Genomic DNA, 57,671 nt, shown 5'->3' on the forward strand with positions numbered 1-57,671 from the left:
TTTTAGTGCAACCCTTTTTTTCGATCTTTTTGATCGTTCGAACAAACATTAACCAAAACCCACTTTTTAGTATAAAAACCATGCAAAAAAGGACAAATCTTACTATCAGAACTATATTAATTATTGCGAAGTTTAATTAACTCGTTAAGATAGCTAACTCATTTGTTAAATTAATGTTTAACCTTCTTTTAATTGGTATATTTATATGAAGTCTTTTGATCATAAAGTAATTTTGATCACTTTGGTTATTGCAGTAGCGAGCTTTTTCATTGTTGATCTTGCATTAAGCTCTACACAGCTCGACGCTGCTCTTATGCTTGCCGTAGGTATTATCATCGGTAGTGTAGTAAGCCAGTTTTTAAAAAGTGATACACAACAAGAAAAACAATCAAACTTATCAACTACTACATTATATGTAGGCAATCTACCATATCGAGCCAACGAACATGTTGTCCGCGAACTTTTCGAAGAGCAAGGGCAAGTATTTTCAGTTCGTCTACTTAAGGATAAAAACACAGGCAAACGACGTGGTTTTGGTTTTGTTGAGATGTCTAAGCAAGATGCAGAAAAGGCGATTACTCAACTCAATGAGCGTGAATTTCAACAGCGTACATTAAAAGTAAGAGAAGCAAAGCAAAAGCCTGAAGGTGAGATGGATCACTCACCCGCTTAATTAATCTTTATTTAAATTAATTATAGAGATTACTGCTTTACTATCCATTACTGGTGCCGTTGCATAGAAACACACTTCCGATGCACTCGGCACCTTTTCTCCTACTACTATTTGACTTCCCAACAATGACACTGCACGGTTGGCTATTGCTTTGCCTGAATCAACCAGCTTAACATGCTTCTGTAAGCAATTCTTGATATCGCGAGCTATCAAAGGAAAATGTGTACACCCCAACACTAGCCTATCAACAGTGGCTGGAATGTTAAGCCGAGCTATTTCCGCGCACAGTGCCTCTTTATCCAACTCATTATGCCAATAAAAGTGCTCAGCGATCCTTACAAGCTCCGTTGAATGCAAAGTTTCAACTTTACAACCTGAGGTAAAATCCATGATGAGCTTATGCGTATATGCATTATTTGACGTTGCCGGTGTTGCTAAAAGTGCGATGTGCTTGGTCTTTGAACTAGATGCAGCAGGCTTAACAGCAGGAACCACACCTATAATTGGTATCTGGGTATGTTTTCTGGCTTCTTCTAATGCGTATGTTGAAGCGGTATTACATGCAATGACGATGAGATCAACATTGTCCAAGTATTGCTGTTGCCAACGAATAAGTCCCTTGATACGTGATTTGATTAGCTCTTGAGGCTGAAGGCCATATGGGAGAAAAGCATTGTCCATAACATAACTAAATGAAACCCCCTGCAAACATGCCTTTAAGTGCGACAGCACACTGGTGCCACCGATCCCCGAATCGAAAACCAAAATATGCGACAAACTTCATACCTCAAATCAATGAAGTATGAAGTTTGCCATGAGTCCTCGCGAAAAGAAACTGGCTTAGCTTGTTTGTTTTTGCTCTACTTGCTCTTTATTTAGTTCATTCAGTTTACTAAAAAAGCTACTAGCATAATCCAAAAACTCATTTAGTCTCGACTGACCTTCATTCATCCAAGCAAGCAGGTTTGGCAACTCATTATCGGCATTGAGTCCCTTAGCTTGCTCTTGCACATCTGCTAACTGCTTATTGAGTGGCATAAATGCCTTCTCTAACTCTTTCATTGGATTGCCTTGCTGATATTGAGCAATCGCAGCAGACGTTTTACTTTGTCTTAGATCCATCGTGAAATTAGTGATCTGATCTGAGTTTAAGCTAAGCGACTTTGCCAAATCGAAAGCTTCATCGTATTCACCACCGAAAAAAGAATCACTGACATTACGGATATCTTCCATCATATCGTTAATTGCCTGCTGCTCCTCTTCGTTCAGCTCACCATTTACCTTAATTGAGAAACTGACTTCGTGAGAGGACTTAGTACCATACGCCATGCCATAATCATTACCTTTTTGCGCGACACTCGCAGCAGCCCCCTGAGCGTACGCATCGGAGAATGAAATAACGACTTCATCCCCTTCAGCTGTAGTAAATGCATATTCAGCCTGATTAGAGAGGCTCGCAAACTGTGCGGCACTGATCGCTAATGCCTTTGGCGACTTTTCTTCAAACAATTCTTTTTCAAAATCATCTAAACCTTTAAAAATCCCTTCTCGTGATTTTTCAATACCATCTTCGATGTCGGAATTGAAAGCGCCCATGCCTTTTAACTCTTCGCTGGCTTCATCAATACCCTGTAGCACGCCCTTACGTGCCCCATCTAGCATGGATTTCAATTCGTCATCATTTTTGCCGTCGACTTTGGCTTTCTTCACTGCACCCTGAACAAAATCGAGTACATTTTTGACAATAGATTCAAAATCAAATAGTGGCTTGTCTTTTTTATCTTGTGTCGGCTTCTCAATCCCCAACGCTTCTGCAAGCTTATCATCAAGAATTTTAGCTGCTAGCTTAGATTTATTCCCCGCATAGCTGTCTGAATTAATTTGGATATTTGGTCCTATCCCTTTGCTCTTTCCAGGCTTATGCTGCATCGCTGGATTGAGCAACTGATTTAATTGCCCGATTTTCATGGTATGCCCTCCAATATATTAGTTAGATTATCGGCATATTTGCGCAAAGCTAAAGTATAATGATTAAAAAAACAGCAAACCAGACGCATCAGTGATGCTAGACTGGACAAATTAGCAACGCTCCCTAAAATAGCGCCTCTTAATTCAACATAGATGGTTTTAGCATGGCAGTAATAAAAATTGATGATTCAGCATACGAGCAACAGTTAGCAGATAAAGCTGAGCGTATCACAACACAATTTGCACAGTTTGATGCACCTGCACTTGAAGTGTATGAATCTGCAACTCGCCATTACCGCCAGCGCTGTGAATTTAGAGTATGGCATGAGGGTGAAGATCTGTTTCACATCATGTTTGACCAGCAAACAAAAGAAAAGATCCGTGTTGATAGCTTTGATCCTGGTGCGCCGCTTGTCAATGAAATGATGCAGGTGATGATACATCAGCTGAAAGGCAACGAAATATTGCGTCGTAAACTGTTTCAGATCGACTATCTCACGACGCTGAGCGGTGAAATACTGATCAGCTTACTTTATCACAAGCAGTTAGATGAAGCGTGGCAAACTGCCATGCAGACATTAAGAGCCGAATTGCAACAAACCTATAAAGTTGATTTTATCGGTCGTGCTAGAAAACAAAAGGTTGTGTTTGGCAACGACTATGTAACTGAAAAACTAAGCGTTAACGGTATAGAATATATTTATCAGCAGGTTGAGAACAGCTTTACGCAACCGAATGCGGAAGTGAATCAGAAAATGCTAGCTTGGGCGCAGTCCATTAGTGAACCGCTAAGCAACGACCTATTAGAGCTTTATTGTGGTAACGGTAACTTTTCAATCGCATTGGCAGGCTCATTCAATAAAGTGCTGGCTACTGAGATCTCTAAATCATCAGTAAAGTCTGCACAATTTAATATTGCAGCAAATAAAGTCGATAACTTAGATATTATTCGCATGTCGAGTGAAGAGTTTACACAAGCCATGAAAGGGCAGAAGTTTTCTCGATTAGATGGTATTGATTTACAGTCCTATGATTGCCAAACGATCCTTGTCGACCCGCCTCGTGCTGGCATGGATGAATTGACTTGTCGCTTAGTCAGCAACTACGACAACATTATTTATATCTCATGTAATCCAGACACGTTAGAGCGTGACTTAGCCTTGTTATGTGAAACACATAAAATCGCACGTATGGCGATTTTCGATCAGTTCCCTTATACCCATCATATTGAATCTGGCGTTTACTTAGTGAGAAAGTGATCTCTAACGATTAACGACTGGCTGCCATCGCTGTGATAAGTGCTGGCAGTTGAGTTTCGCTAAATACTTGAATACCAGATTGCTGTAATAAAGACGCCGTCAGCCCCTGCCCTACTATTTTTTTACCGGTATGACTACCATCGTAAATCAGATTGCTGCCGCAAGACGGACTGGACTCTTTTAACAAGGCAAACTTTATATCGTGCTGAAGGCAAGCCGCTAGCGCTTTTTTAGCACCGAGTTCAAACGCGGTGGTAAAATCATCCCCTTGTTTACTCAAAACTTTACCATCTGCTATTTCAGCCGATGGGCGAGGTGTTGGTAAACCACCAGATACTTCGGGGCATAGCGGTAAGACCCAATTTTTTTGCCGCCAATACTGTAATGTATTGTCTTGAAGGCTTTGTGAAGAGGCGTCATACCTCACCGGATAACCTAATAAACAGCTAGAAACTAAAATTTTAAACATAAAAAAGCCCCGCAATAATTGCAGGGCTAGTCTAATACAAATTAGATTTTATTTCTTTGCTAAATAATTCACCAAAGCAGCAATTTGCTCAGGCTTAGTCGTACCAGACTCACGAAGTAATAGCTTGTATTTACCGTTTACCACGAACATTGGTACTCCTGTTAGCGCGCCTTTATCAGAAAGAGTCTTCTGCATACGTTGCATTTTTGAAGCTTTAGTACGAACAGAGAAACTGGCATAAAGTTTATCAAACTTCTCTTCTTCAACACCTTGTGCAATAAAGATATCTTTTACATCAGCAAGTTCATTGATTTTTGCACGCTTGCCATGGATATGATTAAACATGGCTGCAACTATCTTGTCTTTTTGTGGCAGCACTTCAGCAGTTGCAAGTGCTTGTGCCAACACCTGTTGGATCTCAGGCTCTCTTGGACCAACAAAATCTATATGGCTTTTTTTAAGCTTAACGCCCTCGTCCAACTTTGGTTTAACGTCAACGATTAAATTTTCCATTGCGTTACAGGCTGGACAATAAAAAGAAAAATACTCCATTACCTCAGGCTTTTTCGTGCCACGCTCAGCAATAACTTCATAATGTACACCTTCTTCAAATGGCGCCGCCTGAGCAAGAAGAGGAAGCATTAGTGCAACCGCTAAGCCTTTTAATACTTTCAACATACTAACTTTCTCCAGTCCTTATTTTTTTAATAGATATGCGATCAATTCATCAAGCTGCTCTTGACTCTTGATACCTTTCATTTCGATTCTGTATTTGTCGTTTACGATAAAAGTTGGAACGCCTGTAAGCGCACCCGCTTCAGAAAACTTTTCTTGTGCTTTAAGCATGTTATTTTCCGCACTCACTACTGGCATGCTCGTTACAGCCTGATCAAACTTTTCAGCAGAAATCCCATTTAACTCCATTAGCGTTTTCAAATCTTTAATGTCTAACAGTTTGTTTCTTTCAACATGAATAGCATTAAAAATCTTCTCGGCAATCACATCCGCTTTGCCTGCTTGATCAGCAATAATATAGGCATAGCTTAGGTTGCTCTGCGTTTCTGTAGGAACGCCTCGCAGGAAGTTCACATGGCTTTTTTCAAAGTACGCCCCCTCAGGTAAGTTCTTTTCAATCGCTTTTGCAATTGGCTCAAAGCGGAAACAGTGAGGACAGTAAAAAGAGAAAAACTCAGTAACTTTCTCTGAGTTACTCTGTTCGGTTGTTAAGGTTGTGTAGTGTTCACCTTCGGTAAAGTCTGAAGCCATCGCAGCAATGGGCAAAAGTAATGCAATAAGTGCGATTTTTAATTTTTTTAGCATGTTACTCTCTCTAATTTTAAGGAAATAGGCTCAAACTTGGTTCATCTAATGCAGCAAATTGCTCTTTTAACGCTAGGATCTGTTGTTCCCAGTATTTGTCTGTCGCAAACCAAGAAAAGTTCCGTTCGAATGCAGGATCCTGCCAGCGCTGTGCCAACCAAGCCATATAATTCACCATTCTCATGGCACGTAGCGGCTCAATTAACCCAAGCTCTTTTGAATCAAACGGCATAAATTCTTCGTAACCCATAAGCAGGGTGTCTAACTGTACCAATTGCTCGTTGCGGTCGCCATTTAACATCATCCACAAGTCTTGTATTGCTGGGCCTTGCTGACAATCGTCAAGATCCACCAACATCAATTGATCTCTAGACCACAATAAATTTCCAGCATGGCAATCCCCATGAAGCCGAAGTGTTTTGGCAACTTGATACTTTGAGGTTGCTTTGTTAATAACTTGCTCAAGAATAGTAACAAATGGAGTATGTAGATGACTAGGCACTAACTGGCTTTTTAGCAGTGTTTGTTGCGCATCAATTAAAAAACGCTGGGTATTGAGCTGTGGTCTATGCTCGAATGCTCGCTCAGCCGACAGACAATGCAAGCGCCCTAGGTAGCGACCTAAAATTTCTAAGTGATCTAGATTATCGAGTTCGAACTGACGTCCACCAACGCTTGGAAACAACGTATAGCGATAACCTTCATAAAAATGCAGACTACGCCCAGTAATAAGTAAAGGCGCGACAACAGGCACTTCAGCTTCTTTCGCTGCCAGTGCGAATTCATGCTCTTCAAGAATTTGTTCATCCGTCCAACGCGCTGGGCGGTAAAACTTCACCACATAACGTTTGCCGTCCTCAGCACCAAATTGATAAACACGGTTTTCATAGCTGTTTAAGGCCAATAATCCCGTTGTCGGATATATCTCAAGTGCCTCAATCGCATCTAAAATTAGATCCGGTGTCAACGCGTTAAAACTAAAATCGTTCATAATGTTTATAAAAAAGCGAGGTTTTATACCTCGCTTTTACCTTGTTATCTTCCTTTGAAGAAATTGGTCGGCTGCGCCAGCCGTTCTTCAGGATCGTCTTGGTTAATAAGCACAAACTCAAATTCAGTGACTGGCTTTTTCAAATCATATGGATCAATCACAACAGAGAGTGGCACATCTAATGTCGTGCCTGCTGCTAAGTGCACCTCTTGCTTACCGATCACCTGATAATTACTTAGACCTGTTATTGCAATAGAAAATTTCTGCTCAACTTGCGCTTTGTTTATCACTTTCAAGGTATAGGTATTTTCTACCAATCCCTCAATATTGACACGATAAAGCTGATTTCTATCCCGAATAATATCAAGATCCATCGGCTTACGCATCGCAATGTTCGCAACTAATGCACCCGTGATAACGACCAGAATCATTAAATAACCGATTAATTTACCACGTACTGGTTTGGTCTTTTCGCTGGATGATTCTAAATTGCGCTCTGTAGTGTAAGCAATCAATCCACGCGGGTAGTTCATCTTATCCATAACACCATCGCAGGCATCAATACACGCACCACAGTTGATGCATTCATATTGCAAGCCATTACGAATGTCGATACCGGTAGGACACACCTGAACGCACAGGTTGCAATCAATACAATCTCCTAGACCTAGCGCTTTTGGATCTTGTTTGCGTCCTCGAGGACCTCGACTTTCACCTCGTTCGCTATCATAGGCGACGGTAAATGTGTCCTTATCAAACATGGCTGATTGGAAACGAGAGTAAGGACAGATGTGTAAACACATGATTTCCCTCATCCAGCCGGCATTACCATAAGTACAAATGGTAAACACGATAATGCTAATGACAGAATAAAAGCCTGCAGAAAAAGTAAGTAAATCAGGGATCAACGAGCGGATTGGGGTAAAGTAACCAACAAAAGTGATTGCGGTATACAGTGAGAAGAGTATCCAGCTACCGTGTTTTGCCGTTTTTCGCCAAAACTTGTCAAAATCCATCGCTCTCTGATCTAGCTTTTTCCGTTGGTTTGCCGTTCCTTCAAACTTTTCTTCAAACCAAATAAAGATAAACGTCCAAACGGTTTGCGGGCAGGTGTAGCCGCACCATACCCGGCCATAGAAGGTGGTCACCAAGAACAGAGCAAATGCCGCTATCATCAGAATAAAAGCAAAGATAGTCAGATCTTGTGGCCATAGTGTCATACCAAAAATATTGAACTTCTGCTCAAAAATATCGAACAACACCGCTTGATGGCCGTGAAAGTTTAACCAAGGTAAAGCCATAAATGCCAACATACCAATAAAGCCGATACGCCTTCTTAGCAGTTGATGTAGGCCAGACACCGCCCGGACATATATGCGATTACGAGGATTAAAACGATCGGGCGTAGAGCTATTGAGCGATTTCCCTTCAGTGCCACCTATTGGCTTTTGAATTTTTACTTCAGACGGTATGTTTTTAACCTTGATTCTTTCGTTCTCCATGGAAGCTCCTTAGTGCTTTGGAACGAGATGCACTTGCTACAGTGACCTTGAAAAATACAGGCTAAACTATTGCAATGTGCCCCATGACATAGTTTAGCGCTTACTATTATACGCTTTGAAACTCTATGATTAATAGTAAGTTGAGCTAAAACCCACCATAAATGATGAGAGACTTGTTGCGACCTGACAGACAAGTTTATTACACTAGGAACAAGATTTTTGTTAGCTAGATCAAATCAGCGTCAGATTATGAAAAAATTCTTAGTATTAGCCATTATAGTCGTTGCTCTGTTTACTGTGGATCATCCATTGATTAAAGAGCCAAGAGATAGATTACTCGGTCAAGGCGTTGAAGTGCTGAGCGAGTCCAGCAAAGTACAACGCAGTACGGCTGCAAGAATCGCCAGAGCCAACGTCGTAAAAGCAATTACCATGACAGATGACGAAAAGCGCTATATTGATGAAGCCCTTGCAACAGATGAAAAAGTAAGGCTTTTCCACCTCAAGTATTGTAAAGAAAACGACTATAACTTGTATTTTTACGGCCCAGATCTCGTCAAAATCTGTGAAATTGCGGAGCAAGCCATTCATGAAGCGAAGGGATTATAATGGACTTTAGTCAATTAAATAAAAAGTCGGCAAAATCCTTTAATGATCAAAAAGCACTCATCAAAAAGCTTAGCCAGGGACGTGTTGTCAATTGCCCAAGCTGTCAGCAACCCATTGTACTCAGTTTAAGCCAATCGACATCAAATAGAGCTGTGGCACAATGCCAACAGGGTTGCACATTTATCGAGTTAGATCTCGCGTAAAGATTATTCAAATAACCCACTATTCACTGCGGCAACTTCGACTAACTCAGCATAAGAAGCGGCAAACTCGTCAGCCAATTGCGCTTGAGTTAGTTGAAACTCGGTCAGTGACTGTCCTACTTTGTCACAGTAAATCGTTAACTGTTGCTCACCAAGTGCAAAAAGCCCCAGTTGTTCTGTGCTCACTTGCAAAGCTTGTTTAATATCGTCGGCGAGCGGACTGGACATCAATTGCTCATAAAAGGGCGTCGCCGCCATTAAAAACCCTTCGGCCCAATTAATTTTTTGCTCAAGTGGTGTTTCACCATTCCAAGGCAATTGAAATTCAGTTTCGTATACCTGCTCAGAAATTTCATGATGTAAAGCCATCAATGCAAATGCAATACTCTCATCTAGTTCGGGATCTGCGTTGGTTAAAGTCTTAAGCCACTTATCTACCTCGATACCGTTTGGGTCTATACAGGTAGCAAATAGATATCCTTGTAAAAAAGCAATATCAATAGAAAGTTTGCGCGCAGAAAAGTAGTTTTCTAAATTCAGCTGTTCAGCTGCAGTAAAAGAGAAGTCGTGCATAGTGTTGCCTTGAACTTAGGCGCCGTATCAGCGCCTACAAAAATGCTTTTATATTAATAACTAACCTGAGATTAGATTAACTAAAGTCTGATATGACAGAAGTATATTATAAATTTACTGGGTAGCGACCTTCGCCATTCGGTCTCCCCAAAAACTTAACCGCATCGTGTACTTCTTTTGGTAGACTTGCATCTGGCTTGATATTACCAGATACACGAAACTGGAAGTTGGCAGCAAGTGTCGCATCAGCCTGTAAGCCCAGACGATTTTCAGGGTCAACAACCACGGCAATATCTCCTGATTTACAATCGAGCTGACCACTAAGGTCTCCGATACTAAACCAGCCATTCATGCCTTTCACATCAATATTTGGACTACTTATCTCACCATTTAGTCCTTCGCAATACGGTGCACCACTTTGATACTCCTTCACATTGACGATAACGCGCCCTTTGGCATCAACCGGCAATGGCAGAGTTACTTGATCCATAGCCTGCTCAACACTGAAACGAAGTGAGGCATTATTTACCATCACGGATTTACTTACTAAATTCGATGAGAAATTAGCTTTTCCTGAGATCTCATTTTTATCTCTCGCATTACCAAACTGTACATTGCCTGCCAACTCACCGAGTAGTAATGACGACGGTTCAAGCTCCCACTTAACCTGATTCAATTGAATGTTATTGAATCTCACACCGCTCACTTGACCATGCCAAACAGAACCATTTACTGCGCCTAGCTGCAAATTAGCTGGCAATTGGCCTTTAAAAACTTGCAGCAACACCGCAGCTGGCATAGTAAAAGCACTAAAAATAATAAATGCGAGTAAAAATATAATGAGTAGAGATAGTGTTTTTTTCATAATTATTTCTCTAAAACCAAGCGACTAACACGCACAAAGCCAGGTAAATTCCCTTGTGTAAGGTCTAGGTTTTCTACTTTTACTCCGTGCTTATTTGTCAGTTCATCTATCCAAGCAACAAGTTTATTAAATTCCACATCATCGATGGTTAAACGCAAGCTTTCGCCACTAGGTTGCATTTTGCTGATATCAATTTGAAAACGGCCACGGGTGTTATTGACTATCTGGCTGATATTGCCGCCGCTGATCACCTGTGCGGGACTGCTAGATTTCAGCTTACTCACGCTTTGACCAACCCAATTTACGAGTTCATGGTTGCGTTTTAGCTTAGCTTCGGCATCGCTCACTGCCTGATTCAAAGGTTTGAATATACCCATTACTAGAACAAAAACGACAAAAATAACGCCAGCAACAATCAACAGTTTTTGTTCTTGCTCTTTTAAACCACGCCAATAGTTCACTACTTGCTGCTTCATGCTGCACCTCGAATGCGAATTTCACCCACCACAAAGTCACCATCATTGTTCAGGGCGCCCTGTTCAACACTTACACCGCGTTGCTCCAAAATTGCTTTGACCTGACCAAATACCTGGAACTCTTTTGCGCGTGCTCTAATTCTAAGCTCATTCCTACGTTTGTCATAACGCAGCGTTTCAGGAGCAAAAGCATCGACCTCTTCATAAATCGCCACAAAGTGATTAGTTAATTCGAGCAAACCGCCTTGTTCCGTACCAGATAACGCATCAAGCTCGTTTTGGATCTGTTTTTTCAATAAGTGCGGACGCACTACTTTATTTGGAAATGCCTGTTGATACATAGCGACCGCTTGAGTTTCTAGCTGATTAGCTTGATGACTTATCACATACAGCTGAGTGCCTTTAATTGCGATAAAGCTCACTATTGCCACGCTCGCCGCTATTAGGCCACTGCGCCAGTCACGCCACCATTGCGGCTGTTTTTTCTTCGCAGCGAACCGACCTTGACGCAAATTAAAATCAATATTTGATAGTGATTTCGCGAAGATGGCTAAAGGTAAATCGTACTCTTGTTGTTGCGCCGTAAGCGTTATCGTTTCTGAGAAATCGCTTGCCGGGCTAAAATGCGCCAGCTGCTTAACACCCGAAATGGTGAGGTACTCGTTAACCCAGCTAAGTTCAGCAGTGCCAACTTGCCAAGCATTGTGTTTGAATAGCCATTGCTGACCTAACTGCACGGCACTAGTCATCTCTTCATGAAGCGGCAAACATAAAGCATCCGGTAGCGCTTTATTTACACTGATCCCTGCATCATCGAAGGCACTAAACCAGCTTTGTAGCCAACTGCTATCACAAATCGCAACATCGATAGTATGTGTGTCGGCTTTCATGCCCGGTTTACCAATTGCGATAAATAGCGCATCGATGTCGGTCGCGACATGTTCCTCAAGCATAAACGGTAAGGCTTGCTCTAGTTTCCTATTCCATTTTGCTGGTAATTCTAGCGTGCGTAACTGTACCGCAGTCGCTGGTAGTAACAAAACAACCGGTCTCGTTTGCGCTTTTTCGGCAAGGCTACCAAGCTGTTCACTCCCTTCTAATTCACCACTGGCAATAATTTGTTGTTGTTCTGTTGACCACACTAACCAGTGTATTGTCGCCTGGTGTGACTGATCCACACGGATCAATAATTGTTCTGTCACTCTACGCCTCCAAATTTACGAGCAAGCACGTACGCTTTACCATCTTTTGTTTCTATAATTGATGTGAGAGAAAAGCGTCGCTCATCAAACACAGCTGTTGCTCGCAACTGAAAATAATTGCTGTTAATCGTAAAAATTTTGGAAGTCTTGTTAGGGTCTTTGACCCCTTGATTCGCGACTTCCGTGTAAAATTCATTGATATCGGTAAAACCTTTTTTCGGCCTTGCAGAAATAATAGCTTCAGCACCTGATTTCGATAAACCAGGCATAAGCGCACTGAGTAGAAGCGCTTGTTCTGGCAATATCGTATTGACGTTTACCGCGAGCTCCTCACTTCCGGGGATCACGCAAACATAAGGCTTAATTTTTTCCATCACCAGTGGGTTAAAGCCCTTAATCACTCGTAGCTCACTAACAGACGCCATCAAATTATTAGCCGTTAAATAAGGCGTCTGATTAGACATATACTCGTCTTCTTCTGCCCCTGAGCGGTAAGTAATGCTATCTTCATCAAGCCAATCGTAGACACTATCAGCAAGGGCTTCCTCGCTTTCGTTACTCGGCAAATCCTCAATATTCTTCAAAAGCTCCAATAGCGCAGCATGGGCTGGGTTAGTATTCTTTCCACCAATCTGCTGACCACCTTGGTTATTTCCATTTGTTTGTGACTTTGCTCTCAAGGCATTCAGGTTTAGGCATGCCTGTAAGTCTGTCACTTTACCGCTCAACGTACCATGATCGACAGGGTAAGGCACTTCTTCACGAGCCCAAGGCTGGTCTAGATTAACGCTATCAGGATCATCTTTTTTCGCTTGTATCAACGCTCTTTTGACTAATTCCTCAGCACCATAGCTATACCACTTGGCTTGTTGCTGAGTTTGAATATTCGAGGCCTTTTGTACCTGCACCATTAAACTACTCGCCATTTCAGCGGCAATTGTCGCTGCCAACGCAACGATGAAAAGTACGATAACAAGCGCCGCACCTTGCTGCTTCATGGCTGTTGCCCCTTATCATCAGCGACACCACTGCCTGGCGTCAAAAATAAACGGCTTATTGGATCCGAGTCTTTTCTTTGCAACGTCACTTTGACCGCTTTAGGTAACGATTTCGACTTCCAATCAGCTTGCCATTTTAGTTTGTCGTCCAAAAATTCAAACTTTAACTCTTCTACATCTTCCAAGATGACCTGCGCTCGGGGCTCTGTTCCATCAAGCTGGTCAACATATACTCGATAAATACGCTCCAGCTTGTCATCGATAACTCGATAGCCCACAGCCTGCAGTTCAGAACGTGGCAATAAACTAATAGGGTTAGTCCAACCATCACGAACAAAAGCGATACCATCATATTGGCTCTCAAGCTCATAACGGCCATGGATGATATAAGTTGGGCTAAAATCCCCAGCTTCATTTCTGACTTCTCGCTTAGTGATCTGATTAAAATCCTGATCCATCAAGCGGAAAGTCGTTTGTAGGCCTTCAATTTCGGCAATTTTTTCCGCTGAAGCCGCTTGGGCCTTCAACGTTGAATCTAAAATTTGATGAGTCGCCGTCACCACCACCGCTAAAATAGCCAGTGCCAACAATACTTCTATTAGCGTGAAACCACGCTGAGGTGTATGCACTGTCACTACTTACTCCGGTACATAAAAGTGGTGATGTCATACACTGAGTTTTTGAGTTCAGGTTCGCGGAAAACGTGTACGGTGAGCTTTACAAAGCTAGGATCTGCGGTTTGTTGGATATGCTGTTGCCAATACCAAGTGACCCCGGCCATTTCCTCTTCGCCTTTGTTACCATTCTTCCCATGCCAGTCATCGCCTTGCGCGCGCAAAAATACCAAGCGATTTTCTGCCACCCACGACGCATAGGTCTGCTCTTCAAGCGAGCTGATATGATTTATATGTTCGCTTGTTGCTTGCATTGCAGCAATACCAGCGACAGCACAAATACTTAGCGCAACCATGACTTCAAGTAAGGTAAAGCCTACGCTTTTTCTAGCGTTCATTCTTCAGGTTCCCGCTTCAGCCCTACCGGCGCCATAAATTCGCCTTCGACAAAATAAATTGGCTCTTGCAGTTCTTTATTTTCCACACTTAATCTAAATGCGCTGACTTCACCGGAAGATAAAATAAGTACTTGCGGGATCTTGAGCTTTTTAAGTTCAAGTAAATTGTCGTCGTCGCCGCCACTCATCAACTCTCGCCAATTTGCTTGCTCAAGTAAGTTATCTTGAGACCACGGCAGATCTTCTAAGATCAATTCCACTTTGTACTGCTCAGGCAGCTCAATAGGTTTGTAGATATCGTCGGCTTCGAAAGTTCGCCACTTCTCACCGTCAAAAACCAAAAACTCAATCACACCTTTATCTAAGTGAAAACCAAGTTCAACCTGATTTAGTACTGCAAATTCTGACGCAAGATTAATCGTCCCCTGCACACGCATAGCCATGGTTTCGAGCTCTTCTTCATCACTATCACTGACGGTATAAGTAATGAGGTTTACTGAAAAGGCAATGATCACCAAGACAATAAGGACTTCAAGTAAACTGAAGCCCTTTACCTTAGCTAATGCCGGTTTATGCAGAGGTGCTAACATAGATTAACGTTCGTCTTCCGTATCCCAGTTACCGATATCATCATCAGTGCCAACTTCGCCATCCGGACCCATTGAAAAGATATCGATTTGGCTCATTTCGCCAGGACTTACTAATTGGTAAGGATTACCCCATGGATCTTCTGGAAGCTTAGAAATAAAGCCACCTTCAGGGAAACGTTTTGGTACCGGGTCAATATTGGTTTGCGTCACCAAAGCTTCCAAACCTTGCTCTGTGGTTGGATAGCGTTTGTTTTTTAGTTTGTACATCTTCATTGCGTCTTCAATCTGACGAATATCTAGACGTGCCTTTTCTTTTGCTGCTTCTTCTTGTTGACCCATCACGTTAGGCGCAACGATAGATAAGATCATACCGATGATAACAAGTACCACCATCACTTCTAGTAGTGAGAAACCTGATTGTTTTTTCACAATGTTTACCTCAATGCTGTTATTGATGACCATGCAAAAACATGCGATGGCCTTTCCTTTTTGACTACAATCCTACGGCTTTGTTCATCGCCATAATAGGCTGAAGAATCGCCATAACTATAAACAGTACAATAATTGCCATCGTCGCTATCATCGCAGGTTCTAGCAACTTCAGCGAGACATTTACCATACTTTCAAATTCTCTTTCTTGGTTATTCGCTGCACGTTCAAGCATCTGTTCTAATTCACCCGACTTTTCACCGCTGGCAATCATGTGCAGCATCATAGGTGGGAACATTTTAGTCTGTTGCAACGACGCTCTAAGGCTTGCACCTTCACTCACCCGAGTCGCTGCTTCTGCAACGGAGGCTTTGATTTTTTCGTTCTCAAGTACTTGACCTGAGATTTTCATGCCCTCAAGTAGCGGAACAGAACTCGATGAGAGAATACTTAAGGTACGTGCAAATCGTGCAGTATTCACGCTACGAGTTACCTTTCCAAGACCCGGTAAACTCAGCAGCTTGCTATCATACCAAAAACGGATCTTAGGTTTTTGTAATGCTTTTTTAATCGCGTAGGTGCCAATGACAACCACTGCCAACGTGATCATCCAGTAGTTTTGTACAAAATTACTGGCAGCCATAACCCACTCGGTTGTCCAAGGCAGTGCTTGCTTAGACTTCTCAAAGGTCTTCAAGATCTTTGGTACTACTGTTCCCAATAGAATGGAAACAATCGCGATAGCAAAGATAACCAAAATAATGGGATACACCATCGCTTGTGTAATTTGACTACGCATATGTTGGCGCTGTTCAGTGTAATCGGCCAAGCGATTTAGTACTTCATCTAAGTGTCCTGACTTTTCTCCAGCGGCAACCATTGAGCGGTACAAGTGATCAAATACGTGAGGAAACTCCGACATACCATCTGCAAGCGTGTAACCTTCAACGACTTTTGATCTTACCGCCATCAGCATACGCTTTAATCTTGGCTTTTCACATTGCTCAGCCACAGCCATCACCGCAGCTTCAACAGGTAAAGAAGATTGGATCAAGGTCGCCAACTGGCGCGTGATCAAGGCAAGGTCTGATACCGAGGGACGGTAGCCTTTAAAAAGCGTAAAACCACTACTTTGGTTTTTATCTTTCTCAGCAGCAGGCAAAACTTCAAGTGGCATCATGGCTTTTTCTCTCAGCATTTGCCTAACTTGCTTCGCCGTATCCGCCTCTAAAATTCCTTTCTTCTCTTTGCCTTTACCATCTAAGGCGCGGTATTCAAACGCTGCCATTAGCCTTCCTCACGCGTTACACGCATTACTTCTTCTAAGGTTGTTTGACCTGCAAGTACTCGCGAACAGCCATCTTGTCGGATGCTTGGCGTACGCTTACGAATATACTTCTCTACCGCTTGCTCACCTTTACCGTTATGAATAAGTTCACGGATAGGCTCATCAACGATGAGAAGCTCATGAATACCTGTACGGCCTTTGTAACCATTGAAATTACACTCTTCACAGCCGACAGCACGGAAGATTTGCGTGCCACTGTCTTTAGCCACACCCAGTAGTTCACATTCTCGTTCATCCGCCAAATGCGCTTCTTTACAGTTAGGGCAAAGCGTTCTTACCAGTCGCTGTGACAACACGCCTAGCAGTGATGAACTCAAAAGAAACGGCTCAACCCCCATATCTTCCATACGCGTGATAGCACCGGCGGCCGTATTCGTGTGTAGTGTGGATAATACCAAGTGGCCGGTCAAAGATGCTTGAACACCAATTTGCGCGGTTTCTAAATCTCGGATCTCACCAACCATCACCACATCGGGATCTTGACGTAGGATCGCACGTAAACCTCGAGCGAATGTCATATCCACTTTTGGATTTACTTGTGTTTGGCCAATGCCTGGGATCTCATATTCAATCGGATCTTCAACCGTTAAAATATTACGATCCCTAGAATTGATTTGTGTCATGCCGGCGTACAAGGTCGTACTTTTACCTGAACCCGTTGGACCGGTAACCAGTATAATACCGTGCGGTTTAGCAATTATCTCTGCAAACGCATCGCGGTTTGCTTGGGTCATGCCCAAATCCTCGAGATCTAATCGCGCATTATTTTTGTCTAGTAGACGCAGCACCACTCGCTCACCAAAGCTTGATGGCATCGTTGATACACGCACATCCACGGCTCGCCCTGCAATCCGCAGACTAATACGGCCATCTTGCGGCACTCGTTTTTCTGCGATATCGAGCTTAGCCATTACTTTGATACGAGACACTAATAATGAAGACAACTTACGATTTGGCTTCAATACTTCTTTCAGTACGCCATCAACCCTAAAGCGAATAACCAGTTCTTGCTCAAAGGTTTCGATATGAATATCCGACGCACCTTCTTTTATCGCTTCACTCAACATGGCGTTAATGAGCTTGATAATAGGCGCATCATCATCCGCAGCAAGCAGATCTTCAGTTTGTGGCAATTCTTCAGCAAGCGAGAACAAGTCCATCTCGTTGCCGATGTCTTCCATCATCTGTTGTGTTTCAGAGCTGTCTCTTTGATAAGACGCTTCAAGCATATGCTCAAAGCGGTCTTCATCTAACGCTTCGAGATGTAATGTTTTGCCTGCAACGCGGCGTACTTCCATCAGCGTATCAAGATCAAGCGTGCCTTTGTGAAAAAGCTTAGCCTGATCGCCATCTGGGCTGAGTAACACCCCTTTTCGACGTGCAAACGAAAATGGTAAACGCAATGAAATCGTCGGTACGACAGGCATTTCAGCCACTTCGCCTAGTATTGGCTCAGCGCTTTGTAGCTGCGCTGCCATCTCTTCAGCTTCAGCTCCTAAATCTGGCGTGACTTTTTCATCAATCATTTTCACGCTCTTTTCTGTTTTGTTCTTTCAAGAACTCTTCATACGTCGGTGGCAAAGTAAGCTTGTCGTCCCACTTAGGAAGGATTGGCGTATCTTCAAATGGCATTAACTCGACACCATCTTCTCTTTGTTTATGCTGCTCACCACGGATAAAGTTATATTTTGAATGGCTAATCTCGTTCATACTGCGGCTATCACGTACAATAGTCGGACGGATAAAGACGAGTAAGTTACGCTTTTCCTTCTTAGTCCCTGTTGATCTAAATAGGTGACCTAACACTGGAATATCACCTAATAGTGGTACTTTAGAAACACTTTCTTGAACGGTTTCGTCAATCAAACCACCTAAGATAACCATGCCGCCATCATCAGCGATAACCGTGGTATTGATAGCACGTTTAGCCACTCGAATATCCACCGACGTCGCACCTTTCACGCTTGATACTTCTTGTTCTATCGTCAGTTGAACCGCTGTACCATCGTTAATCTGAGGGGTTACTTTTAATTTGATACCCACTTCTTGGCGGTCTACCGTTTGGAATGGGTTTGAGTTATTGTCGTTTGCAGTAGAACCAGTCACGATCGGTACTTCCTCACCTACGATCATGGAGGCTTCTTCGTTATCCATAGTAGTAACAGACGGTGTAGCTAGAATATTTGAGTTGGTATCCGTGGTTACCGCTTGAATGATTGCACCCCAATCATTCTTCACAATACCAGCCGCCAGACCATTGATATTTTTCAGCAGGCCTGCCAAACCGCTATAATCTCCGCGCTCAGTAGTGGTGGTATTAGATACATCATTATCGTCTGTTCCAACGATAGTTCCTTTAATCTCTCTATCACGTGCTTGTTCAGCAGCAACAGCTAGTGAACCGATCGGAACAGTGTTGCCATCATTAAACTGCAGCATACCGCCTTTTTCAGAGATCCATTGTAAGCCAAGGTTAATACCATCGGCTTCAGAAACCTCAACAACGATCGCTTCAACCAGTACTTGAGCTCGACGAATATCTAACTTTTTAATCACCTGAGTTAATGAGCGCATTGTATCTGGCTGCGCGGTAATCACTAGCGAATTTGAGTCTTCGTGCGCCTCAATACTGGTTTCATTTTTACTACTACTACGAGTTCTTGCTTGCTGACCTGCAGCTTGTTCCTCTTCAATTGATTTACTCACGCCTTGAAGAACCTTAACCAAGTCTTCCGCTTTTGCGTAATTCAGATAGAAAACCTGAGTATTGCCTTGAGATTGTAATTCATCATCTAAACGCTTGATGAGTTCAGCCGCGCGGCTACGTGCCTGTGACTCGCCACTAACAATGACGCTGTTGGTACGGGTATCTGACACAATTTTCGGGATAAGGAAGTCTGGTACACCGCCTTTCCCTGAGTCTTGGAAAATCTTTTCAACGACTTTAACAACATCTTCAGCAGTAGCATGCTTCAGCTTAACGATATCAACACGCTTATCGCCCGCTTGGTCAACCGTTTTGATAATATCAACAAGGCGATTCACCGAGGACGCATGGCCGGTTAGCATCATCACGTTTGCTGAATTTAGATTGGTTACGTGACCACCATCTTTTTGGTCACTGAATTGACGAATAAGTGGACCAAGCTCTTGCACACTAACGTTCTTCACGCGAACAACGCGTGTTACCATTACGTCACCATTCCCTAGCTCTTCACCAGATACCAAAGGCACGTTCGACTTTTTACCATCAGAACTACGAACTACCTTAAGCACACCGCTATCCATTTCAATAACTGAATAACCATATACTTCAAGCACGTTTAAAAAGAACTGATAATACAGTTTTTCATCCATCAGCTCATAACTGCGAACATTGATATTTCCGCGCACGTTAGGGTCTATGATGATAGTTTTATTCAGCTTATCACTAACGATGTTAATGAATTCATTAATATCGGTACCTTTGAAGTTCGCGGCATATTCAACCGCAGAAACAGAAAGTGAAATACCAGCAGCAATCAAGAGCGTTGCATACTTAGCTAACCCTTTTTTGGTTTTTGTGAGGTGTAGCTTTTTACCCATTATTCTAAAACTCCAAAATTAGTAACTTTACAGGCTAAACTGCACATCCATCACCTGACCATCTCGCTCGATCGTGATGTTTGCATCTGTGCTCGTTCTAAGTTCATTTATAGCTGACATAGCCTGTTTCATATCCGTGAGCTGAAACCCATTAATTGCGATCGCTAAATCATTCGCTTTAAGCCCCACCTGTTCGAACAATTCAGGATCCTTTCCAGGTGAGAGGCGATAGCCAATAACTTCGCCGTTACGCTGTTCCGGAGCAATCTTAATATAATCAAATAATTTACCTGGATCGCTGAGCAATTCCTGGCGACGATTAGCTAATTCATTTCGAGGTGGGGTAGGTGAAGTTGTGCTGTTGACGATTTTCTTTGGCTTAGTTGGCATCGCCACAGTGCGACTAAACTCTATGCCATCTAACATCAGCGTTTCAAAACGCCCACTAACATCTAAAATCACACGATCAGGTAATACCCGAGCAAGCTTTGCGCGAGTGCCTGTGATTGGCGCGTCAACAGAATAGGTCTCTTGCCGCCCCTGAGATTCAATAATAGCAAGGCCTGCACCATCATCTTGGCTAACAGCCACGATGCCAGTTAGCCTAACGTTAAGCGTTGTTTCCGGTGCATCAGAAACCACGGGCTGTGGTTTGGTATCAGGCTTAGCATTTGCTTCACCAAACAAATTTTGAGCGACAATTCCTTGGCTTGTGATACCGCTACTTGATTGACTATACAGTTGTGATGCAGGGAGCAAGGGTTGAGTTTGTGGCACAGGCCATAACAACCAAAATAATTGCGAAAAGAGAAACGCAACGTAAACAACCGACAGGACAACAATGATACGACTCAATTTTGCATGAGGCAAACCAAGCCAAAACTTCTGAAGCTGTTGTAACTGTAATTCCATATAATACTTTTCTTATTCTCTTGAACGCCCCAGTGTACCGCCTCGAAATTTTTTCAACAAGCGTGCATTTGTTAAACTTTTAATTAAATAGGTACACCGTAGGCCAATTAACTGAATCTAAACTTAACCTTGGAACATAGACACACATATTAGTTCATTTTTTAGGTAAAGTGCGATTAACTCACAAGTTTAGTGCCTGTCATCTACTTTGTTTGCATAACGAAATATGCTAAATTTGTTAGGTTAAATTTCACACTAGCAAATAGTTAACGAATTGTGACAAAACTCCAACAGGAAAACAACCAATCTGAACAGAAAGTTCGTATTGATAAGTGGTTATGGGCAGCTCGCTTTTACAAAACACGAGCGCTTGCTCGCGATATGGTCCAAGGTGGCAAAGTACATTACAACGGTCAACGCTGTAAACCAAGTAAAACGGTTGAAGTCGGCGCGGTAGTGAAATTAGCCCAAGGATATGAAGAGAAAGAAGTAACCATACTCAAAATCATGGAAAAGCGACAAGCGGCTCCAATTGCTCAAACTCTTTATGAAGAGTCTGAAGCAAGTATTGAAAAACGAACGCAAAACGCGTTGGCGCGCCAAAACAATAGTTTGTTTGCGCCTCGTCCTGCCACTAAGCCGGACAAGAAACAACGCCGTGAATTACTTAAATTGAAATCAAACTAGGATTTTCATTGATGCAGACTGATTTACTTCATCGTTATATTTTCGACAAGTTAGACGTACGTGGTGAGCTTGTACAAATAGAACAGACTTTTACTGACATCATTAGCGGTCACAACTACCCAGAGCCTGTGCAACAGCTATTAGGCGAGTTATTGGTTGCTACGAGTTTGCTTACCGCTACGTTAAAATTTGAAGGTGACATTGCGGTTCAGCTTCAAGGTGATGGTCCAGTAAAATATGCGGTGATCAATGGTAATCACAAACAACAGATGCGCGGCGTGGCAAGGCTGCAATCTGAAGTTTCAGGATCATCTGTACCTGAGCTCATGGGCAAAGGGTATATGGTTATCACCATTACGCCGACAAAAGGCGAACGCTATCAAGGCATAGTTCCGCTTTCTAAAGCATCACTTGCCGAATGTTTAGAAGAGTACTTCGAGCAATCTGAGCAATTGAAAACCCGTTTATGGTTCGCAACAAGCCTAGTTGGCGATAAAGTGAAAGCGGCAGGTCTGTTTTTACAAGTACTACCGGTCAATAAAGAAAAGTCTGTTGCCGATTTCCAACATCTTGAAGCACTAAGCGACACGATTAAAGATGACGAGCTACTAGATTTAGACGCTAATACCGTACTAACAAGACTGTATCACGAAGACAATCCTCAACTTTTTGAACCACAGGCTATCTCGTTTGTATGTGGATGTAGCCGTGAAAAAACCGAGAATGCGCTGGCCAATGTCGGACTAGAAGCCTTGATGGAAGACTTGCAAAAACACGGCGAAGTCAATATTAGCTGTCATTACTGCTTGAAAAACTACGTTTTTAACGAGCAAGATATTAAATCGTTATTTAATTAAGTTGCGCTTTAGCCCTTAATTACAAAATGAAACCGCCATTTTTGGCGGTTTTTTTATGGCTATTGGGTGATACCGGTGTCATAAAACATACAAAAGCTATGACACCGGTATCATTGAAATTATTCAAGTTTTTTGACGTTTTTATGTAATTTTAAGCACTCTAAAGGCTCGAATATCTCAATTTCATCTGTTACTATAAATTTAGCTAAGGGCAAGAGTACCCCAGAGCTATCCCGTTCAACTCTCACTTTTTAGGTATAAACATGACTTCAAGCGCTACTCGTTTTGTCGATTTAACCGCAGCTGAACTTGTCGAACACGCTATCCGTCGTGGCGAGGGCACTTTAGCCGCAAATGGAGCTTTTGTTGCAAAAACTGGTCGTCGTACTGGACGTTCACCAAACGACCGTTTCATCGTAAAAGAATCAAGCACAGAAAATGACATCCAATGGGGTAACGTAAACCGCCCATTCGAAGGTGCTAAGTTTGATGCTTTATGGGCTCGCGTAGAAGCGCACGTTCTTGAAAATGACCACTTCGTCTCTCACTTAGAAGTCGGTGCGGATCCAGAGCACTATTTACCAGTCGTTGTAACGACTGAAACTGCTTGGCATCACATTTTCGCTAAAAACATGTTTATCGAACCTAATTCTTATAACAAAACTGATTTACCTGAATGGCAGGTGATGAACGTTCCTTCTTTTGTTTGTGATCCTGAGCGTGATGGCACAAACAGCGATGGTACCGTTATCATCAACTTTGCACAGCGCAAAGTGCTAATCGCAGGTATGCATTACGCCGGTGAAATGAAGAAGTCGATGTTCTCTGTACAAAACTTCTTACTACCAGCAAAAGGTGTGCTACCTATGCACTGTAGTGCAAACGTAGGTGAAGCTGGTGATACAACGTTATTCTTTGGTCTATCAGGAACAGGTAAAACCACTCTTTCTGCGGATCCTAAGCGTTTTCTTATCGGTGATGATGAGCACGGTTGGGCGCCTGGTAGCGTATTCAACATTGAAGGTGGTTGTTATGCGAAATGTATCGACCTGTCACAAAAGAACGAACCTGTTATTTGGGATGCAATCCGTTTTGGTACTATTTTAGAAAACGTCGTGCTAGATGAAACGCGTACTCCTGATTATACCGATTCAAGCTTAACGCAAAATACGCGTGCAGCTTACCCACTTGAGCATGTTGAAAAGCGTAAACTAGAAAACCGCGCAGGCGAGCCTCGTGCAGTTGTATTCTTAACTTGTGACGTGAGTGGCGTATTACCTCCAGTTTCAATCCTAAGCGAAGAAGCTGCGGCTTATCACTTCCTTAGTGGCTACACAGCGAAAGTAGGCTCAACTGAGATTGGTTCAACCTCTGATATCGAATCAACTTTCTCAACCTGTTTTGGTGCTCCTTTCTTCCCGCGTCCAGCAGGCGTGTACGCTGAGCTACTAATGAAACGCGTGCGTGAGTTTGGCGCTAAAGTTTACCTAGTAAACACAGGTTGGACTGGTGGCCCTTATGGCATTGGTAAACGTTTTGACATTCCAACAACTCGCGCCGTGATTGATGCAATCGTAAACGATACATTAGAGGGCGTTGAGACACAGCATATTGAGGCATTAAATTTAGATGTACCAGTGGCAGTGGAAGGTGTTGATAGCAAGCTACTTAATCCGGTAAATACATGGCAAGATCAAGCTAAATATGCTGAATATGCAGCTAAACTTGCAGCTGATTTCAAAGAAAACTTCGCTAAATACGATGTTTCTGAAGCAATCAAAGCAGCAGGTCCTCGCGGCTAAACCTAAGAAAGATTCCTTTATCAAAAGCGCCCCTTGTTTGGGCGTTTTTTTGTGCCCCTTTTACACATGAATATCTTTCAACAAACTTGGTATTAACATTTAGGTACATACATGCTTATATATTGCTGATTATTTAAACAGCATGTATAAGGAAAACCATGAAATTACAATTAAAGAAGAAACAACTAAAATCGCTGCAAGCGAAAGATCTAAACAATCAGGCAACTAGAAAAATTGCTGCCGCGGGCGCGACTTTTGGCTCTAGAGTTGATTGTGGCAGTTGGCAAATTTGTGATACTCACCCTGCGATTTGTGAGTCAATGGGACTTTGTCGTTCAGTAGATATCTGCTAATAACGCGATAACCAAGTCCTTTAATAGGGCGAAAATTCGCCCTATTACGACGTACTCCAAAGCTTATTTAGCACCAACTTTTTAAAGGTTAATACAAATTGTTTCATCGTGATTGGAATGATAGTCACAAGCGCAATTCCCTTATCAAATTCAGGATTAACACTGCAGTAAAGTGCAATCTCAGTTTTTCTGCTTTCTCTAAAGCGTGCGATTTCAGCCTCGCTGTAATTGGTTTTGCGCCCTACAACCTTCAAACATCTTAGACCATTATAGGGACTTACCAAGCCACTCGGGTTAATGGTGTCATAGAGCGTTGCTATCGCGCTATTTTGAGACAAGCTATTCGGATAAACTTCGGCGATATTTTTTGCCATGGCCCTGAACATAGCGGGGCTGAGCATAGTATCTGCATATAAAAGTTTTCTGCGTGGGTTACGTATATAACGTTTTAATACCTCGATAAGCGAAAACTTAAAAGTACTGTTTTTCCCTCTAAAGTCAGGTAAAAATGCAGCTGAAGCGCCAACAATGCATACATCCTTGTTGCTATCATCAAAGGTTAATAAGCAATAGCCGACAATGTCACCGCCTGATAAAAACAACCGAAGTCTGCGCTTTGTACTTTCACCTTTTTCAAAGTACAGTGCAAAGTAATGCTCTACCTCTACATTGGAAAAGCTTGTCGCTATCACTCGCTTCAATTGGTTTAAATACGGTGTATCTAATATTCCCTTTTGATAGCTTAAATCCCTATGCTTTATTGTGCTCAACTTGCTCGCCTACTCTTTTGAAAATCATGCTTCCTCAAGCTTTCCCCGATAAGCAGGCAAAGAAACCTCCGCGATCAGACCACCACCATCTCGATTTCGTAGTCTTACTTTACCGCCGTGTGTGGTCACGATACGTTTGATAATGGCAAGCCCTAAGCCACTTCCCTCACTCCCTCTAGCCTGATCTCCCTGTTTAAATGGCTCGAATACAGACTCTAACTCTGACTCAGGAATACCTGGCCCTCTGTCCATTACTTTTACGATAACAGCACGGTGCTTGGGGCTGTACTCTGTCGTCACCTCAATATCTTGTTCAGAGTAACGGATCGCATTTTCAATCATGTTAGTGAACACCCGCTTTAACGCAACAGCATTCATCATCACCGCAGGTAAGTATTCCTCTGCTTGCAAGTGAATTGGTCGCTGATGCTGCTGCTCTGCATGAACGACTTCTTCAATAACCGTGTTAACGTCATCTGCCGACATTTCTGCACCGTTGTGATGACGGAGATATTCAATGAATTGGTCGATAATCGCATTCATATCTTCAATATCATCGATTATTCCCTCGCGCAGGTAGTCTTCTTCATCCGACATCATTTCAGTTGCTAGACGAATTCGGGTTAAGGGCGTACGTAAATCGTGTGACACACCAGCCATTAACAGCCGTCTATCACTTTCTAGGTCTGCGATCCCCTTAGACATCTTATTAAATGCCCGAGTCACTTCAATAACTTCTGTAGACCCTTCTTCGACAAGACGTGTTGAAAAATCTCCGACGCCTACTCGACTAGCTGCAATTTGTAGCGATTTTAGCGGTTTGTTTAGGTGCCTAGCAAAAAGCCACCCCCCTAACACACTTAAGAAACCAATACTGGAGAGGTAAAAAACTAGAAACTCCATTTTTGTTTCACTGAGTCCGCTAAGCGGTACTCTCACCCAATACCCAGGCGCTTGCGGTGCTTCGACCCAATAAACAACCGGATCTCCTTGGCTTATCCTGACTCGCGCGGAACCATTAAGTTGCTCCGACATACTACGAGACAGCAATGTATATTCTTTGGCCTGCCCCAGCCCATTTACATAGGCCTCTCTTTGTGTCATCACCTCAATACCCGTTATCTCGAAGAATTTGCGAGATACACTGTTATCAACTTCAACACCATTCTCCCAATCAATGAAAACCGTTTTAACCTGCTTAGCAAGCATCAGGTTCACTTGTTCAAAAGTTGGTTTGAAGACGTATAAGGTAACGGTAATGTAAGACACGACTTGATTTATCAATAGTAACGCGCCGACAAAGAAGACGGTTTGCCCGAATGCACTGCGAGGTAACATGCTGGCTACTTCACGCCGTCAGGCACAAATACGTACCCAAGACCCCACACCGTTTGTATATAGCGAGGATTAGAGGCATCATCTTCAATCATACGACGTAAGCGCGAAACCTGAACGTCAATGCTACGCTCAAGTGCGCTATAATCACGCCCTCTAGCAAGGTTCATTAACTTATCTCGACTAAGCGGCTCTCGAGGGTGACTCACCAGTGCTTTAAGTACCGCAAACTCACCTGAGGTAAGTGAAATTGTCGCTTCCCCATGTTGCATCTCTCGCGTCGCTAAATTAAGGGTAAAGTTACCAAAGCTCACTTCATTTTCTTCTGCCGCAGGCGCACCTGGTACTTCTTTGGCACGACGACGAAGAATGGCTTTTATTCGCGCCAACAGTTCTCTTGGGTTGAAAGGTTTTGGAATGTAATCATCCGCGCCAAGCTCAAGACCAATAATACGGTCAACTTCGTCACCTTTCGCCGTCAACATGACAATTGGGATCTCATTCTCTTTTTGTCTTAAACGACGACAGATGGAAAGGCCATCTTCTCCAGGAAGCATCAAGTCTAACACCATCAAGTGAAAGTTTTCGCGTTCAAGTAGTCTATCCATTTGTTCAGAATTGGCTGCGCTGCGGACGATAAATCCCTGCTCTACGAGATAACGCTCTAAAAGACTGCGCAAACGCATATCGTCGTCAACTACGAGCACTTTGGTGGTTTCATTTCCCATTTATATTTCTTCTATTTATTAATTTACTAAAGCTTGCTGATCTGCGACATTTCGTGCACAAATCATCATCCTGTTCATTTAACGCTCATGGCGATAATGGACCATGATATTATTATGCTTAAATATAATTGAATTTGGTGCTTTTCGACACCATACATTGATACTAGATTGTTACCGAACATTACAAGGGTTTAACCCAAAATACCTGAGAAACATGAAAACGAATTTGATCACGCCCGAAGGATACCGCCAACTGCAGCAAGAACATGACCACCTGTGGTTTGAAAAGCGCCCAGAGATCACCAAAATTGTGAATTGGGCAGCGAGTTTAGGCGATCGCTCCGAAAATGCCGACTACACCTTCAATAAACGTTTATTAAGGCAAATAGATAGACGGGTACGCTTTTTACGAAAGCGTATGCCCGAACTAAAAGTCGTGGAATATAGTCCCGAACAAGAAGGTAAAGTATTTTTTGGCGCTTGGGTAGAAGTGGAAAGCGAAGAAGGCGAGGTTCGTGCATTTCGAATTGTTGGACCTGATGAAATATACGAACGCAATGACTACATCTCCATCGATGCGCCAATGGCTAGGGCTTTACTAAGCAAACAAGTCGATGATGAAATTACGGTCACCACACCGCATGGCCGAAGACTTTGGTATATCAACCAAATCGAATATCGCAGAAACACCGAACAATGATAACATTGAGCTAAATTTTGTTTGCCCGAGATGAGTATTGTCTAGGCAACACAGACCGATTAAGAAGAGTATAAGGATTTTGCATGAGCAATATCACACAACGTTTAGCAACGGAGCTTAACGCCAGAGAACAGCAAGTTAATGCTGCTATTAGTTTGCTAGACGAAGGGGCAACCGTTCCATTTATTGCACGTTACCGTAAAGAGGTAACGGGTGGCTTAGATGACACTCAACTGCGTTTGCTTGAGCAAAGGTTAGGTTACTTACGAGAGCTTGATGAACGTCGCGAGTTTATTTTAAAAACCATCGATGAACAGGGTAAACTCACTGCCGAGTTAAATGCAGAAATACAAGCCGCTGACAGCAAAACCGTACTCGAAGATTTATATCTCCCATACAAACCAAAGCGCAGAACAAAAGGCCAAATCGCGATAGAAGCAGGTTTGGAACCCCTAGCGGACGCTTTATTTGCAGATCCAACGTTAGACCCAGAACAACAAGCGACTCCTTTCATTGATGAGAGCAAAGGCGTTGCAGACACCAAAGCTGCTTTAGATGGCGCTAAGTTTATTCTCATGGAGCGTTTTGCAGAAGACGCAAAGCTACTTGCTAAACTCCGTGCGCACCTTAAAGACAACGCGCAAATCGAAGCAAGAGTCATTGCGGGTAAAGAAGAAGCAGGAAGCAAATACCGTGACTACTTTGAACATAATGAGCTGCTAAATAAAATTCCATCGCACCGCGCGCTGGCGATGCTAAGAGCACGTAACGAAGGCTTTTTGCAGTTATCTATCAACCCGGAACCAAGCGCAGAGGACCCTGCTCAATTTTGTGCACAGATCATTGCTGATCATTATAACCTCGCGGTCTCTGGTAAAGCTGCCAGTGATTGGTTGATGGGTGTGGTCCAGTGGGCATGGAAGATTAAAATCGCCCTGCACTTGGAAAACGAATTCTTAGGGTCAATGCGTGAAAAGTCAGAGCTAGACGCTATCGAAGTTTTCGCGAAAAACCTAAAAGATCTGCTGATGGCTGCACCTGCTGGTGCAAAAGTGACAATGGGTATTGATCCGGGATTACGTACTGGGTGTAAAGTCGCCATTGTCGATGCCACAGGTAAACTGATTGCAACCAGTACTATCCACCCTCATGCCCCTCAAAACCAGTGGGATAAGTCGCTGAAGACACTAGAGCAAATGTGCCGCCAATACAAAGTTGAGCTTATTGCTATCGGTAACGGGACTGCGTCTCGCGAAACCGACAAACTGGCCGCAGAACTGCTAAAAAGCGCTACCGAATTAAAGCTCAACAAAATCATGGTGAGTGAAGCTGGCGCATCGGTGTACTCAGCCTCTGAATTTGCCGCAAACGAATTTCCAGATCTTGATGTATCTCTACGTGGTGCAGTTTCTATCGCAAGAAGATTACAAGATCCGTTAGCAGAGCTTGTGAAAATCGAACCAAAATCAATCGGTGTTGGCCAATATCAGCATGATGTTTCTCAAAGCCAGTTAGGGCAAACGCTAACTGCTGTGGTCGAAGACTGCGTAAACTCAGTAGGTGTCGATGTGAACACGGCATCGATACCATTATTAACGCGCGTCTCGGGTTTGAATAAAACATTAGCTAGCAACATCGTAAAATACCGCGACGAAAATGGCTCTTTCACGGATCGCAAAGCGCTTAAAAAAGTTGAGCGATTAGGACCTAAAGCATTTGAACAAGCAGCTGGTTTCTTACGTATCGCCAATGGCGACGATCCACTGGATGCATCGGCAGTGCACCCAGAAGCTTACCCTGTTGTCAAAGCGATTTGTAAAAAGCAAAATCTAGAAGTGAATACCCTTATCGGTAATCGCGAAGTCTTGAATGGCCTTGTGGCAAACGACTATGTAGATGATAAGTTTGGGGTACCAACGGTCACTGATATTATCAAAGAGTTAGATAAGCCAGGCCGAGATCCTCGCCCAGAATTTAAAACGGCGCAGTTTAAAGCTGGTGTTGAAACAATCACAGATCTTAAAGTCGGTATGATTTTAGAAGGTGTGGTCTCTAATGTTGCCAATTTTGGGGCTTTTGTGGATGTAGGTGTACATCAAGATGGACTTGTTCACATTTCAGCACTCACGGATAAGTTTATTTCCGATCCGCGTGAAGTCGTTAAAGCGGGAGATATCGTTAAGGTCAAAGTGATTGAGGTTGATGTGCCTCGTAAACGCATTAGCTTTACCATGCGCTTAAACGATGAAATATCTCAAGCTCCAGCGCAAAAACAGAACGCTAAGCCGCACAAAGGAAAACCTGCGCCTAAGTCTTCTAAGCCAAAGTCACGAGATGCAGGCAACGCCGCGATGGGCAATGCGTTTGCTGAAGCCTTCGCAAAGCTGAAGAAGTAATCTCAATAACCTGAACTTGGGATAAGAAGTAAGTTCATCCACTAAACTCACTAAGTTCAAAAGCGTTATATCGCTCTAGCCAGGAGTTATTTCTTAATACAAGGCAAATTTAACGCAGTAGTAAGGGATAACAGCTGCTAGAGAACAAGTTGTTATCCCGAGTTCAGGTTCAAAAGTGCAATTAACAAAGAAAAGCGCGGCCTTGGTCGCGCTTTTCGTTTGTCGGGGGTTTTAACTCGTTTTCACTGCAATGACCCGCGGAGGAGAAGGCCAATACCTACGGTTAAATTTGCACTGATAGCGATGCGGGTTGGTTAGGCATCGCTACATGTTGATAAAAGTTTGAGATCCTGAGCGATCTTGCTTGGATTTCAGGGTCAGCTTCAATTGGCATCGCAACAGCGTAAGGATCTGCATCCTGCTTCAGCTTGGCTTGCTCTTCTTCACTCTCTGCCTTTGCCTTTGCCTGTTCACCACTCAAGCGGCGAGTTTGGATGTTTTGCACCCGCTTGCTATCACTTTGCTCTTCACCACTGATAGAAGCTTTTGCCAACTCAGCCTGCGCCGCCGAGAGTTTTTGAGTCGCATCTGCTGCGATGGCTCTGTCAGCGCCAGATGGTTCTGCTGGTGCTAACGCTGCCGCTCTCACCGTTTGCATTTTTTCAATCGTGCCCTGCGGATCACCTTCAAGCGGCGCAACGTCGATCATCACCTCACCGCCAATAGCGTAGTTATTACCATCAGGACCGCGCTGATATTCATAACTCGGTGATCCGGCATATTGCCCGCCTACTCTGGCATGAGCCTGCTCATGTAATCTTACTTCTCTATCTCGAGATTTTAATTCTTGAACGACCTGCTCATCTTGCTCTGTTTGTTGCTGCTCTTGTTCATTCTTTTCTTTTTCTTGGCCTTCGCCTTTTTCACCTTGCTCTTTGCCTTGAATGGTTTTGCTTTGCTCTGTTTTACCATCAGAACCGTAAACTTTTGCATCGTCTACGTTAGAAGAGCGGCCTTTTTCAGAATCGGAAAGGTTGCGGTTTTCGGTAAATGAGGGATTAGTTGGTGCAGGTTTTGGGATCGCTTCACGCAGCTGGTTATCGCGTACAACCGTTTCGGTGTACACGTTGGCAGTGTTTAAATTCATCGCCGGTGGTGGCGTTACTATGTTCATTACACTTTAATATCAATCAACGTACCTAGCACTTCATCTGCAGTGCGAATAGTTTGCACATTGGCTTTCGCGTTAAACTCTTCAACTTTTAAGGCTACCACTGATTCGGTCAAGCTTGGGGTTTCGCTCACAGGAGCTGTCACAGCTTCACCGGCACTGGCACCCTGCAACTGCCGCCCAGATGCACGTTCAGAATCGCTTTGTTGATCGATGGCAGCGCGGTTAATATCAGCACTTGCTTGGGCAATCCCCTGAGCTGCGCGGTTATAACCGTCGATTCCATTATTTAACACATCACCTATTGGCATATTCGCACCTAGATAAACCTTTTCTTACTGACTAATTATTGCGCAAAATATCAACAAAGAAAAGTAAAAGCGGCAATTTTTTGCCGCTTTATTATTCCAAATATCTAAATAATTGATTTAAGGAGTGATAAAAAGGCTTCTTTATGAGAGATAAAAGGCGCATGAGAGGCTTTTGCAAGCGTATGAGCCTTAAAATTTGGATTGAGTACCTGCATTTTCTCTACAGCCGCTTGTGGCACAAGAGAGTCTAAACGGCCGAATATGCCTATTGTGGGGAGTTGCAGCCGTGAAAATTCATCACGTAAGTCCTGCAATTTCAATATCTCCAGTCCACCAGCTAGTGCTTTCGCCTCCGCTTCCGGCAGTGTGCCTAGTAGCGCTTTGAGTTGTTTTATGTCTTCTCTGGCATGTTCACTGCCCATCGCTTGAATAGCTAAAAACCTTTCTATCGTTTTTGCGCTATTGGTTTGCAGTTGAGTCTCAAAGTTGTTTAGCACCTTAGAGGCTATTCCGGGCCAATCAGCTTGCTCACAAAAAAATGGCGTTGAAGCTACCAAAATAACCTTGCTAACTTTGTCTGGAAAATGAGCAGCTAAATACAGTGCAAATAAGCCCCCCAAAGACCAGCCTATCAACACGCTTTGTGGCATCAGCTGCTCAGCAATAAGTAAAGCGTTACGCTCAAGAGAATAATCGCCCTCGGCGCTTGGTGTGCCACCAAATCCAGGAAGATTGACCGCTTTAATTACTGTTGTAAGTGCTAAAGCTTCCTCGCATAACTGCCACACCGCTTTGTTCATCCCCCAACCATGGAGCAGCACAACTTCATTTTGCATTTATCTGTTCTCTATACCAAACTTGACGCCATGATAGCTAACCCGGGATGGAAAGCAATGATCCAACTTAATCGGTTATTACCTAAAAAGTGGTGTCAGCCTTGTGTATGCTGTGAACAACGCACAACAGAAGCCTTGCTTTGTCCACACTGCTTACACGCCTGCTTAGACTTTATGGATCAAGAGATTAATCTACTTAATTACCCCAATATTCAACGCATGGTTAGCCTTGAAGACTGCGATGGGTTAACCGTAGCGAGTTGGTACCGCACGCCTATAAACACATGGTTGCAAGGAGTAAAGTTTAACCACAGCAAAGCCTATCAATGTGCCTTGAACCTGCTGGCTCAAACACTATGGCAGCGCTTCAGTGAAGAGGATGCTTTCCCCGTAGACCTTGTTTGTTGTATGCCACTACACCGAAGACGGTTAATCCGACGAGGTTACAATCAAGTTGAGCAAATTTGGCAAGGGCTACCACTCACCCAGACAGTACTCAAAAGAACAAAGCACACCAAGCCGCAATCTGAGCTGACCAAGGCTAAACGAAAACGTAATTTAAACAATGCCTTTGCGCTCAACCAATCTGTTGAGGGGAAAAATATCGTATTACTTGAAGATGTGATCACAACGGGCGCGACCATAAATGCAGCGGCAAAAGTGTGTAAACAAAACGGGGCGAAAATGGTGTGGGCGATGGCTATCAGCCTCACACCATTCGACGCTTAAAAGCGTATTATTTGATTGATATAGCTAGAACAGATACCAATCAACTTGCTAAATGTTCTGGAGCTTATATGCCGTGTGCAAAGAACAACGCGTTATTTAGCAGTCGGCTAGAACCGAACCAAAAGCCACGAAATACCGGGTTGTCAGTCATTCCTACAGCCACCCCACGTCCAGACTTTGACGCAATCAAGACAGAAGAACCTGCGATCTGTTCAACGTTAATATTATCAGCATACCCTGCCAATAAAGGCTTTTTCGTGTACGTCAACGACTCGATAAATGGCTTATTATTACGATGCATCACCCAAGTACTATTTTTAAAGACAGGTAATTCCCGGTTCTCAAAGCCAAAAGACAGAGGATGGCTTAAATCCAAACGCGCATCAAAAATTGCGCCGGCAATCCGCTGTTTTGCCGAAAGGCTATCTTGATCTGCAAAGGTAAGATTTTTGCTGTCAAACTGGGCTCGCATTTCTTTGCTTGAAACCATTTCAGCGTCTAGTAGCTGCTGTTCGATTAGCCACTGCGCACCACGCTTTTGCCCCCAAATCACACCGCCTTTAGCAACCCAACTCAAGAGCTTAGCTTTGCTCTTGTCACTTAAATCTCCATATTTACCATCAGCCAATAAAATGTGGGTATAGCGTGTAAGATCGAGTTTCTCGATATGCTGCTTTTCCACAATCGATGGGGCAAGTTTTAAATGCCTATCCAAATGATACCAAAGCTCACCCGCTTCATATTGACTTACACCCGCACCACCTATGATGAGGACTTCTGGCTTTTGCAGCTGTAGCATCTGTCTTGACCCAAAATCGACGCCACTTTGGGTCATACCTGTAGTCACACTATATACTGGAAGTGAAAGCTCTCTGGCGATTGTTTCAAGCTGAGTAAACCAGTCCGCTTGCTGCTGAATACCACTTGCTATCACCAGTGTCCCGGCCTGAAAGTCATGAGAGCCTGAGGTGGTTGATGCTGAAAATGGTGACATTGCAGCTGCTACTTTCACTCCAGCCTGTAAGAGGCGATTTGCTAATTGTGGCGCCAGGTAATGATGCCACTCTATGGTGTAGGCATAACTTCCTGCAACGGGAGCCAATAGATTTGAGTCAGTGCTCGATTCACCTTGAAGCTTTAAACCCCAGCCACTTTTTACTGCGGCAAAATCTAAATCATAAGCATACGGCATCGTCCAACCTGAAACATCATAGAACGTGTTGTCCTTAAAATGTGTCTGTGTGCTAAATAGTGCTTTTATCAAGCGATATTGCGGCTGGGCTAATGGAATGTATAAATCCCCTTGCTGATATTCGGTGTTATCAACCTCTTTGGCTTTTGAGAGGTATTTCACCTCAATCTGATGCTGCTTCAATAAATCCACAAACGCTTGAAAACGGTAGTTATCTTTGCCGCGAGCAACAACGTAACCGTTGATTTCATCTTTACTCGCAAGCTCATTCGCTTGTTGATAAAATTGCTGCTGATAATCAAGTAAAGCGCGTCGATGTGTCGTGCTGGCTTGGAATGTCGAGAGGCTCGTCGTGACCTGATTTTTAATCGTTTCAGGAAAGCTCAACACACCATACTGAGTTTCTTGTGCATGCCCTCTACTACTCGCTTGTTCGAACAAAATGCCAACCGCACCATTTACGTCGGGGTACGTAGAACCTTTGCCATAATAAAAGTCATCAAAACTCTCTTGAGTAAAATATAACTTCCCTTGCGCATCAAGAGCTTTGGCATGAAACTTACCAATCTCGTTGGTTAGCGCTACGTTTTGTAATGGGGTAATTGGGTGAGTCCTTGATGGGATCCCTGGTTGGAAAAAATACGTACTATTTGGTCCCATTTCATGAAAATCGGTCAGTACGTTAGGTTTCCAACGATGGAACGCTTTGATCCGTGCTTTTGACTCAGGATGTTGTAGTAGTAACCAATCACGATTGAGGTCAAACCAATAATGGTTAGTGCGACTAGAAGGCCAAGACTCATTATGCTCACGATGTGCAGGATCGGTTGATAGAGACATGCTCTTATTGGCGTTTGCCCATGTAGCAAAACGTGATAAGCCATCAGGGTTCAAAGCTGGATCTAACAATATCACCGCATTATCAAGGAGCTGTGTAACAGACTCGCCCTGCGCCGCTGCTAAATAATATGCCATGAGTACCGCAGCATTGCTTCCTGAAGACTCATTACCGTGCACGCTATAGCCCATCCACATCACAACAGGCTGGTCTGAACGGTTTTGGATACTGCTCAATGAAGCAATATGATCTTGCTGAATACGTGCCAAGTTTTGTTGGTTTTGTGGCGAGCTCGCCTTTAGGAGTAACAAAGGACGTCGCTCATGGCTAAATCCTATTGTTTCGACACTCAGTCTTGGACTCTCACTTGCAAGGGTATGTAGATAATTAACGATTTGATCGTGGCGCAAATGCCACTGCCCAACTTCATATCCAAATGCTTGTTTTGGCGTAGTTATTGTGGGATCAAATTTTACTTCATCGCCAAAATAATAGGCAATGGGCTTGGCCTGCAAGCTAAAGCTCAACAGCACGATAATACAGCTTATTAACCGCATGATAATGTCCTTTAATTCCGATTACTTTTCAAGCTAACAAGCGTACCGCCGATTGCCAAATTTTTACGCCGAACACTAGCGACAACACGACGAGGAGAGTATGATACGTATTAACCGAGTAATTTAGTCAAGTATAGAGCGAATTATGATCCATATTTCAGATTCTGCCCAAAGCCATTTCGCGAAACTATTAGCCGATCAGGCTGAAGGCACTAATATTAGAGTTTTCGTGGTTAATCCAGGCACCTCTCAAGCTGAGTGTGGCGTGTCATATTGCCCAGCAGATGCCGTTGAACAAAGCGATATCCGCTTACCGTTTAATGGTTTTGAAGCCATCGTTGATGAAGAAAGCGCACCATTTTTAGAAGAAGCCGATATCGACTTCGTTACCGATAAAATGGGGAGTCAGTTGACGCTTAAGGCACCAAATGCCAAAGCTAAACGATTACGTGATGATGCGAGCCTTGCTGAGCGCGTAGAGCACATGCTTGTGACAGAAGTAAATCCACAACTGGCCAATCACGGTGGTCAAGTTAGCCTAGTAGAAATTACCGCAGATGGTATTGCTGTACTTCAATTCGGCGGTGGTTGTAACGGCTGCTCAATGATTGATGTCACATTAAAAGAAGGCATCGAAAAAGAGATGATCGCTAAGTTTGAAGAAATCAACGGCGTACGTGACATCACGGAGCACGCTCGCGGCGAACACTCTTACTATTAATGAGCAAAACCCTCATTTATCGCTTAGGGTCTCACCCTAAGCGAAGCCTCAAATTTTTCCTTTTTGGCCTTGTTATTGTGTTACTCGCTGGTGCTTTTATCGCGCTGGGTTATTATCAAGATCATCGCTTTCAAATCGCAGGTTTAGTGCTTTTACTTCCTGGTTTGTGCTGTGCCTTTTACGGTTATATTGGTATTTTTGCTAATCGCTTTTCTCAAGTGATAGAAGCTAGAGAAAAACGCCGCCAAACTCTAAAAGATAACGACCCATTTGCTTAACGCAACCCCATTATTCGAGTAAAGCAGCTTCTCGAGAGAGCTGATGATATTTATATGCCAAGGTTAATCCACGCAACCCCATAAAACAACTCATCGCAAGCCAGAGCGCATGGTTACCGAGTGGCAAGGCAATCAAAAACGGCAAGAAGAAACCGAATACCGCAGAAACTAACATGCTGTTTCGCATTTCTTTAGCACGAGTAAGCCCAACAAAGATGCCGTCAAACAAAAAGCAACTCATGGCAATCAAAGGTAATAGCACCAACCAAGGTAAGTAAGTACCTGCCAATGTTATCACTTCGGCGATATTGGTTAATAAGCTAATGATCCAGCCACCAGCTAGATAAAAAATAGCGCTGTATAAAAGCGCAAATGCAGCCCCCCAAAACAGGCTTACTTTTACCCATAATTGCAATTGCCCCAACGAGCCTTGTCCTTTTGCTCTGCCGACTTTTGCCTCCGCAGCATAAGCAATACCGTCCATCGCAAAGCTGACTAACATCAAAAAATTCAGTAATACGGCGTTAGCCGCTAGCGTTATCTCACCAAGCCTTGCGCCATAGAAAGTCATGAAACTAAAGCAGAGTTGTAAAATCAAGGAACGAATAAAAATATCACGATTCAAGGTGAGTAAACTGAGCCACTGTGCGCGCTTTGGTAGAGTGAATTTCAACGCAATACCGTGACGCTTTGCGACCAATGCGCTCAAAAACAAGGATAAGCCTAATGCCGAATAGTCTGCAATCAGTGAAGCCCAAGCTGCGCCTGCTACTCCCCACTCAAATCCGACAACAAATAAAATGTCCAAGGCTATATTCACTATGTTTGTGAACAACACCAGATAGAATGGCCCTCGCCCGTAATGCATCCCAAGCATAAAGCCCAGCAACACAAGATTTAACATTGCTGCAGGCGCACTAAATACACGAATTTGAAAATATAATTTTGCTTGCTCAAATACTTCACTAGAAGCATTTGAAAGCTGAGCAATAACTTGGATCAGCAGAGGAGATAACACAATCAAACTCACGGCAAAGAGCAGCGCAATGAGCATACTGGTATATAGTGAACGTGTTAGCTTGTCATGGTCTTGCTGGCCGCTTGATTGAGCTATCACTCCTGTTGTACTCATTCGCAGAAAACTTGCAAGCCAAAATAGTACCGAGATAGCGCTAGAGCCAAGCGCAATCCCAGCCAAAAAATGCGCATCCCCCATATGACCAATTACTGCCGTATCGACTAATCCTAACAGTGGCACCGTAATATTTGATAGTATCATCGGACCTGCAAGTAGTAAGAGGCTCAGATGTTGCGCTTTATGGCATTTAAGAAATTGATACAACATATTATTTTTGGTTTGGCCCTATTTTCAGCAAATAGTTGGAGTGCGGTTATCTTACAGTATCATCACGTGAGTGAGAAACTCCCAGCGGTCACCAGCGTGAGTGAAGAAACCTTTAAATCTCATCTTAACCACATTAAAGAACATGGTTTTTCGGTGATACCTTTACCACAGTTGTTAGATAGCCTGAAGTCGGGTAAGTCTCTAGCAGAAAAAACGTTAGCAATCACCTTTGATGATGGCTATGAAAATAATATCACTGCAGCGGCCCCAATCCTGGAATCTTTTGGCTTTCCCTATACGATTTTCGTCAACCCTCAACTTATTGACGAAAAGAAAAGCTATGTCATGACGTGGGATGAACTGAGGGCATTAGCAAAACGCGGAGCTATTATCGCAAATCATAGTGCTAAGCACGATTACCTCCACCTCAAACTAAAAAATGAAACAGTGGCACAATGGCGTGCGCGTGTTGAGCACGATATCACATGGTCACAACAGCGTATTAAAGAAGAAATTGGCCACGATTACCCCTACCTCGCATACCCTTACGGCGAGTTTAACCATGAATTACAAAAGCTAGTAGCAGAGCTTGGGCTTATTGGTATTGGCCAACACTCTGGTGCCGTTGGTGTTTCTTCAGATTTTACACGTATCGCTCGCTTTCCCGCATCAGGAAATTACAGCAACTTAGAAACATTAAAAACTAAGCTCGAGACCAAAGCCTTCTCTCTACAAAAATTAGAGTACCTTGACAGCGTCACGAACAATAAAACCCCAGCAATCACGTTGCATTTTAACAATAAGGATTTTCATCAGAGTCAATTTGCATGCTACGTTTCAGGTGTTGGGCAAGCTGAGCTAACGTGGCTATCAGAAACCAGCGTACGTATCCAAACCCCGAAAGCACTATCCATAGGACGGTCACGATATAACTGTACGGCACCTTCAATCAAAGACACAGGACGATATTATTGGTTTTCACAACCTTGGGTTATTGAAAAATAACAGCTTTGGGTAGGAGCAAATTAGCTCTTACCCTTACTTTTTAACCGCGCTCAGCATGGTTTCAGTCACTTTACTCAAAGGTACTAGGCTTTGCACTGCACCAAGCTCGTACGCAGCTCTAGGCATTCCCCATACCACAGAGCTAAGTTCATCTTGTGCAAATGTTTTAGCACCTGCAGCTTTCAAAGCTAGCATTGCTTTTGCTCCATCACTGCCCATTCCCGTGAGCATAGCAGCACAAACATGCTTACCCATTGGCACAAGGGAGTTAAATAACACTTCAACGGAAGGTTTATGACGATTTACAGGCTCAGTATCATCTAATCGGCAGACATATCCGGTTGCTGTGTGTGCCACCTTAAGATGTTTGTCTCCCGGTGCTATGAATACATGACCTGGTAATAAAACATCTCCATCTTCCGCTTCTTTGACTGATACCGCACAGGTGCGATCCATTCTTTGTGCGAATGAGGTACTGAAAACTGGTGGGATGTGTTGGGTGATAACAACAGGAGGCGCGTGTGTTGGTAATCGCATAAGCACCTCTCTGATAGCTTCAGTTCCTCCAGTTGAGGCGCCTATGGCTAAAATAGTATTACGCGAAAATGTATAATTACGGCCAATTTCTAATTCGCTTTCCTGTTTTGGTGCTTTAAAAGCCCTCACTCTTGCACCGGCCGCTACTCTAATCTTCTTAACCAGTAAATCGGAATAAGACATTAAGGTATCAGCAACATTGCTGGTGGGCTTAGAAATAAAATCAACTGCACCTAATTCTAGTGCTTCTATCGTGGCGGGAGATCCCTCTTGGGTCAACGTAGAGATCATCACAACAGGCATAGGCCTTAAACGCATTAAATTTTTAAGAAAATTAATGCCATTCATTTTTGGCATTTCTATATCCAAAGTTAATACGTCAGGTGAAGTAGACTTAATGAGCTCTCTAGCTTCATAAGGGTCTTCCGCGGTGCCAACGACTTTAATACCATCCGCCTGACCTAAAATTTCTTTTAACAACCCACGAATTAACGGCGAGTCGTCAACAATCAGAACTTTGATCATATTTCACACCTAAAATAGCTCAATATCCGTTTTATTGTCTTGAGCCTCAATGTCATGTAAGTAACGCACTTCACGTTGTTCAATTGTGTTATTGTGCATGGTTCGTAACTTTTTCACTTGCGCTTTGCCACTTTGAGGATGAAAGATAACTTTTCTTGGCCAGGGGCCGCCTACATCTTGTGAAATTAAATTCAAACTTTCCTCTTCCACATAGGCTTGAGCAAACCTGATGTTCCCTTCCCCAATATCTGTCATTGCGCTAATAATTTTTCCACCGCCAAAAAGTTTGATTTTTAAATTGCTTCTAGACGCCCCATTTTTGAGTACTTCATTTATCAGATACTCCATCGCCCAGTTACCATAACGACAATTTAGGTCATCCGCATGTACTTCTTTTAGTGCCTTCGCTCCGGGTAACATAAAGTGATTCATGCCACCAATCCCCAGCTTCTCGTCATATACACAGGCGGCAATACAGGAACCTAGTACAGTCGAAATCAATTCGTCCTGCTTGGATACATAAAATTCCCCCGGAAGTACTTTTGCGACGACCTTGGCACGCCCTGAATCCCAAAAGCGTTTTACATGCTCGAAGCCTCTGAGAACAGGTCTAAACTCTCTCATTCAACTGGCCTTTTTGATAAATGGTTTTACCTAGATTTTTAAATTCTAGGTGCTCTTTTCCCATCGTTTCGGAGTGTCCGATAAGTAAGTAACCATTGGGAACTAACATGTCATGATATTGCTCAAATAGTTTATCTTTGGTTTCTTTATCAAAATAAATCAAAACATTACGACAGAAAATAACATCAAAAGGTCCTTTCATTGGCCATGGTTCTAGAAGATTAAGTCGTTTAAAATGGATGAAGGATTGCAATTTAGGCTTCACTTTATACATTGCTCCATCAGCACTTCTAAGAAACCATTTTTTGAGCTTATCTTCATCTAAACCCGTGACGTTGTTTGCCGTATATTCTCCGAGACTCGCTTTGCCCAAAACGTTGGAATCTAAATCTGTTGCCAGCACTTTGACATCCCAACCATTTGGGAAAGCATTCGCAATGGTCATCGCAATACTATAAGGTTCTTCACCCGTAGAGCATCCAGCAGACCAGATCCGAACTCTTCTGTCGTATTTGTGCCTGGCAATAATTTCAGGAACTATTCTTTTCGTTAAGAACTCGAAGTGATGATTTTCTCGAAAGAAAGAAGTTAAGTTAGTTGTTATTGCATTAATAAAATGGCTAAACTCAACATCTTGATTTTCTTCCAAAAAAGATAAATACGCCTCAAATGAATTTAGCCCGTTGGCTCTTATGCGTCTTGCCAACCTTGAGTAAACCATTTCCCTCTTATGCGGCCCGAGTACTATGCCGCATGTGTCATAGACCCGAGCCGAAATTTCGGAAAAATCCTTATCGGTCAACAGAAACTCTCGCATCGTCGTATTCCTTCAGCCAACCCCCACTAAGGAATTGATCTATTACCTAACCCTAAAACTCTTCCCACTCTTCCGAGTCATCTGCAAACTGATTACTTCTCGTGTTTTGCTGGGGAGGCTTATTGGAGTTCATTGTCCGTTTTGGTAATTGTTTTTCTGGCGCCTTATAGTTCTTCGGTGACTCAGATATTTCTAAACTACGATGTGAAGATTCATCAAGTGTGAAGAAGTTTAATAATCTTCTCATATCATTTGCTTGCTCAGCCATCGACTCCCCAGCGGCCGATGCTTCTTCAACTAAGGCAGCATTTTGCTGCGTCATTTCATCCATTTGTGACACTGCTTTATTAACCTGCTCAATACCTGAACTCTGCTCAATAGAAGCTTCGGCAATGTCGGAAATCATGTTCGTTACTCGCTTAACTGACTCAACTATTTCTTTTAGTGTTTCACCAGATTCATTAACCAGTAACGTGCCATCTTCGACTTTACTTACACTATCTCTGATTAGATCTTTAATCTCTTTCGCCGCTGCTGCAGAACGCTGAGCGAGATTGCGCACTTCACCAGCAACCACAGCAAAGCCTCGACCTTGCTCTCCGGCCCGAGCAGCTTCAACGGCTGCGTTTAATGCCAAAAGGTTTGTCTGGAAAGCGATTTCATCAATAACACCTATAATGTCAGCAATTTTCTTACTTGAATCATTAATTTCAGACATGCTTTCAACTGCGCGAGTGACTACTTCACCGCCTTTGGTCGCCTTGTCACAAGTATCTTCGGCCAACTCATTAGCTACTTTCGCGTTATCTGCATTTTGTCTAACTGTGCTGGTCATTTCTTCCATGCTAGAAGCAGTTTCTTCTAGTGAGGAGGCTTGCTCTTCGGTTCGCTGACTCAAATCCGCGTTACCCTGGGAAATTTCATCAGCACCACTGGCAACTAAATTTGCAGAAGTACGGATCCGACCTAACACCTCAGTTAGCTTCTCAGCTGTAGTATTTGCGTCTTTTTTCAGCTTTTCATAAGCCCCACGATAATCGCCTTCAATACGTCTGGTTAAATTACCAGTTGCTAAGGCGTCTAACATGTCCCCCATATCTGTAACTGTTTCATCAACTGTAGACACTAAACTATTTAACCCTTTGGTTAGTCGTAAGTAGAAGCCATCTTTCCCATCTTCTGATAAACGAACACTAAGATTACCGGCATTAGCCGACTGAACTAGGCCATTCACCTCTTTCTCAATCGTGACTTCTTTGGTTCTATCTTCCCATTCGACAACGGTGCCCACGCGTTCGTTATTACCATCAAATATCGGATTCGCGACTAGGCCAAAGGTTCTTCCGCCGACAACAATTTCCGTTTTATACTCAGTTTCAAGCCGAGAGAGCATACTGCGTTGGTGACTTGGGTTACGGTGGAATACATCAATATTCGCCCCCAAAAGATGGTTACTATCAAAATTAGGCAGGTCACGCCTTAAATCACTCTCAGCATTTCTCATCATATCTTTCACTGCACGATTCAAATAAACGATCTCAAACTGCTCATTTGCTATCATCGTATTCGTTGAAACGTTGTCTAATGCTCTTCGGACGCGCAAGTTTTCAGCTGCGGCAGTTTTTTCTTCCTCTTCACGGACTAAACGCTCTGTTTTGTCGTCCCACTCAACGACGGTACCAATCCGCTTTTTCTCATCATCAAACACAGGGGTCGCAATTAAACCAAAGGTGAAGCCAGCAACTTTGATATCTGTGCTGTATACATCGCTCAGCTTCTCAAGCAGGTTTCTTTGATGGCTGGGATTTGCATGAAATACATCAATACATTGTCCTACAAGTGTATCCACATCAAAGTTCGGTAATGATTTTCTTAGCTGCGTTTGATTGTCTCTCAGCATTCGTACAACCGAATCATTAACATAAATAATATTCAACCCTTCGTCCGCTAGCATTACGTTTGCCTGACAAACGTCCAGCGCGCTCGATATACGAGCATTGTGGCTCGCCAAATCCGCCTGCTTTTTCTCTAACGCTAATTCTCTTGTAAGGTCTTTCCACTCAACTAAAGTCGCGATCCTTTGTCCTTCATCATCGAAAACAGGCGTGGCAATAAGATCAAAGGTCAAACCTGCCACTTTGATTTGTGTGACATATGGACGGGTCAAATTAGCTAGTATGCCTCTCTGATGGCTAGGGTTTTTATGGAACGTATCAATGTTGGCACCAATCAAGCTATCAACATTAAAACCAGGTAACTCTTGCTGTAACTTAGCCTGATTTTTACGCAGCATACTGGTTACTGAATCGTTCAAATACACAATGTTGAGAGAGGCATCTGCAAGCATAACATTGGCCTGACAGACCTTTAAAGCTAGCAACAAACTATGGCTATGGTCTTGACCATCTAGTGCGTCACCATTTAATAAATTAGCAACCGCTTTGTATAAAGATGATTGGCGTGATGCATTACTTGCATTGAGTAAGCTAACATCTTTACTCTCTATCGCGGGAACAATTTCCTCAACATCCTGTAACTTAGAAAGCAGAATGTTTGCGCTTTGCTTAAGTAGTAAAATTGCCAGCACCACACTGACAGCTGCTATAACCATCGCCACATAGGCTTGTGTAGACATATTAATATTCAACATTTGAACACTAATTGCCAAGCCCACAAATATTATGGCACCCGCAATCAGAACTCTATTGTTGAGTTGACTTGCTAATGCTTGATCGCTCATGTTATCCCCCGACAACCAATTGCTCATTCTGCTTTACTTCAAGATCTAATATCTTCTTCAAATTTAAAAGTACGACCATTTTTTCACCAACATTTACAAGTCCTTGTACAAATTGACTATTTTCCGAGTCTTGAAAATCTGGAACATCCTTCGCTGTTTCTTCGTTGATGCTGTATACGTCAGACACCGCATCAACAACTAACCCCATAATTTTTGTTGCCTCTTTTATTACAACGGAGACAACGATAACCACGGTTAGCGCTCCATATTCGATTTGTGGTAAGCCGAATCGAACCCTTAAATCTATGATTGGCACTATCGTGCCACGTAAATTAATCGCACCGTTTACATACATAGGAGCATTTGGAATTGCAGTGACTTCTTCCCACCCTCTTATTTCCTGTACGGCCAGAATATCCATGCCATACTCTTCGCCCGCCATCATAAAGGTGAGAAATTGTGTATCGTCATCTCTGTCTGCAAGCATGACTTGTTCATTAATCGAGGCTTTTTCAGTGATCATGACACCACCTCATCTAACTCTTGTTCTACTAATAACTCTTGAGTTCCTGGACGCTTTAAGCCACTCAGTTTGATAAGACCACTAATATCGACAATTAAAGAGACTCTGCCATCACCTAAAATTGTCGCCCCTGAGATCCCATTTACTTTCTGATAATTCGCTTCGAGACTTTTAATAACGACCTGTTGTTGCGCTAGTAAATCATCCACCAACAATCCCACTTTGTGATTATCACTCTCTACAACTACTAACAGTGTTTTATCCAACTCTTCTATTGCACCACCATGGTTAAATAGTTGATATAGCCTTAGTATTGGTATGTATTCATCTCGTAACCGAAGCACCTCTAAGCCATTACCTACTTTACTCACTTTTTTAATATCTATTTGTAAAGACTCAACAATAGAAATAAGTGGAATGATGTAGGTATGCTTTGCAACTTTAACCAATTGACCATCCAAAATGGCCAGCGTTAATGGCAATCTAATTGTAAACGTTGAGCCAACCCCTTTTGCAGAAGTCACTTCAACGCTGCCGTTTAATGCTTGAATATTTCGTCGAACAACATCCATACCCACACCGCGACCAGAGATATCACTCACTTCATCGGCTGTTGAAAACCCAGGCCTAAAAATAAGTTCATTAACCTCTTCAATAGTCAGCTCATCAGTTGCTTGAATTAGGCCATTGGCAATTGCTTTACTTTTTATTTTTTCGGTATTCAAGCCTCTGCCATCATCCATAATTTCAATCACAATATTTCCACCTTGGTGGAAAGCATTCAGTGTCACCGTACCCACGGGATCTTTTCCGGCTTTTATTCTGTCTTCCGGTGTTTCTAAGCCGTGATCCAAAGAGTTTCTTACTAAATGAACCATAGGATCGGAGATTTTTTCCATCACGGTTTTATCTAATTCTGTTTGCTCTCCTAGCAGCTTTAGCTCAACCTGTTTATTCAACTTCTGTGACGTATCTCTTACTAAACGAGGAAATCGGCTGAAGACAAAACTAATAGGTAACATTCTGATTCGCATTACATTTTCTTGTAAATCCCGCGTATTATGGGCTAATTGAGCGAGGCCTTCTTGCATCGCAGCAAGCGTATTTTCGGTCGGTTCTTGCTCGCCTAATTGAGTCAACATAGCTTGGGTAATAACCAACTCCCCTACCATATTGATAAGCGAATCAACTTTATCAATCCCAACACGGATCGAAGTTGATTCTGCTGATTTCTTGCTAGCCTCAGGCTTAGTCTTTGTCGCTGTCGCTGAGGGTGTTTTTGGTACATCAATATTTTGAGTGTCGTTGCTCGACACTTCTTTCTTCTCACTCTCTGGTTCTGGCGTTGTGGAGACACTCACATCATCTTCAAATAAACCACCACATAAGGTAATAGAAATTTCAGCATCATCCTCAACCCACTCAAATACTTCTTTAATCGCCGACTCTGGATGACTGGTTGTTAAGTATAACCGCCAACTGAGGTAGCAATCCTCTGGGTTGAAGTCATCAATTTCAGGTATTGCATCACAAAACGCATGAGTTTCTAAATCCCCCAATTCTGATAGCTCACTTAACATATAGAGCGGTTCGTTACCGGTTTTAAACAAGTGGGGGAGCGGTTTAAAGTCTATTTGATAGGTTTGAGATTCTTGCCCTTGAGGTATGCTAGCGGCAGTATCTGAGCTAACACTCTCTTTACCACCTAAAATCTCTTCAAATTTAACTTTCAACTCATTCGCATTGGAAAGATCGGGCTCTTCTTCGGCTTGTAATGCGGTTAGTAAGGCCCTTAAACAATCAACAGATTGGAGCAGCAAATTGACATGTTCAGCGGTCAACTGTCGACGCCCGTCCCTGATCTGATCGAGTAAGGTTTCCAACACATGTGTGAAGTTAGCGACAGAAGTAAAACCAAATGTTCCACTGCCACCTTTGATGCTGTGTGCTGCGCGAAATATAGTATTGATCGTTTCTGAGTCTTCATGGCCTGGCTGTAAATTCAGCAGCTCAGCTTCCATTATGTCTAGACCTTCAAAGCTCTCTTCAAAAAAGACATCAAAAAATTGGCTTAAATCAATACTCATATCGACGCCTCTCTGTATCTATCTTATGACTTTTTTCAATACCGCTAGTAGTTGTTCAGGGTTGAATGGTTTCACTATCCAACCAGTTGCTCCCGCCGCTTTACCTTCTGTTTTTTTATCTAACCCAGACTCAGTTGTCAGCATTAGTAAAGGGGTGAACTTATAATTGGGTAAGCTGCGCAGCTCTTTAATAAGTGTGATCCCATCCATTACAGGCATGTTTACATCAGAGATCACGGCATCGAACCCTTGTTGCTTGGCAATAGATAACGCTTCACTGCCATCTTTGGCTTCCGTGACATCAAAACCTGCTTTTTTCAAAGTAAAGCCAACCATTTGGCGCATTGACGCCGAATCATCCACAGCTAAAATCTTTTTCATATTCACCTCTTAATTTTCAATACTATGGAATAAATAATGGGTTAATCCCAACTCATTTACCGCCTGCGCTAAAGCGTCACTTTCACCATGCCATACAATTTTATGTTCTAACGAGAGCAAGTGTTTCTGTACGGCACAGAGCAGTTGTATAGATGCTGTGTCGGCTCTTTGCACTTCACTAATATCAATCGTGATGTCTGATGTTTCCATAGAGTCTTGGAAAATCTGATGGTACAGGCTTTCCACATGGTTAATCGCCATTTCAGGTGGAAGTTTCAACATGAGCTGAAGACTATCCTTGTAAAAATGAGTAATAAAATTAGCTTAGACCGTGATGGTAAAAATGCCACAAAGATTGATTAAAAATCCGCAAATAATTAAAGCGTTAGAGGTAAGATAGTACAACGACACTGGGGTCGACCAGTGTCGATATAAGACTAATTGATGATCTTCTCTAGGTCAGCGAGAAGTAGTTTGTCATCGATTGTAGGGACAGCTCCAGCTGTATGTGTAGGTTTGAAAATAGCCTCAAGCTGACCTTTTGGGTTAATTAATGCTACAGACGCACTATGATCAACATAATACTCTTCTGTCTGTTCCTGATTTATTGCGTAGATTAAACCGAGATCTCTCACAAAAGGAAATAAAGCCGAATGCTCGGCAGATACCGCTTTAAAATCAGGATCAAAGTGCTTGATGTAGGCCAAACGCTTCTCTTCAGTATCTCGGTTAGGATCGACCGATACAAACCATACTTGTAAGTCACCTTTGCTTTTTACGGATTGATATACATGAGTTAATTTCAACAACGTCATTGGACACACGTCGGGACAGCTGGTGTAACCCAAAAACAACAAATTCCATTTACCGGTAAAGTCTTGATTTGAGACTACCTCACCGTATTGATCCCTTAATTCAAACACATTCACGTCCTTAGGCTTAGGGTACCAAACCACTTTTTCAGAGACATCTGGTGAGGGCCCACAACCAAACAGAATTAACATAGAGATAATTAAGATAAATTTTTTCATATAAATGCTTTATCCACAAAGAGTGCAATGAACACTATCAAAAGATGCCAGATAGAGAAATAAAATACCCTCATAGCATACTCTAAACTATTTGTTCTCATAAGCTTTGTGGCTTTGTAAATAAAAGCGACATTTGCCATGCCAGAGACCAACAAGTAGATCCAACCAGACATTCCCACTAGGTAAGGTAGCAAACAGACTAAAGTTAAAATGATGGTATAAAATAGCACACAGAGTTTTGTAAATTCGTTTCCATGCGTTACTGGTAACATGGGGACTTCGGCTTTTTCGTAGTCTCGTTTACGAGCAATAGCTAATGCCCAAAAGTGGGGAGGTGTCCAAGCAAAAATGATCATTACTAACAACCAAGGTTCTGCACCAAGCTGACCAGTCTCACTGACCCAACCTAACAGGGGTGGCATCGCTCCTGCTAACCCCCCAATTACTATGTTTTGAGGTGTTGCGCGCTTTAACAATAACGTATAAACCACGGCATAACCGAATAGCGCGGCTAAGGTAAGTAGCGCACATAACTGATTGGCGAAAATAGTCAATAGAGCATACCCAGCAATAGCGAGGCCTGTCGCAAAGATTAAAGCTGATGATACAGAAACAGAGTCTGTCGCTAACGGTCGGTTTCGTGTTCGCGCCATCTTTTTATCTATTTCTCTATCCACGATATGATTTACAGCTGCTGCACTACTTGAAAGTAAACCAATGCCAAACAAACTCATTAATTGTGCCAATAATGTTTTATCACTTTGTGGAGCTAACATCATTCCGACCCAAGCAGTAATAACCAACATACATACTACTTTGAACTTACACATGCCAAAGTAGGCTTTGAATAAAGTAGTTGCTTTTTGAAGCTCTGAAAAACTAGTTAATTGATGCATATTTTACTCCTACTTTTTGCGCCAGGCTGATAAAGAAACACAATTTCACCATTGCTAATAACACCATTGCTGCCATGAAGTTATGGAATAAGGTTAACAACAGAGGAAATTGGAAGTGTACGATTGCCCCCCCCACCAAAACCTGTATCGCAACCAAAATTAACACAACAAGTGCTGAACGTCGGAGTAAGCGGTTTTGACCAGCTCTAAGGAGTGGCCAACATGCAGCAAGTAGCGTTAAAACGGTAATAACTGCCCATATCCGATGGATAAAGTGAATAGATACTCTAGATTCGAATGGCAAAACACCAAACTCATAAGTCGCTGAAGCTTCAGGAAGTGTAAATAAACTCTGCCAAGAGAAAAGTTGAAGATTGTCACATAGCGGCAACCCTGTACAATGTGGAGCAGCATAATTGGCTGCAAGCCACCCACCTAGCGCAATTTGTATAATCAACACACCAAGAGCCACATAACATAAACGACAGGTAAGGCTAGTGACACTAGCAGTAATAGTGGTGTATTTCAGCCTTAAAACCAATAACACCAGCAATGCAAGAATACTAAACCCACCTAGTAAATGACCCATCACAATGACTGGCTGTAAATTCATCGTCACGGTCCACATCCCAAGTGCTCCTTGAAATAACACAAGCAATAGCAGTAAGTAGTAGTGACGATTAGGGCTTTTTGTTTTTTGCTTCTTGAACAGCCTTATGCATGCAAGTGCCAAAATAAGTAACCCGAGGAAACTGGCAAAATAGCGATGGATCATTTCAATCCATGCTTTTTCTGCTTCTATTTCTAAATGTGGAAAACTGTCTTTAGCCGCAGATAGTTCATGAGTCTCATTTGGTACTGTTAAAAAGCCGTAACACCCAGGCCAATCTGGACAGCCAAGTCCCGCATCACTTAAACGTGTGAAGGCGCCAAGTGTCACTACCGTTATTGCGACGAAACAGGCAAATATTGCGATTTTTATTCTTACCTTGGACATATTTACCTCCTAACTTGAACGAGAGTAGTTCAATAATTTCTTCAGATCACTCAGTAGCCCTTTTTGTACACTTCGCATTTCTTCTAAGTTTGCTACTGGTGCATACTTAAGTACAAATAACCCTGTTTTATCAACCAGGTAGAGATAGTTGTCATCTAACTGGTTGAGGTATATCGGCAAAGAAGTAGCGTACTCAATGCCTTTTTCATTTCGCTCTTGTAATACCACGAGCGATACTTTCTGCTGGTTTTTCCCCAGCGCTAAATACAAATTAGGTAAGCTATCTAGTAGTAAAGAACATTGCTTATTACACTGCTTTGGTCGCTGATAAACGATACTCCACTCAGTATCTAAAACCAGCTCTGATTGGCGAACCTCCTGACTTAAAAATTCACCGTAATTAGTCGTGCTATGTGGTATCCAGCCGATCTTCAAGGCAACAAATGCCAATAGTAAGGGGAATATAAACAGCCCTATAAACCATGCCGCGCTTTTAGACATCTTTATTCTCCTTTTTTGAAAGTTTCCAGCCAATTACTACCGCGGCCAAGGCAATAAGCAACCACTGTAAAGCATAAGCTTCATGTTTTTGCGGTGACATTACGACCGGTTGATAATGGGGCTCAGTCCCTGCAAATCTGTTTTTAATCATGTAGGCAATTAGAGGTAAAAGAGGTTTACCTGACTCCGCAGATAAGTAATCAACATCAATATACTGAATCACAGATTGTTTTGTTGCCTCCTCAGCCGCAGACTTAGCTAAGGTGAACCGCTTACTAGCACTAGATTTGATATAGACAGGTAGAGAAACGGTGCCAGTTGGAAGAGAGAAAACGGTAGGCACGCGACTAGCCTGCTGTGGCACAAAACCTAAATTAACAGCTAGATACTCATCAGTTTCGGAAATTTTTATAATGCCAATTACATCAAAACCGACTCTACCTTTCACGACTTGATTATCTAAATACCAAACCGCATCGCCTACAAAATTCCCTGTAATCGACACTTCAGCATTAACATATTGCGTGAGCGGCTGGGATGTTACTTGCTGCTCATTAGCTACGCCTAGCGATTTTTCAATCTCAACTTTATGCTGCAACACATGTTTTTGCTGTGCTCTTTGCCACTGCCAATAAGAGAGCGAGCCACATAAAAGAACAACGATTAATGCTGCCAATATGGGGGGTTTTGATCTACCTTTAAAAAGTGCACCTAAATCCATCGGACACCCCTTATGATTAAAATTATTATTGTTGTACTGCTACTACTCGTTTTTCTAAATCTATTTAGAGCTATGCTAGTCATGCTCAAGTCAGAGCAACAAGAGTCGATGGCGAGGCTATTGCAACAAAGAGTTTATGCATCAATAGCTGTCGTACTTCTAATCTGTCTTGCTGCTCAATTTGGCTTTATAAAACTACACTCTTCACCCGTTGTTACAACACATAAACAAATACAAACAGGCACAACCAAACAACATCAACAAAATGCCAATACCAAGCCCCAGCTTGAAAAGCAAAGTGATTCTTAGCGGTAAAGTGACCCTTCAACACCCTGATCCATATAACGAAAAGAATAATCGCGCCAAGTGTGACATGAAAGCCATGAAATCCTGTCAGTAAAAAGAATGTATTACCGTAAACCCCCGACTGAAGAGTTAACCCCAGATCTTGATAAGCATGAATATACTCTTCCACTTGCAAGGTTAAGAATGCGACGCCAAGCAGTACTGTTAATCCTAAGAACGCCTTCACTTTCGCCCTTTGCTCTTTTTCTAAAGCTACATGAGCAAAGCTAAGGGTTACTGATGATGCTAATAGAATAACCGTATTGATCAGCGGGAGTCCCTGCCAACCCATAGCTTGAGTTACAGTTCCATCTGGAGTTGTGAGCAATGGCCATACAGCTTCAAATTGAGGCCATAAAACGTCGTTGGTGCTGGCGTTATTACTTGCACCGCCTAACCACGGCACAGCTATCATTCGTGCATAAAAAAGTGCACCAAAAAAAGCAGCAAAAAACATAACTTCGGAAAAGATAAACCATCCCATTCCTTGCTTGAACGAACGATCCATTTGGGCAGAATATAATCCAGTTTGAGATTCTTGGATCACATTCCTGAACCAACCAAAAATCATATAGATCAGCACAGCAATACCCACGAGCAGTAGCATTACTCCACTATTACTGGTTGATTTAAGTTGAATAATCGTTAAGCCAGCGCCAACAGCGATAAAGAAAAGTGCAAAAGCCCCGACGATTGGCCATGGACTTTGCTCAGGCACGTAATATTTTTCTTGTTCATGGTTCATATTTGAACTCCTCTCGAGAAGCTAGCATACTCAGTCCATCACTGTCTTGTTTGCTAACTCGCTCTGTAATATCAAACAACGTATATGAAAGTGTGAGTTCCTCAACATCACTTGGGAGCTCCGTATCTACATAAAACCTCAAGACAAACTCAACTTCTTCTTTGCCTTTCATTGGTTGCTGATCAAAACAAAAGCAGGCCATTTTGTGTAAATACTTTGCCGCTTTCCCTGGAGACACTGAAGGGATCGCTTGCAACACACGCTCACTATCACTCAAGTTTTTTGCAATGAATTTGACATCGGTTAGCTTACCGGGTTGAACTCTAACCGAATGCTCGACTGCATCGACCTTAAATGGCGCCTGGCTTTGACTATGCGTTGTGAAGCTCACATCTACTTGTCGACTTTGTGCAATTGACTCGCTCTGCTTTGCGATTTCCATGGATGGCTTACCATTTAGGCCTGTGACATCACAAAAAACGTCATATAGAGGAACCAGTGCAAAGGCAAAAGCAAACATACCTAGCGTCAACAAAATAAGCTTCTTAAGCAGGCGACCATGTTGCATTACTTAATCTCCGGTGGCGTTGAAAAGGTATGATAAGGAGCCGGAGATGGTACTTGCCACTCTAATCCCTCAGCCCCATCCCATACTTTCCCAGAGGCCTGCTCTCCACCTTTTATACATTTATAAACCACTGCAACAAACAACAGTTGAGAAAGACCGAATGCAAACCCTCCGATACTAATGATCGCGTTAAAATCAGCGAACTGTAGAGCATAATCAGGGATCCGCCTTGGCATGCCAGCAAGACCAACAAAGTGCATTGGGAAAAACAATACGTTCACACTAACCAAGGAGAGCCAAAAGTGAAATTTAGCCAATTTGATATCAAACATGTGCCCTGTCCACTTTGGTAACCAATAATATGCGGCGGCCATTATTGAGAATATAGCTCCCGTAACTAACACGTAATGGAAATGCGCGACAACGAAGTAGGTATCGTGATATTGGAAATCTGCAGGCGTAATTGCTAACATCAAACCGGAAAATCCGCCAATTGTGAAAAGTACGATAAACGCAATGGCAAAAAGCATGGGTACCTCAAAACTAATAGCACCTCGCCACATTGTCGCTACCCAATTAAAAACCTTAACGCCAGTGGGCACTGATATGAGCATAGTTGCATACATAAAAAACAACTCACCAGCTAAAGGCATGCCCGTAGTAAACATATGATGAGCCCAAACGACGAACGATAACAGAGCGATTGAAGCGGTTGCATAAACCATTGATGCATAGCCAAACAGTTTCTTTCTTGAAAATGTCGGTACTATCGTAGAAATTATGCCGAAGGCAGGTAATATCATGATGTACACTTCAGGATGACCAAAGAACCAGAATATATGCTGGAACATAACAGGATCACCACCACCTGCTGCATCAAAAAAGCTCGTTCCAAAGAACTTATCAGTCAATACCATAGTCACAGCGCCAGCGAGTACGGGCATAACAGCAATCAGAAGAAATGCAGTTATCAGCCAAGTCCAGACAAACAAAGGTAACTTCATCCATGTCATACCTGGAGCTCTAAGATTGACGATGGTCACGATAACGTTGATAGCACCCATAATAGAGCTAATTCCCATTATATGGATCGCAAAAACAAAAAATGCAGTATTGTCATTGCTGTACGTTGTAGATAGTGGCGCATAAAAAGTCCAACCGAAAGCAGGCCCGCCGCCTTCCAAAAATAACGACATCAGTAAAATTGCAAATGCAAAGGGTAGTATCCAAAAACTCCAGTTATTCATTCTCGGTAACGCCATATCAGGAGCACCAATCATCATTGGGATCATCCAGTTGGCAAGACCAGTAAATGCGGGCATTACTGCGCCAAATACCATTATTAGTCCATGTACTGTCGTCATTTGATTAAAAAAATGCGGATCTACAAGCTGTAACCCAGGTTGGAAAAGCTCGGCGCGGATCACCATCGCCATAGCACCACCAATTAAAAACATGGTTAGTGAGAACAATAAATACAGTGTTCCAATGTCTTTATGATTGGTAGTAAACAGCCAGCGCTTGAAGCCTTTTGGAGCTGTATGGTGTGAATGTTCTTCTACGATGGCACTCATTACTTACCCTCCTCTAATGCATCTATCTCACGCTGTATTTGGCTTGGCTGAATAACATCGCCGGTGTCATTACCCCAGCTATTTCTTTTATAGGTGATAACTCCCGCAATCTGCTTGATTGTTAATTGCTTTGCGAAAGATTGCATAGCAGTTCCTGGTCGACCTAAAAGTAGAATATCTATATGAGCTTTAATATCTCCAGTGACGACTTTACTCCCTTTCATTGCAGGGAAGACACCTGGTAGCCCAAGCCCAGTTGGTTGATGGCAAGCTGCGCAATAAGCCATGTAAGTTTGTTCACCAACCTCCATTAACTCTTCTTTCGAAAGGGTTTGTTGGGCAACTGCTTGTGACTCAGCCTCTGCTTTTGCTTTTTCAGCTTTAGCATCGTTGAGCCAACTATCAAATTTATCAGGGCTTACGGCCTCGACGACGACAGGCATAAAGCCATGATCTTTGCCACATAATTCAGCACATTGGCCTCTGTAAATTCCTTCATCGTTTACCTTTGTCCATGCCTCATTTATAAAGCCCGGATTGGCATCCTTCTTCACCGCAAAATCGGGCACCCACCAAGAATGGATGACATCATCTGAGGTCATTAAAAAGCGAACTTTCCTATCGGTGGGAATAACTAAATGCTTATCAACTTCAAGCAGGTAATTTTCATTTTTTTCTTTAAGATCACTAATTTCATCTTTCGAAGTAGAGAGCAAAGAATAGAACTCAACATCATGCCCCATATACTCATAGTGCCATTTCCACTGAGAGCCTGTGACCTTAATGGTCAGATCAGCTTTACTCGTGTCTTCCATAGCAATAAGCGTTTTTGTGGCAGGTATTGCCATACCAATGAGTATCAGGAAAGGAATTGCAGTCCAAAGTATTTCCACTTTGGTGCTTTCATGAAATTGCGCTGCAACAACGCCTTTTGACTTTCTGTGTTTTATAAGCGCCCAAAACATAACCCCAAATACAATAACCCCAATGACGCAACATATTAGAAATATGGTCATGTGAAGCTCATACACTTGATGACTAATGTCTGTAACACCTTGCCTCATATTGTAAGCGCTGTTAGCAAGTGAGGGCATGGCGATTAGCACTGCGATGAATGCTACAACTAATCGACAAATTTTCATTTGACGTCTCCTTCAAGACAACTCGCGGTTGTCTTTTGTTATTATTGGATGACTGTCATATTGTCTATTTGTACATAGACTTACTGCACGACTATTAACCAATTAGTCAAAAAACAAACAAATTGCAAGATTTTTGAGAAGACCGACTTTAGAATCAAAACTGGGGACTATAGGGGGTAAAACAAAGAATGATGAAAAATAGTGTATAAAGATCAGAAAACTAAAAATATTACTAAATGATTAAAGTCACTATAATCATCCTACTTTCACATAGTTAGAAAAGTTAATTACCACTTTTTAAACAAAATATAGTTAAAGCAAGCGCAACTTTATATTTGACGCTACGCTCGCTCTCATAAACTACATCCAGTCAGCACTTCGGATAACGCCGACGGCTAACCCTTCAATGGAGAAATTTTGATGCTCAAGATCCACTTCAATCGCTTTAAACTCTTCATTCTCAGCATGCAATAAAACTTTCTTTCCTTTCTTTTCAAAGCGTTTAACAGTCACGTCCTCTTCTACACGAGCCACTATCACTTGGCCATTTTCAGCCAATTGAGTCCTGTGAACAGCTAGAAGATCACCATCCATAATGCCAATATCCTTCATGCTCATACCATTAACTCTCAAAAGATAATCAGCATTAGGTTTAAAAAAACTCGCATCTACATTAAAGTGGCTTTCCACATGTTGCTCTGCCAGGATAGGCTCGCCAGCAGCAACACGGCCAATAATAGGTAAACCAAGTTGTTCGGATTCATCCTCTACAAGTCGAATCCCTCGGCTTGCACCAGGAACCATTTCGATAACTCCCTTTTTTGCAAGCGCCTTAAGATGTTCTTCCGCTGCATTTGCACTCTTAAAACCCAAAGCATCTGCTATTTCTGCACGAGTTGGAGGCATGCCAGTATCTTTTATGAATACTTTTATTAATTCAAAGATTTGTTCTTGTCGTTTTGTTAGAGGACGCATTAACTGGTGTTCCATACAGTGGTTTATTTACTGTAAGTATATACAGCTCAAAAAAAATCGCAAATGTTTCTTTATTCGACATATTTTAAGTGTATTTGCTGATAGCATTAATTAGAGCAGCATTAAGCAAGAAACGAAGTCTGTGCCTCAGAGCTTAACCTACGACTCTACGTAATAAGAAATAGATTATTAAGATTTAGGGCTGATAAACCACCTCCCACTATGTTGCACTATGCTGATACTGTGGTGGGAGCGAGTTCACCTCGCGATGTGTTGATTGGCTTGCGAGGTTTTCTATATCTCAAATCTCTACACCCCAGACAGCAAAAAACCCGTCGCATTGCTGC

Annotated in this window: 61 protein-coding genes; 15 read left to right on the top strand and 46 right to left on the bottom strand. The window is 42.7% G+C overall.

Annotated elements, in window-relative coordinates; genetic code table 11:
* The first annotated feature begins 205 nt into the window (after positions 1-205).
* Entirely contained in the window at positions 206-673 is a 468-nt protein-coding gene (locus BB427_RS21935; RefSeq protein WP_045988290.1) for an RNA recognition motif domain-containing protein, read from the top strand.
* Here the strand turns inward: BB427_RS21935 and murI are convergent, their stop codons facing one another.
* Positions 674-1,450: a glutamate racemase gene (gene murI, locus BB427_RS21940; protein ID WP_083229922.1), complete on the bottom strand. Its 777-nt coding sequence runs from the start codon at positions 1,448-1,450 to the stop codon at positions 674-676.
* Positions 1,451-1,513: 63 nt separating this feature from the next.
* The gene (locus BB427_RS21945) at positions 1,514-2,641 is read right to left on the bottom strand and encodes a DUF5610 domain-containing protein (protein ID WP_069023297.1); all 1,128 of its coding nucleotides are present in this window, start codon (positions 2,639-2,641) and stop codon (positions 1,514-1,516) included.
* Between the two features lie 164 nt (positions 2,642-2,805).
* Between BB427_RS21945 and trmA the strand changes: the two genes are divergently transcribed.
* Entirely contained in the window at positions 2,806-3,900 is a 1,095-nt protein-coding gene (gene trmA, locus BB427_RS21950; protein ID WP_069023299.1) for a tRNA (uridine(54)-C5)-methyltransferase TrmA, read from the top strand.
* A gap of 10 nt (positions 3,901-3,910) precedes the next feature.
* On the opposite strand, the gene BB427_RS21955 is transcribed toward trmA, so the two are convergent.
* Genes BB427_RS21955 through ccoG form a run of 5 tightly spaced genes read right to left on the bottom strand, consistent with a single transcriptional unit; the run spans position 3,911 to position 8,182 of the window.
* The gene (locus BB427_RS21955; RefSeq protein WP_069023300.1) at positions 3,911-4,369 is read right to left on the bottom strand and encodes a DUF523 domain-containing protein; all 459 of its coding nucleotides are present in this window, start codon (positions 4,367-4,369) and stop codon (positions 3,911-3,913) included.
* Between the two features lie 48 nt (positions 4,370-4,417).
* Complete coding sequence (locus BB427_RS21960) at positions 4,418-5,047, bottom strand: thiol:disulfide interchange protein DsbA/DsbL (RefSeq protein WP_069023301.1); 630 nt, start codon at positions 5,045-5,047, stop codon at positions 4,418-4,420.
* Positions 5,048-5,065: 18 nt separating this feature from the next.
* Positions 5,066-5,689, bottom strand: coding sequence for a thiol:disulfide interchange protein DsbA/DsbL (locus BB427_RS21965; protein ID WP_045988286.1), 624 nt, complete (start codon positions 5,687-5,689; stop codon positions 5,066-5,068).
* A gap of 16 nt (positions 5,690-5,705) precedes the next feature.
* Positions 5,706-6,680, bottom strand: a complete 975-nt coding sequence (locus tag BB427_RS21970) for a serine/threonine protein kinase (protein WP_069023302.1) — start codon at positions 6,678-6,680, stop codon at positions 5,706-5,708.
* Between the two features lie 44 nt (positions 6,681-6,724).
* On the bottom strand, positions 6,725-8,182 hold the full coding sequence (gene ccoG, locus BB427_RS21975) for a cytochrome c oxidase accessory protein CcoG (protein ID WP_039490925.1): 1,458 nt from the start codon (positions 8,180-8,182) through the stop codon (positions 6,725-6,727).
* 249 nt (positions 8,183-8,431) lie between these two features.
* Here ccoG and BB427_RS21980 point away from each other — a divergent pair, with 249 nt between their 5' ends.
* A complete protein-coding gene (locus BB427_RS21980; protein WP_026001103.1) occupies positions 8,432-8,791 on the top strand; it encodes a hypothetical protein in 360 nt (119 codons plus the stop codon).
* On the top strand, positions 8,791-8,994 hold the full coding sequence (locus tag BB427_RS21985) for a hypothetical protein (protein ID WP_069023305.1): 204 nt from the start codon (positions 8,791-8,793) through the stop codon (positions 8,992-8,994). The genes BB427_RS21980 and BB427_RS21985 overlap by 1 nt, the downstream gene beginning before the upstream one ends.
* A gap of 3 nt (positions 8,995-8,997) precedes the next feature.
* Here BB427_RS21985 and BB427_RS21990 read toward each other — a convergent pair whose 3' ends face one another.
* The 13 genes from BB427_RS21990 to gspC form a co-directional block, all read right to left on the bottom strand.
* Entirely contained in the window at positions 8,998-9,567 is a 570-nt protein-coding gene (locus BB427_RS21990) for a UPF0149 family protein (protein WP_069023307.1), read from the bottom strand.
* Positions 9,568-9,673: 106 nt separating this feature from the next.
* Positions 9,674-10,432: a type II secretion system protein N gene (locus BB427_RS21995; RefSeq protein WP_069023310.1), complete on the bottom strand. Its 759-nt coding sequence runs from the start codon at positions 10,430-10,432 to the stop codon at positions 9,674-9,676.
* A gap of 2 nt (positions 10,433-10,434) precedes the next feature.
* Positions 10,435-10,908: a type II secretion system protein GspM gene (gene gspM / locus BB427_RS22000; protein ID WP_010378522.1), complete on the bottom strand. Its 474-nt coding sequence runs from the start codon at positions 10,906-10,908 to the stop codon at positions 10,435-10,437.
* Positions 10,905-12,110: a type II secretion system protein GspL gene (gspL, locus tag BB427_RS22005; RefSeq protein ID WP_045988280.1), complete on the bottom strand. Its 1,206-nt coding sequence runs from the start codon at positions 12,108-12,110 to the stop codon at positions 10,905-10,907. Before gspL ends, gspM begins: the two co-directional genes overlap by 4 nt.
* Entirely contained in the window at positions 12,107-13,108 is a 1,002-nt protein-coding gene (gene gspK, locus BB427_RS22010; protein ID WP_045988279.1) for a type II secretion system minor pseudopilin GspK, read from the bottom strand. Before gspK ends, gspL begins: the two co-directional genes overlap by 4 nt.
* Positions 13,105-13,743 (bottom strand): type II secretion system minor pseudopilin GspJ, encoded by a 639-nt coding sequence (gspJ, locus tag BB427_RS22015; RefSeq protein ID WP_010378515.1) that lies wholly within the window; start codon positions 13,741-13,743, stop codon positions 13,105-13,107. The genes gspK and gspJ overlap by 4 nt, the downstream gene beginning before the upstream one ends.
* Positions 13,743-14,120: a type II secretion system minor pseudopilin GspI gene (gene gspI, locus BB427_RS22020; RefSeq protein WP_039490909.1), complete on the bottom strand. Its 378-nt coding sequence runs from the start codon at positions 14,118-14,120 to the stop codon at positions 13,743-13,745. Before gspI ends, gspJ begins: the two co-directional genes overlap by 1 nt.
* Positions 14,117-14,710, bottom strand: a complete 594-nt coding sequence (locus tag BB427_RS22025; RefSeq protein WP_039490907.1) for a prepilin-type N-terminal cleavage/methylation domain-containing protein — start codon at positions 14,708-14,710, stop codon at positions 14,117-14,119. The genes gspI and BB427_RS22025 overlap by 4 nt, the downstream gene beginning before the upstream one ends.
* Positions 14,711-14,713: 3 nt before the next feature.
* A complete protein-coding gene (gene gspG, locus BB427_RS22030) occupies positions 14,714-15,139 on the bottom strand; it encodes a type II secretion system major pseudopilin GspG (protein ID WP_026001105.1) in 426 nt (141 codons plus the stop codon).
* 64 nt (positions 15,140-15,203) lie between these two features.
* Positions 15,204-16,427 (bottom strand): type II secretion system inner membrane protein GspF, encoded by a 1,224-nt coding sequence (gene gspF, locus BB427_RS22035; protein WP_069023312.1) that lies wholly within the window; start codon positions 16,425-16,427, stop codon positions 15,204-15,206.
* Complete coding sequence (gene gspE, locus BB427_RS22040; protein ID WP_175401311.1) at positions 16,427-17,914, bottom strand: type II secretion system ATPase GspE; 1,488 nt, start codon at positions 17,912-17,914, stop codon at positions 16,427-16,429. Before gspE ends, gspF begins: the two co-directional genes overlap by 1 nt.
* Before the next feature lie 91 nt (positions 17,915-18,005).
* Complete coding sequence (gspD, locus tag BB427_RS22045; protein ID WP_069023314.1) at positions 18,006-20,072, bottom strand: type II secretion system secretin GspD; 2,067 nt, start codon at positions 20,070-20,072, stop codon at positions 18,006-18,008.
* A 27-nt stretch (positions 20,073-20,099) separates the two neighbouring features.
* Positions 20,100-20,984: a type II secretion system protein GspC gene (gene gspC, locus BB427_RS22050; RefSeq protein ID WP_039490900.1), complete on the bottom strand. Its 885-nt coding sequence runs from the start codon at positions 20,982-20,984 to the stop codon at positions 20,100-20,102.
* A gap of 276 nt (positions 20,985-21,260) precedes the next feature.
* On the opposite strand from gspC, the gene hslR reads away from it, so the two are divergent.
* The 4 genes from hslR (at position 21,261) to BB427_RS22070 (ending at position 24,683) form a co-directional block, all read left to right on the top strand.
* The gene (gene hslR / locus BB427_RS22055) at positions 21,261-21,671 is read left to right on the top strand and encodes a ribosome-associated heat shock protein Hsp15 (protein ID WP_010378496.1); all 411 of its coding nucleotides are present in this window, start codon (positions 21,261-21,263) and stop codon (positions 21,669-21,671) included.
* Between the two features lie 11 nt (positions 21,672-21,682).
* Entirely contained in the window at positions 21,683-22,528 is an 846-nt protein-coding gene (gene hslO, locus BB427_RS22060; RefSeq protein ID WP_045988276.1) for an Hsp33 family molecular chaperone HslO, read from the top strand.
* 263 nt (positions 22,529-22,791) lie between these two features.
* Positions 22,792-24,330: a phosphoenolpyruvate carboxykinase gene (locus BB427_RS22065; protein WP_069023316.1), complete on the top strand. Its 1,539-nt coding sequence runs from the start codon at positions 22,792-22,794 to the stop codon at positions 24,328-24,330.
* 158 nt (positions 24,331-24,488) lie between these two features.
* Positions 24,489-24,683 (top strand): hypothetical protein, encoded by a 195-nt coding sequence (locus tag BB427_RS22070; RefSeq protein WP_010378488.1) that lies wholly within the window; start codon positions 24,489-24,491, stop codon positions 24,681-24,683.
* 44 nt (positions 24,684-24,727) lie between these two features.
* On the opposite strand, the gene BB427_RS22075 is transcribed toward BB427_RS22070, so the two are convergent.
* Genes BB427_RS22075 through ompR form a run of 3 tightly spaced genes read right to left on the bottom strand, consistent with a single transcriptional unit; the run spans position 24,728 to position 27,516 of the window.
* On the bottom strand, positions 24,728-25,453 hold the full coding sequence (locus BB427_RS22075; protein ID WP_254663684.1) for a hypothetical protein: 726 nt from the start codon (positions 25,451-25,453) through the stop codon (positions 24,728-24,730).
* 24 nt (positions 25,454-25,477) lie between these two features.
* Positions 25,478-26,791 (bottom strand): two-component system sensor histidine kinase EnvZ, encoded by a 1,314-nt coding sequence (gene envZ / locus BB427_RS22080; RefSeq protein WP_069023317.1) that lies wholly within the window; start codon positions 26,789-26,791, stop codon positions 25,478-25,480.
* Positions 26,792-26,796: 5 nt separating this feature from the next.
* Positions 26,797-27,516 carry an osmolarity response regulator transcription factor OmpR gene (gene ompR / locus BB427_RS22085; protein WP_010378483.1) on the bottom strand — a complete coding sequence of 240 codons (720 nt, stop codon included), beginning with the start codon at positions 27,514-27,516 and terminating at the stop codon, positions 26,797-26,799.
* 214 nt (positions 27,517-27,730) lie between these two features.
* On the opposite strand from ompR, the gene greB reads away from it, so the two are divergent.
* Positions 27,731-28,216, top strand: a complete 486-nt coding sequence (greB, locus tag BB427_RS22090) for a transcription elongation factor GreB (protein ID WP_010378480.1) — start codon at positions 27,731-27,733, stop codon at positions 28,214-28,216.
* Positions 28,217-28,299: 83 nt separating this feature from the next.
* Positions 28,300-30,612 carry a Tex family protein gene (locus tag BB427_RS22095; RefSeq protein WP_069023318.1) on the top strand — a complete coding sequence of 771 codons (2,313 nt, stop codon included), beginning with the start codon at positions 28,300-28,302 and terminating at the stop codon, positions 30,610-30,612.
* Between the two features lie 283 nt (positions 30,613-30,895).
* Here the strand turns inward: BB427_RS22095 and BB427_RS22100 are convergent, their stop codons facing one another.
* From BB427_RS22100 to bioH, 3 genes are all read right to left on the bottom strand, one after another.
* Complete coding sequence (locus tag BB427_RS22100) at positions 30,896-31,786, bottom strand: putative metalloprotease CJM1_0395 family protein (RefSeq protein WP_069023320.1); 891 nt, start codon at positions 31,784-31,786, stop codon at positions 30,896-30,898.
* A complete protein-coding gene (locus tag BB427_RS22105; protein ID WP_010378475.1) occupies positions 31,786-32,094 on the bottom strand; it encodes a hypothetical protein in 309 nt (102 codons plus the stop codon). Before BB427_RS22105 ends, BB427_RS22100 begins: the two co-directional genes overlap by 1 nt.
* Positions 32,095-32,198: 104 nt before the next feature.
* On the bottom strand, positions 32,199-32,930 hold the full coding sequence (bioH, locus tag BB427_RS22110; RefSeq protein ID WP_069023322.1) for a pimeloyl-ACP methyl ester esterase BioH: 732 nt from the start codon (positions 32,928-32,930) through the stop codon (positions 32,199-32,201).
* Between the two features lie 57 nt (positions 32,931-32,987).
* Between bioH and BB427_RS22115 the strand changes: the two genes are divergently transcribed.
* The gene (locus tag BB427_RS22115; protein WP_069023323.1) at positions 32,988-33,659 is read left to right on the top strand and encodes a ComF family protein; all 672 of its coding nucleotides are present in this window, start codon (positions 32,988-32,990) and stop codon (positions 33,657-33,659) included.
* Between the two features lie 64 nt (positions 33,660-33,723).
* On the opposite strand, the gene BB427_RS22120 is transcribed toward BB427_RS22115, so the two are convergent.
* On the bottom strand, positions 33,724-36,246 hold the full coding sequence (locus BB427_RS22120; protein WP_069023324.1) for a M14 metallopeptidase family protein: 2,523 nt from the start codon (positions 36,244-36,246) through the stop codon (positions 33,724-33,726).
* Between the two features lie 145 nt (positions 36,247-36,391).
* Between BB427_RS22120 and nfuA the strand changes: the two genes are divergently transcribed.
* Positions 36,392-36,967: a Fe-S biogenesis protein NfuA gene (nfuA, locus tag BB427_RS22125; protein WP_010378467.1), complete on the top strand. Its 576-nt coding sequence runs from the start codon at positions 36,392-36,394 to the stop codon at positions 36,965-36,967.
* Positions 36,967-37,245 carry a hypothetical protein gene (locus BB427_RS22130; RefSeq protein ID WP_039490877.1) on the top strand — a complete coding sequence of 93 codons (279 nt, stop codon included), beginning with the start codon at positions 36,967-36,969 and terminating at the stop codon, positions 37,243-37,245. The genes nfuA and BB427_RS22130 overlap by 1 nt, the downstream gene beginning before the upstream one ends.
* Before the next feature lie 10 nt (positions 37,246-37,255).
* On the opposite strand, the gene BB427_RS22135 is transcribed toward BB427_RS22130, so the two are convergent.
* Complete coding sequence (locus BB427_RS22135) at positions 37,256-38,524, bottom strand: MATE family efflux transporter (RefSeq protein WP_069023325.1); 1,269 nt, start codon at positions 38,522-38,524, stop codon at positions 37,256-37,258.
* A gap of 27 nt (positions 38,525-38,551) precedes the next feature.
* Between BB427_RS22135 and BB427_RS22140 the strand changes: the two genes are divergently transcribed.
* Positions 38,552-39,595, top strand: a complete 1,044-nt coding sequence (locus BB427_RS22140; RefSeq protein ID WP_069023327.1) for a polysaccharide deacetylase family protein — start codon at positions 38,552-38,554, stop codon at positions 39,593-39,595.
* 33 nt (positions 39,596-39,628) lie between these two features.
* Here the strand turns inward: BB427_RS22140 and BB427_RS22145 are convergent, their stop codons facing one another.
* From BB427_RS22145 to BB427_RS22205, 13 genes are all read right to left on the bottom strand, one after another.
* On the bottom strand, positions 39,629-40,657 hold the full coding sequence (locus BB427_RS22145; protein ID WP_069023329.1) for a protein-glutamate methylesterase/protein-glutamine glutaminase: 1,029 nt from the start codon (positions 40,655-40,657) through the stop codon (positions 39,629-39,631).
* Positions 40,658-40,666: 9 nt separating this feature from the next.
* Complete coding sequence (cheD, locus tag BB427_RS22150; RefSeq protein WP_039490868.1) at positions 40,667-41,281, bottom strand: chemoreceptor glutamine deamidase CheD; 615 nt, start codon at positions 41,279-41,281, stop codon at positions 40,667-40,669.
* Positions 41,268-42,098 (bottom strand): CheR family methyltransferase, encoded by an 831-nt coding sequence (locus tag BB427_RS22155; RefSeq protein ID WP_069023331.1) that lies wholly within the window; start codon positions 42,096-42,098, stop codon positions 41,268-41,270. Before BB427_RS22155 ends, cheD begins: the two co-directional genes overlap by 14 nt.
* A 52-nt stretch (positions 42,099-42,150) precedes the next feature.
* A complete protein-coding gene (locus tag BB427_RS22160) occupies positions 42,151-44,838 on the bottom strand; it encodes a methyl-accepting chemotaxis protein (RefSeq protein WP_069023332.1) in 2,688 nt (895 codons plus the stop codon).
* 1 nt (position 44,839) lies between these two features.
* On the bottom strand, positions 44,840-45,361 hold the full coding sequence (locus tag BB427_RS22165; protein WP_039490862.1) for a chemotaxis protein CheW: 522 nt from the start codon (positions 45,359-45,361) through the stop codon (positions 44,840-44,842).
* Entirely contained in the window at positions 45,358-47,448 is a 2,091-nt protein-coding gene (locus tag BB427_RS22170; protein WP_069023334.1) for a chemotaxis protein CheA, read from the bottom strand. Before BB427_RS22170 ends, BB427_RS22165 begins: the two co-directional genes overlap by 4 nt.
* Positions 47,449-47,466: 18 nt before the next feature.
* The gene (locus tag BB427_RS22175; RefSeq protein WP_010378447.1) at positions 47,467-47,829 is read right to left on the bottom strand and encodes a response regulator; all 363 of its coding nucleotides are present in this window, start codon (positions 47,827-47,829) and stop codon (positions 47,467-47,469) included.
* A gap of 9 nt (positions 47,830-47,838) precedes the next feature.
* Entirely contained in the window at positions 47,839-48,111 is a 273-nt protein-coding gene (locus BB427_RS22180) for an STAS domain-containing protein (RefSeq protein ID WP_010604348.1), read from the bottom strand.
* Between the two features lie 155 nt (positions 48,112-48,266).
* Positions 48,267-48,860: an SCO family protein gene (locus BB427_RS22185; protein WP_069023336.1), complete on the bottom strand. Its 594-nt coding sequence runs from the start codon at positions 48,858-48,860 to the stop codon at positions 48,267-48,269.
* The gene (gene cyoE / locus BB427_RS22190; protein ID WP_069023337.1) at positions 48,857-49,756 is read right to left on the bottom strand and encodes a heme o synthase; all 900 of its coding nucleotides are present in this window, start codon (positions 49,754-49,756) and stop codon (positions 48,857-48,859) included. The genes BB427_RS22185 and cyoE overlap by 4 nt, the downstream gene beginning before the upstream one ends.
* Complete coding sequence (locus tag BB427_RS22195) at positions 49,740-50,753, bottom strand: COX15/CtaA family protein (RefSeq protein WP_069023339.1); 1,014 nt, start codon at positions 50,751-50,753, stop codon at positions 49,740-49,742. Before BB427_RS22195 ends, cyoE begins: the two co-directional genes overlap by 17 nt.
* 9 nt (positions 50,754-50,762) lie before the next feature.
* Complete coding sequence (locus BB427_RS22200; protein WP_069023341.1) at positions 50,763-51,254, bottom strand: transmembrane cytochrome oxidase associated protein; 492 nt, start codon at positions 51,252-51,254, stop codon at positions 50,763-50,765.
* The gene (locus tag BB427_RS22205) at positions 51,247-51,975 is read right to left on the bottom strand and encodes an SURF1 family protein (protein ID WP_069023342.1); all 729 of its coding nucleotides are present in this window, start codon (positions 51,973-51,975) and stop codon (positions 51,247-51,249) included. The genes BB427_RS22200 and BB427_RS22205 overlap by 8 nt, the downstream gene beginning before the upstream one ends.
* Before the next feature lie 12 nt (positions 51,976-51,987).
* On the opposite strand from BB427_RS22205, the gene BB427_RS24915 reads away from it, so the two are divergent.
* The gene (locus BB427_RS24915) at positions 51,988-52,284 is read left to right on the top strand and encodes a DUF2909 family protein (protein ID WP_081629166.1); all 297 of its coding nucleotides are present in this window, start codon (positions 51,988-51,990) and stop codon (positions 52,282-52,284) included.
* Here the strand turns inward: BB427_RS24915 and BB427_RS22210 are convergent.
* The 5 genes from BB427_RS22210 to lexA all read right to left on the bottom strand — a co-directional run bounded on the left by BB427_RS22210 (position 52,190) and on the right by lexA (position 57,324).
* A complete protein-coding gene (locus BB427_RS22210; protein ID WP_069023343.1) occupies positions 52,190-53,065 on the bottom strand; it encodes a cytochrome c oxidase subunit 3 in 876 nt (291 codons plus the stop codon). The two genes, BB427_RS24915 and BB427_RS22210, sit on opposite strands and share 95 nt — an antisense overlap.
* Positions 53,055-53,633 carry a cytochrome c oxidase assembly protein gene (locus BB427_RS22215; protein WP_045988253.1) on the bottom strand — a complete coding sequence of 193 codons (579 nt, stop codon included), beginning with the start codon at positions 53,631-53,633 and terminating at the stop codon, positions 53,055-53,057. Before BB427_RS22215 ends, BB427_RS22210 begins: the two co-directional genes overlap by 11 nt.
* Positions 53,633-55,207: a cytochrome c oxidase subunit I gene (ctaD, locus tag BB427_RS22220; RefSeq protein WP_069023344.1), complete on the bottom strand. Its 1,575-nt coding sequence runs from the start codon at positions 55,205-55,207 to the stop codon at positions 53,633-53,635. Before ctaD ends, BB427_RS22215 begins: the two co-directional genes overlap by 1 nt.
* On the bottom strand, positions 55,207-56,349 hold the full coding sequence (gene coxB / locus BB427_RS22225) for a cytochrome c oxidase subunit II (protein WP_069023345.1): 1,143 nt from the start codon (positions 56,347-56,349) through the stop codon (positions 55,207-55,209). Before coxB ends, ctaD begins: the two co-directional genes overlap by 1 nt.
* A gap of 360 nt (positions 56,350-56,709) precedes the next feature.
* Complete coding sequence (gene lexA, locus BB427_RS22230) at positions 56,710-57,324, bottom strand: transcriptional repressor LexA (protein ID WP_045988250.1); 615 nt, start codon at positions 57,322-57,324, stop codon at positions 56,710-56,712.
* Positions 57,325-57,671: the final 347 nt, after the last annotated feature.

The sequence above is a fragment of the Pseudoalteromonas sp. BMB genome, assembly GCF_001709235.1.
Classification (GTDB): domain Bacteria; phylum Pseudomonadota; class Gammaproteobacteria; order Enterobacterales; family Alteromonadaceae; genus Pseudoalteromonas; species Pseudoalteromonas maricaloris.

Bases quoted from the DNA above. Each gene is read 5' to 3' on its own strand.
- BB427_RS22195 (WP_069023339.1), bottom strand. From the start codon at position 50,753: ATGTCCAAGGTAAGAATAAAAATCGCAATATTTGCCTGTTTCGTCGCA.
- BB427_RS21980 (WP_026001103.1), top strand. From the start codon at position 8,432: ATGAAAAAATTCTTAGTATTAGCCATTATAGTCGTTGCTCTGTTTACT.
- BB427_RS22065 (WP_069023316.1), top strand. From the start codon at position 22,792: ATGACTTCAAGCGCTACTCGTTTTGTCGATTTAACCGCAGCTGAACTT.
- BB427_RS22095 (WP_069023318.1), top strand. From the start codon at position 28,300: ATGAGCAATATCACACAACGTTTAGCAACGGAGCTTAACGCCAGAGAA.
- BB427_RS22140 (WP_069023327.1), top strand. From the start codon at position 38,552: ATGTTGCGCTTTATGGCATTTAAGAAATTGATACAACATATTATTTTT.
- BB427_RS22145 (WP_069023329.1), bottom strand. From the start codon at position 40,657: ATGATCAAAGTTCTGATTGTTGACGACTCGCCGTTAATTCGTGGGTTG.
- BB427_RS22135 (WP_069023325.1), bottom strand. From the start codon at position 38,524: ATGATACTATCAAATATTACGGTGCCACTGTTAGGATTAGTCGATACG.
- gspI (WP_039490909.1), bottom strand. From the start codon at position 14,120: ATGAACGCTAGAAAAAGCGTAGGCTTTACCTTACTTGAAGTCATGGTT.
- bioH (WP_069023322.1), bottom strand. From the start codon at position 32,930: ATGCAAAATGAAGTTGTGCTGCTCCATGGTTGGGGGATGAACAAAGCG.
- BB427_RS22185 (WP_069023336.1), bottom strand. From the start codon at position 48,860: ATGAAAAAATTTATCTTAATTATCTCTATGTTAATTCTGTTTGGTTGT.
- hslO (WP_045988276.1), top strand. From the start codon at position 21,683: ATGCAGACTGATTTACTTCATCGTTATATTTTCGACAAGTTAGACGTA.
- BB427_RS24915 (WP_081629166.1), top strand. From the start codon at position 51,988: ATGATTAAAATTATTATTGTTGTACTGCTACTACTCGTTTTTCTAAAT.
- gspD (WP_069023314.1), bottom strand. From the start codon at position 20,072: ATGGGTAAAAAGCTACACCTCACAAAAACCAAAAAAGGGTTAGCTAAG.
- BB427_RS22205 (WP_069023342.1), bottom strand. From the start codon at position 51,975: ATGGATTTAGGTGCACTTTTTAAAGGTAGATCAAAACCCCCCATATTG.
- ctaD (WP_069023344.1), bottom strand. From the start codon at position 55,207: ATGAGTGCCATCGTAGAAGAACATTCACACCATACAGCTCCAAAAGGC.
- gspC (WP_039490900.1), bottom strand. From the start codon at position 20,984: ATGGAATTACAGTTACAACAGCTTCAGAAGTTTTGGCTTGGTTTGCCT.
- cyoE (WP_069023337.1), bottom strand. From the start codon at position 49,756: ATGCATCAATTAACTAGTTTTTCAGAGCTTCAAAAAGCAACTACTTTA.
- BB427_RS22165 (WP_039490862.1), bottom strand. From the start codon at position 45,361: ATGATCACTGAAAAAGCCTCGATTAATGAACAAGTCATGCTTGCAGAC.
- BB427_RS21935 (WP_045988290.1), top strand. From the start codon at position 206: ATGAAGTCTTTTGATCATAAAGTAATTTTGATCACTTTGGTTATTGCA.
- BB427_RS21955 (WP_069023300.1), bottom strand. From the start codon at position 4,369: ATGTTTAAAATTTTAGTTTCTAGCTGTTTATTAGGTTATCCGGTGAGG.
- trmA (WP_069023299.1), top strand. From the start codon at position 2,806: ATGGCAGTAATAAAAATTGATGATTCAGCATACGAGCAACAGTTAGCA.
- BB427_RS22155 (WP_069023331.1), bottom strand. From the start codon at position 42,098: ATGCGAGAGTTTCTGTTGACCGATAAGGATTTTTCCGAAATTTCGGCT.
- BB427_RS22175 (WP_010378447.1), bottom strand. From the start codon at position 47,829: ATGAAAAAGATTTTAGCTGTGGATGATTCGGCGTCAATGCGCCAAATG.
- coxB (WP_069023345.1), bottom strand. From the start codon at position 56,349: ATGAAAATTTGTCGATTAGTTGTAGCATTCATCGCAGTGCTAATCGCC.
- gspE (WP_175401311.1), bottom strand. From the start codon at position 17,914: ATGCCTGTCGTACCGACGATTTCATTGCGTTTACCATTTTCGTTTGCA.
- BB427_RS22215 (WP_045988253.1), bottom strand. From the start codon at position 53,633: ATGCAACATGGTCGCCTGCTTAAGAAGCTTATTTTGTTGACGCTAGGT.
- BB427_RS21970 (WP_069023302.1), bottom strand. From the start codon at position 6,680: ATGAACGATTTTAGTTTTAACGCGTTGACACCGGATCTAATTTTAGAT.
- BB427_RS22120 (WP_069023324.1), bottom strand. From the start codon at position 36,246: ATGCGGTTAATAAGCTGTATTATCGTGCTGTTGAGCTTTAGCTTGCAG.
- BB427_RS21965 (WP_045988286.1), bottom strand. From the start codon at position 5,689: ATGCTAAAAAAATTAAAAATCGCACTTATTGCATTACTTTTGCCCATT.
- BB427_RS22160 (WP_069023332.1), bottom strand. From the start codon at position 44,838: ATGAGCGATCAAGCATTAGCAAGTCAACTCAACAATAGAGTTCTGATT.
- BB427_RS22115 (WP_069023323.1), top strand. From the start codon at position 32,988: ATGATCCAACTTAATCGGTTATTACCTAAAAAGTGGTGTCAGCCTTGT.
- lexA (WP_045988250.1), bottom strand. From the start codon at position 57,324: ATGCGTCCTCTAACAAAACGACAAGAACAAATCTTTGAATTAATAAAA.
- nfuA (WP_010378467.1), top strand. From the start codon at position 36,392: ATGATCCATATTTCAGATTCTGCCCAAAGCCATTTCGCGAAACTATTA.
- BB427_RS22130 (WP_039490877.1), top strand. From the start codon at position 36,967: ATGAGCAAAACCCTCATTTATCGCTTAGGGTCTCACCCTAAGCGAAGC.
- greB (WP_010378480.1), top strand. From the start codon at position 27,731: ATGAAAACGAATTTGATCACGCCCGAAGGATACCGCCAACTGCAGCAA.
- gspF (WP_069023312.1), bottom strand. From the start codon at position 16,427: ATGGCAGCGTTTGAATACCGCGCCTTAGATGGTAAAGGCAAAGAGAAG.
- BB427_RS21995 (WP_069023310.1), bottom strand. From the start codon at position 10,432: ATGAAAAAAACACTATCTCTACTCATTATATTTTTACTCGCATTTATT.
- cheD (WP_039490868.1), bottom strand. From the start codon at position 41,281: ATGAGAGAGTTTAGACCTGTTCTCAGAGGCTTCGAGCATGTAAAACGC.
- BB427_RS21985 (WP_069023305.1), top strand. From the start codon at position 8,791: ATGGACTTTAGTCAATTAAATAAAAAGTCGGCAAAATCCTTTAATGAT.
- BB427_RS21990 (WP_069023307.1), bottom strand. From the start codon at position 9,567: ATGCACGACTTCTCTTTTACTGCAGCTGAACAGCTGAATTTAGAAAAC.
- BB427_RS22180 (WP_010604348.1), bottom strand. From the start codon at position 48,111: ATGTTGAAACTTCCACCTGAAATGGCGATTAACCATGTGGAAAGCCTG.
- BB427_RS22170 (WP_069023334.1), bottom strand. From the start codon at position 47,448: ATGAGTATTGATTTAAGCCAATTTTTTGATGTCTTTTTTGAAGAGAGC.
- BB427_RS22100 (WP_069023320.1), bottom strand. From the start codon at position 31,786: ATGAACATAGTAACGCCACCACCGGCGATGAATTTAAACACTGCCAAC.
- BB427_RS22105 (WP_010378475.1), bottom strand. From the start codon at position 32,094: ATGCCAATAGGTGATGTGTTAAATAATGGAATCGACGGTTATAACCGC.
- BB427_RS22200 (WP_069023341.1), bottom strand. From the start codon at position 51,254: ATGTCTAAAAGCGCGGCATGGTTTATAGGGCTGTTTATATTCCCCTTA.
- BB427_RS22210 (WP_069023343.1), bottom strand. From the start codon at position 53,065: ATGAACCATGAACAAGAAAAATATTACGTGCCTGAGCAAAGTCCATGG.
- BB427_RS21960 (WP_069023301.1), bottom strand. From the start codon at position 5,047: ATGTTGAAAGTATTAAAAGGCTTAGCGGTTGCACTAATGCTTCCTCTT.
- BB427_RS21945 (WP_069023297.1), bottom strand. From the start codon at position 2,641: ATGAAAATCGGGCAATTAAATCAGTTGCTCAATCCAGCGATGCAGCAT.
- gspM (WP_010378522.1), bottom strand. From the start codon at position 10,908: ATGAAGCAGCAAGTAGTGAACTATTGGCGTGGTTTAAAAGAGCAAGAA.
- BB427_RS22025 (WP_039490907.1), bottom strand. From the start codon at position 14,710: ATGTTAGCACCTCTGCATAAACCGGCATTAGCTAAGGTAAAGGGCTTC.
- envZ (WP_069023317.1), bottom strand. From the start codon at position 26,791: ATGTTACCTCGCAGTGCATTCGGGCAAACCGTCTTCTTTGTCGGCGCG.
- BB427_RS22070 (WP_010378488.1), top strand. From the start codon at position 24,489: ATGAAATTACAATTAAAGAAGAAACAACTAAAATCGCTGCAAGCGAAA.
- ccoG (WP_039490925.1), bottom strand. From the start codon at position 8,182: ATGGAGAACGAAAGAATCAAGGTTAAAAACATACCGTCTGAAGTAAAA.
- ompR (WP_010378483.1), bottom strand. From the start codon at position 27,516: ATGGGAAATGAAACCACCAAAGTGCTCGTAGTTGACGACGATATGCGT.
- gspK (WP_045988279.1), bottom strand. From the start codon at position 13,108: ATGAAGCAGCAAGGTGCGGCGCTTGTTATCGTACTTTTCATCGTTGCG.